The organism is Mariprofundus ferrooxydans PV-1 (genome assembly GCF_000153765.1).
Lineage (GTDB): Bacteria > Pseudomonadota > Zetaproteobacteria > Mariprofundales > Mariprofundaceae > Mariprofundus > Mariprofundus ferrooxydans.
On sequence record NZ_DS022294.1, the window covers coordinates 534,897 to 592,567 of the forward strand.

Annotated in this window: 60 protein-coding genes, 1 tRNA gene and 1 other RNA gene (1 of these 62 only partly in view); 39 read left to right on the forward strand and 23 right to left on the reverse strand. The window is 55.4% G+C overall.

The window, feature by feature from the left end; translation table 11 throughout:
* From SPV1_RS02470 to SPV1_RS02480, 3 genes are all read right to left on the reverse strand, one after another.
* Positions 1-659 (reverse strand): HAD family hydrolase (locus SPV1_RS02470; RefSeq protein ID WP_081441957.1); only part of this gene is annotated, 659 nt, incomplete at its 3' end.
* 93 nt (positions 660-752) lie between these two features.
* Positions 753-1,709: an acetyltransferase gene (locus SPV1_RS02475; protein ID WP_009849514.1), complete on the reverse strand. Its 957-nt coding sequence runs from the start codon at positions 1,707-1,709 to the stop codon at positions 753-755.
* Entirely contained in the window at positions 1,706-2,557 is an 852-nt protein-coding gene (locus SPV1_RS02480) for a 50S ribosomal protein L11 methyltransferase (RefSeq protein WP_009849515.1), read from the reverse strand. The genes SPV1_RS02475 and SPV1_RS02480 overlap by 4 nt, the downstream gene beginning before the upstream one ends.
* Before the next feature lie 49 nt (positions 2,558-2,606).
* Between SPV1_RS02480 and SPV1_RS02485 the strand changes: the two genes are divergently transcribed.
* The 7 genes from SPV1_RS02485 to SPV1_RS02515 are packed head-to-tail and all read left to right on the forward strand — an operon-like array spanning position 2,607 to position 8,040.
* Positions 2,607-3,326 carry an FAD-binding oxidoreductase gene (locus SPV1_RS02485; protein ID WP_231288248.1) on the forward strand — a complete coding sequence of 240 codons (720 nt, stop codon included), beginning with the start codon at positions 2,607-2,609 and terminating at the stop codon, positions 3,324-3,326.
* The gene (ruvX, locus tag SPV1_RS02490; RefSeq protein ID WP_018294016.1) at positions 3,298-3,837 is read left to right on the forward strand and encodes a Holliday junction resolvase RuvX; all 540 of its coding nucleotides are present in this window, start codon (positions 3,298-3,300) and stop codon (positions 3,835-3,837) included. The genes SPV1_RS02485 and ruvX overlap by 29 nt, the downstream gene beginning before the upstream one ends.
* Positions 3,834-4,355: a bifunctional pyr operon transcriptional regulator/uracil phosphoribosyltransferase PyrR gene (pyrR, locus tag SPV1_RS02495; protein ID WP_009849518.1), complete on the forward strand. Its 522-nt coding sequence runs from the start codon at positions 3,834-3,836 to the stop codon at positions 4,353-4,355. The genes ruvX and pyrR overlap by 4 nt, the downstream gene beginning before the upstream one ends.
* On the forward strand, positions 4,352-5,341 hold the full coding sequence (locus tag SPV1_RS02500; protein ID WP_009849519.1) for an aspartate carbamoyltransferase catalytic subunit: 990 nt from the start codon (positions 4,352-4,354) through the stop codon (positions 5,339-5,341). Before pyrR ends, SPV1_RS02500 begins: the two co-directional genes overlap by 4 nt.
* Positions 5,338-6,630, forward strand: a complete 1,293-nt coding sequence (locus SPV1_RS02505) for a dihydroorotase (protein WP_009849520.1) — start codon at positions 5,338-5,340, stop codon at positions 6,628-6,630. Before SPV1_RS02500 ends, SPV1_RS02505 begins: the two co-directional genes overlap by 4 nt.
* Positions 6,623-7,495 carry a dihydroorotate dehydrogenase electron transfer subunit gene (locus SPV1_RS02510; protein WP_009849521.1) on the forward strand — a complete coding sequence of 291 codons (873 nt, stop codon included), beginning with the start codon at positions 6,623-6,625 and terminating at the stop codon, positions 7,493-7,495. Before SPV1_RS02505 ends, SPV1_RS02510 begins: the two co-directional genes overlap by 8 nt.
* Positions 7,492-8,040: a DUF924 family protein gene (locus tag SPV1_RS02515; RefSeq protein WP_009849522.1), complete on the forward strand. Its 549-nt coding sequence runs from the start codon at positions 7,492-7,494 to the stop codon at positions 8,038-8,040. Before SPV1_RS02510 ends, SPV1_RS02515 begins: the two co-directional genes overlap by 4 nt.
* Positions 8,041-8,136: 96 nt before the next feature.
* On the opposite strand, the gene SPV1_RS02520 is transcribed toward SPV1_RS02515, so the two are convergent.
* A complete protein-coding gene (locus SPV1_RS02520) occupies positions 8,137-11,610 on the reverse strand; it encodes a GGDEF domain-containing phosphodiesterase (protein WP_160315782.1) in 3,474 nt (1,157 codons plus the stop codon).
* A 33-nt stretch (positions 11,611-11,643) separates the two neighbouring features.
* On the opposite strand from SPV1_RS02520, the gene SPV1_RS14460 reads away from it, so the two are divergent.
* The 7 genes from SPV1_RS14460 to SPV1_RS02550 all read left to right on the forward strand — a co-directional run bounded on the left by SPV1_RS14460 (position 11,644) and on the right by SPV1_RS02550 (position 16,617).
* Complete coding sequence (locus tag SPV1_RS14460; protein ID WP_160315783.1) at positions 11,644-11,796, forward strand: hypothetical protein; 153 nt, start codon at positions 11,644-11,646, stop codon at positions 11,794-11,796.
* Positions 11,797-12,304: 508 nt separating this feature from the next.
* Positions 12,305-13,045 (forward strand): monofunctional biosynthetic peptidoglycan transglycosylase, encoded by a 741-nt coding sequence (mtgA, locus tag SPV1_RS02525; RefSeq protein ID WP_009849524.1) that lies wholly within the window; start codon positions 12,305-12,307, stop codon positions 13,043-13,045.
* Between the two features lie 103 nt (positions 13,046-13,148).
* Entirely contained in the window at positions 13,149-13,979 is an 831-nt protein-coding gene (locus tag SPV1_RS02530; RefSeq protein WP_009849525.1) for a GNAT family N-acetyltransferase, read from the forward strand.
* 103 nt (positions 13,980-14,082) lie between these two features.
* Positions 14,083-14,574 (forward strand): SixA phosphatase family protein, encoded by a 492-nt coding sequence (locus SPV1_RS02535; protein ID WP_009849526.1) that lies wholly within the window; start codon positions 14,083-14,085, stop codon positions 14,572-14,574.
* A 32-nt stretch (positions 14,575-14,606) separates the two neighbouring features.
* Entirely contained in the window at positions 14,607-14,813 is a 207-nt protein-coding gene (locus tag SPV1_RS02540) for a hypothetical protein (RefSeq protein WP_009849527.1), read from the forward strand.
* Positions 14,810-16,165, forward strand: a complete 1,356-nt coding sequence (gene trhP, locus SPV1_RS02545) for a prephenate-dependent tRNA uridine(34) hydroxylase TrhP (RefSeq protein WP_009849528.1) — start codon at positions 14,810-14,812, stop codon at positions 16,163-16,165. Before SPV1_RS02540 ends, trhP begins: the two co-directional genes overlap by 4 nt.
* Entirely contained in the window at positions 16,162-16,617 is a 456-nt protein-coding gene (locus tag SPV1_RS02550) for a tellurite resistance TerB family protein (RefSeq protein ID WP_009849529.1), read from the forward strand. Before trhP ends, SPV1_RS02550 begins: the two co-directional genes overlap by 4 nt.
* Here the strand turns inward: SPV1_RS02550 and SPV1_RS02555 are convergent.
* Together SPV1_RS02555 and acs are read right to left on the reverse strand one after the other, a co-directional pair.
* On the reverse strand, positions 16,614-19,421 hold the full coding sequence (locus SPV1_RS02555) for a hypothetical protein (RefSeq protein WP_040881414.1): 2,808 nt from the start codon (positions 19,419-19,421) through the stop codon (positions 16,614-16,616). The genes SPV1_RS02550 and SPV1_RS02555 overlap by 4 nt on opposite strands.
* Positions 19,399-21,339, reverse strand: coding sequence for an acetate--CoA ligase (gene acs / locus SPV1_RS02560; protein ID WP_040881416.1), 1,941 nt, complete (start codon positions 21,337-21,339; stop codon positions 19,399-19,401). Before acs ends, SPV1_RS02555 begins: the two co-directional genes overlap by 23 nt.
* A gap of 97 nt (positions 21,340-21,436) precedes the next feature.
* On the opposite strand from acs, the gene cutA reads away from it, so the two are divergent.
* From cutA to SPV1_RS02590, 7 genes are all read left to right on the forward strand, one after another.
* Positions 21,437-21,754 (forward strand): divalent-cation tolerance protein CutA, encoded by a 318-nt coding sequence (gene cutA, locus SPV1_RS02565; RefSeq protein ID WP_009849532.1) that lies wholly within the window; start codon positions 21,437-21,439, stop codon positions 21,752-21,754.
* Positions 21,755-21,856: 102 nt separating this feature from the next.
* Positions 21,857-22,609, forward strand: a complete 753-nt coding sequence (locus SPV1_RS02570) for a cytochrome c biogenesis CcdA family protein (protein WP_009849533.1) — start codon at positions 21,857-21,859, stop codon at positions 22,607-22,609.
* Between the two features lie 73 nt (positions 22,610-22,682).
* A complete protein-coding gene (locus SPV1_RS02575) occupies positions 22,683-22,967 on the forward strand; it encodes a hypothetical protein (protein WP_009849534.1) in 285 nt (94 codons plus the stop codon).
* Positions 22,964-23,257 (forward strand): cell division protein ZapA, encoded by a 294-nt coding sequence (gene zapA / locus SPV1_RS02580; RefSeq protein ID WP_009849535.1) that lies wholly within the window; start codon positions 22,964-22,966, stop codon positions 23,255-23,257. Before SPV1_RS02575 ends, zapA begins: the two co-directional genes overlap by 4 nt.
* Positions 23,243-23,419, forward strand: a non-coding RNA gene (gene ssrS, locus SPV1_RS14085) — 6S RNA. Before zapA ends, ssrS begins: the two co-directional genes overlap by 15 nt.
* A 38-nt stretch (positions 23,420-23,457) precedes the next feature.
* On the forward strand, positions 23,458-24,030 hold the full coding sequence (locus tag SPV1_RS02585) for a 5-formyltetrahydrofolate cyclo-ligase (protein WP_009849536.1): 573 nt from the start codon (positions 23,458-23,460) through the stop codon (positions 24,028-24,030).
* Positions 24,015-24,809 carry a TIGR00282 family metallophosphoesterase gene (locus SPV1_RS02590; protein WP_018294001.1) on the forward strand — a complete coding sequence of 265 codons (795 nt, stop codon included), beginning with the start codon at positions 24,015-24,017 and terminating at the stop codon, positions 24,807-24,809. The genes SPV1_RS02585 and SPV1_RS02590 overlap by 16 nt, the downstream gene beginning before the upstream one ends.
* A gap of 4 nt (positions 24,810-24,813) precedes the next feature.
* Here the strand turns inward: SPV1_RS02590 and SPV1_RS02595 are convergent, their stop codons facing one another.
* From SPV1_RS02595 to rpsU, 5 genes are all read right to left on the reverse strand, one after another.
* A complete protein-coding gene (locus SPV1_RS02595; RefSeq protein ID WP_018294000.1) occupies positions 24,814-25,251 on the reverse strand; it encodes a hypothetical protein in 438 nt (145 codons plus the stop codon).
* Between the two features lie 194 nt (positions 25,252-25,445).
* Positions 25,446-27,428: an RNA polymerase sigma factor RpoD gene (rpoD, locus tag SPV1_RS02600; protein ID WP_009849539.1), complete on the reverse strand. Its 1,983-nt coding sequence runs from the start codon at positions 27,426-27,428 to the stop codon at positions 25,446-25,448.
* Between the two features lie 4 nt (positions 27,429-27,432).
* Positions 27,433-29,175, reverse strand: a complete 1,743-nt coding sequence (gene dnaG / locus SPV1_RS02605) for a DNA primase (protein ID WP_009849540.1) — start codon at positions 29,173-29,175, stop codon at positions 27,433-27,435.
* Positions 29,176-29,218: 43 nt separating this feature from the next.
* Entirely contained in the window at positions 29,219-29,656 is a 438-nt protein-coding gene (locus SPV1_RS02610) for a GatB/YqeY domain-containing protein (protein ID WP_018293998.1), read from the reverse strand.
* 100 nt (positions 29,657-29,756) lie between these two features.
* Entirely contained in the window at positions 29,757-29,972 is a 216-nt protein-coding gene (gene rpsU / locus SPV1_RS02615; protein ID WP_026195371.1) for a 30S ribosomal protein S21, read from the reverse strand.
* Between the two features lie 134 nt (positions 29,973-30,106).
* Between rpsU and murJ the strand changes: the two genes are divergently transcribed.
* The 3 genes from murJ to SPV1_RS02630 are packed head-to-tail and all read left to right on the forward strand — an operon-like array spanning position 30,107 to position 32,908.
* The gene (gene murJ, locus SPV1_RS02620; RefSeq protein ID WP_009849543.1) at positions 30,107-31,705 is read left to right on the forward strand and encodes a murein biosynthesis integral membrane protein MurJ; all 1,599 of its coding nucleotides are present in this window, start codon (positions 30,107-30,109) and stop codon (positions 31,703-31,705) included.
* Positions 31,695-32,498, forward strand: a complete 804-nt coding sequence (locus tag SPV1_RS02625) for a 3'-5' exonuclease (protein WP_009849544.1) — start codon at positions 31,695-31,697, stop codon at positions 32,496-32,498. The genes murJ and SPV1_RS02625 overlap by 11 nt, the downstream gene beginning before the upstream one ends.
* A gap of 50 nt (positions 32,499-32,548) precedes the next feature.
* On the forward strand, positions 32,549-32,908 hold the full coding sequence (locus tag SPV1_RS02630; RefSeq protein ID WP_009849545.1) for a VOC family protein: 360 nt from the start codon (positions 32,549-32,551) through the stop codon (positions 32,906-32,908).
* Positions 32,909-32,976: 68 nt separating this feature from the next.
* On the opposite strand, the gene SPV1_RS02635 is transcribed toward SPV1_RS02630, so the two are convergent.
* Both SPV1_RS02635 and SPV1_RS02640 read right to left on the reverse strand, forming a co-directional pair.
* Positions 32,977-33,429 carry a TlpA family protein disulfide reductase gene (locus tag SPV1_RS02635; RefSeq protein ID WP_009849546.1) on the reverse strand — a complete coding sequence of 151 codons (453 nt, stop codon included), beginning with the start codon at positions 33,427-33,429 and terminating at the stop codon, positions 32,977-32,979.
* 34 nt (positions 33,430-33,463) lie between these two features.
* Entirely contained in the window at positions 33,464-34,492 is a 1,029-nt protein-coding gene (locus SPV1_RS02640) for a hypothetical protein (protein ID WP_231288250.1), read from the reverse strand.
* A gap of 228 nt (positions 34,493-34,720) precedes the next feature.
* Here SPV1_RS02640 and dbpA point away from each other — a divergent pair, with 228 nt between their 5' ends.
* The gene (gene dbpA, locus SPV1_RS02645; RefSeq protein ID WP_009849548.1) at positions 34,721-36,100 is read left to right on the forward strand and encodes an ATP-dependent RNA helicase DbpA; all 1,380 of its coding nucleotides are present in this window, start codon (positions 34,721-34,723) and stop codon (positions 36,098-36,100) included.
* A gap of 52 nt (positions 36,101-36,152) precedes the next feature.
* On the opposite strand, the gene SPV1_RS02650 is transcribed toward dbpA, so the two are convergent.
* The 7 genes from SPV1_RS02650 to SPV1_RS02675 form a co-directional block, all read right to left on the reverse strand.
* Complete coding sequence (locus tag SPV1_RS02650) at positions 36,153-39,224, reverse strand: hypothetical protein (protein ID WP_009849549.1); 3,072 nt, start codon at positions 39,222-39,224, stop codon at positions 36,153-36,155.
* Positions 39,225-39,442: 218 nt separating this feature from the next.
* Positions 39,443-40,420: an OmpA family protein gene (locus SPV1_RS02655; protein WP_009849550.1), complete on the reverse strand. Its 978-nt coding sequence runs from the start codon at positions 40,418-40,420 to the stop codon at positions 39,443-39,445.
* Positions 40,421-41,121: 701 nt separating this feature from the next.
* Entirely contained in the window at positions 41,122-41,604 is a 483-nt protein-coding gene (locus SPV1_RS02660; protein WP_009849551.1) for an MEKHLA domain-containing protein, read from the reverse strand.
* The gene (locus SPV1_RS02665; RefSeq protein WP_009849552.1) at positions 41,597-43,126 is read right to left on the reverse strand and encodes a SulP family inorganic anion transporter; all 1,530 of its coding nucleotides are present in this window, start codon (positions 43,124-43,126) and stop codon (positions 41,597-41,599) included. Before SPV1_RS02665 ends, SPV1_RS02660 begins: the two co-directional genes overlap by 8 nt.
* Before the next feature lie 33 nt (positions 43,127-43,159).
* Positions 43,160-43,480: a DALR anticodon-binding domain-containing protein gene (locus tag SPV1_RS14600; RefSeq protein WP_330939448.1), complete on the reverse strand. Its 321-nt coding sequence runs from the start codon at positions 43,478-43,480 to the stop codon at positions 43,160-43,162.
* The gene (gene glyS / locus SPV1_RS02670) at positions 43,465-45,258 is read right to left on the reverse strand and encodes a glycine--tRNA ligase subunit beta (RefSeq protein WP_009849554.1); all 1,794 of its coding nucleotides are present in this window, start codon (positions 45,256-45,258) and stop codon (positions 43,465-43,467) included. Before glyS ends, SPV1_RS14600 begins: the two co-directional genes overlap by 16 nt.
* Positions 45,255-46,097, reverse strand: coding sequence for a glycine--tRNA ligase subunit alpha (locus SPV1_RS02675; RefSeq protein ID WP_231288251.1), 843 nt, complete (start codon positions 46,095-46,097; stop codon positions 45,255-45,257). The genes glyS and SPV1_RS02675 overlap by 4 nt, the downstream gene beginning before the upstream one ends.
* Positions 46,098-46,267: 170 nt before the next feature.
* Between SPV1_RS02675 and SPV1_RS02680 the strand changes: the two genes are divergently transcribed.
* A complete protein-coding gene (locus SPV1_RS02680) occupies positions 46,268-46,363 on the forward strand; it encodes a hypothetical protein (protein ID WP_009849556.1) in 96 nt (31 codons plus the stop codon).
* A 158-nt stretch (positions 46,364-46,521) separates the two neighbouring features.
* Here the strand turns inward: SPV1_RS02680 and SPV1_RS02685 are convergent, their stop codons facing one another.
* Positions 46,522-47,841: a DEAD/DEAH box helicase gene (locus SPV1_RS02685; protein WP_009849557.1), complete on the reverse strand. Its 1,320-nt coding sequence runs from the start codon at positions 47,839-47,841 to the stop codon at positions 46,522-46,524.
* A gap of 79 nt (positions 47,842-47,920) precedes the next feature.
* On the opposite strand from SPV1_RS02685, the gene SPV1_RS02690 reads away from it, so the two are divergent.
* From SPV1_RS02690 to SPV1_RS02745, 12 genes are all read left to right on the forward strand, one after another.
* Positions 47,921-47,997 (forward strand) — tRNA-Ile (locus SPV1_RS02690).
* Between the two features lie 225 nt (positions 47,998-48,222).
* Complete coding sequence (locus SPV1_RS02695) at positions 48,223-48,456, forward strand: BolA family protein (protein WP_009849558.1); 234 nt, start codon at positions 48,223-48,225, stop codon at positions 48,454-48,456.
* A gap of 2 nt (positions 48,457-48,458) precedes the next feature.
* Positions 48,459-48,785 carry a Grx4 family monothiol glutaredoxin gene (gene grxD, locus SPV1_RS02700; protein ID WP_009849559.1) on the forward strand — a complete coding sequence of 109 codons (327 nt, stop codon included), beginning with the start codon at positions 48,459-48,461 and terminating at the stop codon, positions 48,783-48,785.
* 162 nt (positions 48,786-48,947) lie between these two features.
* A complete protein-coding gene (gene rpoN, locus SPV1_RS02705; RefSeq protein WP_009849560.1) occupies positions 48,948-50,342 on the forward strand; it encodes an RNA polymerase factor sigma-54 in 1,395 nt (464 codons plus the stop codon).
* Positions 50,343-50,416: 74 nt separating this feature from the next.
* Positions 50,417-50,980 (forward strand): ribosome hibernation-promoting factor, HPF/YfiA family, encoded by a 564-nt coding sequence (hpf, locus tag SPV1_RS02710; protein ID WP_018293990.1) that lies wholly within the window; start codon positions 50,417-50,419, stop codon positions 50,978-50,980.
* A gap of 18 nt (positions 50,981-50,998) precedes the next feature.
* Positions 50,999-51,442, forward strand: coding sequence for a PTS sugar transporter subunit IIA (locus SPV1_RS02715; RefSeq protein WP_009849562.1), 444 nt, complete (start codon positions 50,999-51,001; stop codon positions 51,440-51,442).
* Positions 51,442-52,386 carry an HPr(Ser) kinase/phosphatase gene (gene hprK, locus SPV1_RS02720; RefSeq protein WP_009849563.1) on the forward strand — a complete coding sequence of 315 codons (945 nt, stop codon included), beginning with the start codon at positions 51,442-51,444 and terminating at the stop codon, positions 52,384-52,386. The genes SPV1_RS02715 and hprK overlap by 1 nt, the downstream gene beginning before the upstream one ends.
* 3 nt (positions 52,387-52,389) lie before the next feature.
* Complete coding sequence (rapZ, locus tag SPV1_RS02725) at positions 52,390-53,274, forward strand: RNase adapter RapZ (protein ID WP_009849564.1); 885 nt, start codon at positions 52,390-52,392, stop codon at positions 53,272-53,274.
* A complete protein-coding gene (locus tag SPV1_RS02730) occupies positions 53,271-53,681 on the forward strand; it encodes a PTS sugar transporter subunit IIA (RefSeq protein ID WP_009849565.1) in 411 nt (136 codons plus the stop codon). The genes rapZ and SPV1_RS02730 overlap by 4 nt, the downstream gene beginning before the upstream one ends.
* Positions 53,674-53,943: an HPr family phosphocarrier protein gene (locus SPV1_RS02735; protein ID WP_009849566.1), complete on the forward strand. Its 270-nt coding sequence runs from the start codon at positions 53,674-53,676 to the stop codon at positions 53,941-53,943. Before SPV1_RS02730 ends, SPV1_RS02735 begins: the two co-directional genes overlap by 8 nt.
* Positions 53,940-55,625, forward strand: a complete 1,686-nt coding sequence (ptsP, locus tag SPV1_RS02740; protein ID WP_009849567.1) for a phosphoenolpyruvate--protein phosphotransferase — start codon at positions 53,940-53,942, stop codon at positions 55,623-55,625. Before SPV1_RS02735 ends, ptsP begins: the two co-directional genes overlap by 4 nt.
* A gap of 106 nt (positions 55,626-55,731) precedes the next feature.
* Positions 55,732-56,388: a hypothetical protein gene (locus SPV1_RS02745; protein WP_009849568.1), complete on the forward strand. Its 657-nt coding sequence runs from the start codon at positions 55,732-55,734 to the stop codon at positions 56,386-56,388.
* 15 nt (positions 56,389-56,403) lie between these two features.
* On the opposite strand, the gene SPV1_RS02750 is transcribed toward SPV1_RS02745, so the two are convergent.
* Together SPV1_RS02750 and ccoS are read right to left on the reverse strand one after the other, a co-directional pair.
* Positions 56,404-57,081, reverse strand: coding sequence for a sulfite exporter TauE/SafE family protein (locus SPV1_RS02750; protein ID WP_009849569.1), 678 nt, complete (start codon positions 57,079-57,081; stop codon positions 56,404-56,406).
* The gene (gene ccoS, locus SPV1_RS02755; protein ID WP_009849570.1) at positions 57,078-57,254 is read right to left on the reverse strand and encodes a cbb3-type cytochrome oxidase assembly protein CcoS; all 177 of its coding nucleotides are present in this window, start codon (positions 57,252-57,254) and stop codon (positions 57,078-57,080) included. The genes SPV1_RS02750 and ccoS overlap by 4 nt, the downstream gene beginning before the upstream one ends.
* A 132-nt stretch (positions 57,255-57,386) precedes the next feature.
* On the opposite strand from ccoS, the gene SPV1_RS14465 reads away from it, so the two are divergent.
* On the forward strand, positions 57,387-57,671 hold part of the coding region annotated (locus SPV1_RS14465) for a c-type cytochrome (RefSeq protein ID WP_009849572.1) (this coding region is incomplete at its 3' end). 64 nt of the annotated region lie beyond the right edge of the window; 285 of 349 annotated nt are visible.

Below are 57,671 nucleotides of genomic sequence, written 5' to 3' on the forward strand. Positions count from 1 at the left end.
GCCAACGACCGGACAACGCCCTTGATGTCGCTATAATCACGGTGCAAAAACTTTGCACCGGCTTCACGCAACAAAGCCAGTCGCTGTCCGATACCGATAAACCCGTAACCCAGTTCGGCCGCGGCCCGCACATCCCAGAGGGCATCACCGAAATAGATAACCCCTTCAAAAGCCGTCAGATTCGCGCTGCGTAACGCCTTCCCTGCTGAAACCGCCATGATTTCCACCCGACTGCCTCCATCTTCCGATGCAGCCAGAGGAATACCATCGACGTCAATACCGCTGGCCTCCAGTTTGAACAACGCCTCGCTCCGCCAACATCCGGTCGCAATCGAAATCGCAACATCGTCGCGCTGGCGCAGGTAGCGTAAAAATGCAGATGCGCCGGCAACCTCGTAAAACTGTTCGGAAGCCTTCAGGTGCAGCCGCTGCAAGCACTCCAGCATTTGCTGCTCAATGGCAGCAACCTCCGCCGGCTCTGCATCCCTGCCCCGGCAGTTGCGTATCGCCTCGGCTGTAATGCCATGCGATGTCACATGGCGGTAAGCATGCCAGTCGGTATTCACATCCCGGTAGCCGGTCACCTCGAAAAATGCATCGACATAGGCCTGCTGATCATATGCGTACGATTCGGTCAGAGTACCATCGATATCAAACATGATCAGATACACCCGAACACCTCCGTTACGCTTACATACTCCGCAATGAGACCATCACAGCAACCCGGTCTTAACGGGCAGCCCCTGAGAAGCTCAGCTGTAGGCGGCTCTGAAAGCTGCAATGAAATGATCCAGCTGTTCGGCAGGCAGGGCATTGATGCCTGCTGCAGCTTTGCGCCCGCCACCGCTCGGGAACTGCATACAGAGCGCATCGGCTCCGGACTTGTTCTCTAACGGCGCACGCACACTTACCCGGTAATCGCCGCCGGGCAGCAGCGTTACCAGTGCATGCGCCCGTGCAGGAGCCCCGCGCGCCAGCTCATTGCCGAATACGCCGGAGACACGCCTCGTCCAGGGAGCATCCGGCAAGAACACCACCCGGATCGCACTCTCATCAATAGAAAAATCCAGCTCGCGCGCCTGCGCCATATCGGATGCATACCCCTCATCCAGCTGCCGATAAGCCGCCGAATCAGCGATAAATGCAAACGGATCGGCAAACGGGGCGACCTCCCGGTAGAGCTGATCCGGCGCGACATAGAGATCGTCCAGCTCTACCCCGTAACCATTGTAATTAATCAGCGTACCCAGGTGCGCCAGCTGCGAGAGCTGCATATCGGTGAGCCCCAGAGGCGACGCTGCCGCTCTCGCCGATGCAAACAGATTATCACCGAATGCCGCCACGACAGCCCAGGGCAGATATGCGCCCCCGAGAAAATCATTCACCAGCAGGCTGGTGCAGACATCGGCATCCGTATTGATATGAGCCTCCAGATCTGCCGACTGCGGTATTTCACCGGCAAAATGATGGTCGAAATAGCGTACACGGGCGCCCCCGGCCAGCAGACGGTTGAGCTCATCCCTGTTTTTATCCAGCGAGATATCCAGCACCGTCACCTGATCACCGGCTTCGGCATGCACCCGTTTGAGTAGTGCGATATCCCGTTTTACCCCGGTAACCAGCTCCGCATCACGCGGCGCGGCCAGCCGCAACTGATGCAATGCACAGATACCATCGGCATCCCCGTTGAATACATCAATATATTTCATTTCCGTACAAGCTCCACCGAGGCCCACTCTTCCAGAGTGTCGCGGCGCACCTCGACCAGCCCTTCTGCCGCATAGGCAGCACAAACATCATCCACCTGTGTGGTCAGCAGACCGGAGAGAATCAGATGATCGGCAACACATGCCGACAACTCTGTTGCCATCCATACCAGCGGCGCGGCAAGAATATTGGCCACCACCAGCTCGAACTGCTGCTTCGGCGGCGTATCGGCCAGCAACACATCCAGTGCAACGCCGTTAATCCCGGCATTGGCCTGACATGCGTCGACAGAATCCTGCTCCATATCGACAGCCAGTGCCGATCCGGCACCCAGTTTGATAGCGGCAATGGCCAGCAGTCCGGAGCCCGCCCCCATATCCAGCAGCGTCAACGGCGGCCGCTTATCACAGATGCGCTCAATAGCCTCCAGACACAGACGCGTTGTCGGATGCGTACCGGTACCGAAAGCCATACCGGGATCGAGCACAATATCGATACGCCCGTCGTTCGGCCCTTCGCAGAACGATGGCCTTACCCAGAGCCGCTTGCCTACCGGCATCGCATGCCAGTCCTTCTGCCAGGCCGTCTCCCAGCCATGCTGCTCCAGTGTCGTCAGCGTAAAATCCGCAGGCTGCAGGCCGGCCAGCAAAACAGCCGCCGTTAACCCGGCGCGTCGTTTAGCTTCATCCTCATCTATGGCAAACCAGGCAAGATGTTCACAAGCTTTGGAATCAGCATCCGTCTCACTCGCTACCCCCAGAGACTGTAGGGCACCGGCCAGCTGCATAAAGTCGTCCTCTTCCATCGCGGTTGCCGGTATTCGCAGCTCCAGACATTTTCCTGCTTGCATCTTTTGTTCCCCTTCGTTCCAATACTGCCCTCTTAAATGGAGGTCGCTGGTGCACAACTCTTCTGCTTATCGCATGCGGGTCAAAGAAAATATCAGAATGGTTGACCCGGCATGCCACGATACCGTCATGCAGCTAACGCTGGCATCTCCGGACGGTGCAGATGTCCGATCATTCACGGCCGGCCAGTATGTGCGCCTGGCTATCCCCGGCGTAAAGGAGCCTGCAGCCGGTTATTTTGCTATTGCTTCCGGACCGGAATCGCTCTCCTCTTATCAGTTTTATATTAAAAATGCCGGCCCCTTATCCGCCTATCTCTGCGATATGCAAGCAGGTGCAGAGCTGGAAGTGGAAGGGCCGATGGGCAAGGGCTTCGACCTGAATACGCACAAGGGTAAGGATGTCTACCTTATCGGCGTAGGCACCGGCATTGCACCGCTACGCAGCCTCTGGAATCATATCATCTGTCACCGGTCGGATTTCGGAAAGGTCGCTATTTATGCCGGCTTCAGGACCGCCATGCACCAGATGCTGACCGATGAGCTGGCTGAGCTGGCCAGCCATGATATTGAGGTCTCGATCACACTGGAGGCCGGCCATGACAGCTGGGATGGCCCGATCGGTTATGTACAGCATGCTCTGGAAAACGATGCTCCGGACGGCAGCCATGCCGTGGCGTGCCTCGCCGGCATGAGTGCAATGGTGGACGCATGCACGGAAACGCTGCATCATCTCGGATTTGATGATAGCTGCATCCTGCTCAACTATTGACCCTGTGACCGATTCCAGTCGGCCTGAACAGCCTGTTTCCTCCTCCCGGATTCCTGACAAAGATCTCCCGCCCGATTTCGCACTGCCATTGATTGCGCTCGATATCGGCATGAAACGCATTGGCGTTGCCGTTTGCGACCGTTTCGGCATCAGCTGCCGCGGCGTGACCTGCCTGATGCGCAGGGATCATGGCTGGCCTCAGCAGCTGGCCAAGGTCGTCAGGGAGTACGGCGCAAAATCTGTTGTCGCAGGTCTGCCGAAAAATATGGATGGCACCGAAGGAGTGCAGGCCGCTGATGCCCGTGCCGCCGTAGCCGAATTGAAAAAAACGCTGCCACTGCCGGTTACATTCCAGGATGAACGCCTCTCCACCTGGACGGCAAAAGAACGACTTTATGCACAGGGCTTGCGCGAAAAAAAGGTGCAGGAAAAACTGGATCAGACAGCCGCCGCAGTCATTCTGGAGGATTTCCTGGCTTCCAATCCGCAGCTTACGGGGAAAAAACTATGAGTAGCATCATATTTGATCATCAGGCGGTCGAAGATGCCATTGGCCACATGGCCGACGCCATACAGGGTGAGCAGGTTCATCTGATCGGCATCCAGCGCGGCGGCGCCAAGGTCGCCAACGCCCTGCAACAGCTGCTGGAGGCGCGCGGCACACAGGTTTGCCGCGGTAATCTGGATATATCGTTCTATCGCGACGACCTGGATACCATCGCTCCCAACCCCGAAGTAAAGCCATCGCAGCTACCACACAATTTCAACGGAAAAACTATCTGGCTTATTGATGACGTACTCTATACCGGCCGCACCATTCGGGCGGCGTTGGGAGAGATCTTCGATTACGGTCGTCCGGCCGCGGTCAAACTGGCTGTACTGGTCAATCGCGGCGGCCATCAGCTGCCCATCGCTCCGGATCTGGTGGGGCTGAACTATAATGCCGACCCCGGCTGCTCAATCAAACTGGTCACGGCAGGTCCCTGGTATATCGAACAACGCGATCCATCAAGCGCGGAGGAGCAATGAAAACCATCAAACATCTGTTCGGCATTGCCGATCTTTCGCGTGAACAGATCGAGTATCTGGTCAACATGGGCGAATCCTTTATTGAGGTTAACCGCCGCTCCATCAAAAAAGCACCGACACTGCGTGGCAAAACCATTATCAACCTCTTCTTTGAAAACTCAACACGCACCCGTACCAGTTTTGAGCTGGCCGGCAAGAGACTCTCTGCCGATGTGATTAATATCTCGGCCTCGACCAGCGCGACGACAAAAGGGGAAACCCTGCTCGATACCGGTCAGACGCTGGCCGCGATGCAGCCACATGTGCTGGTCATCCGTCACTCACTGGCCGGCACCTGTGAGTTCCTGGCCGAATATCTGCCCAACACCGCACTGGTTAACGCCGGCGATGGCGCGCATGAGCATCCGACCCAGATTCTCACCGACCTGCTAACACTCAAACAGACATGGGGATCGCCTAAGGGAAAGATCATTACCATCGTTGGCGATATCGCCCATTCGCGTGTGGCCCGCTCACACCTGCTGGCGGCACAAAAGCTGGGTTATACGATGCGCGTAGTGGCTCCGAAGACGCTGCTACCGTCGCAAATTGAGCGCTATGGCTGCGAGGTCTATCATGATTTTGATGCAGCACTCCCCGGCTCCGATGCCGTTTATATGTTGCGCGTTCAGACCGAACGGCTGACCGACAGCTGCGCCTTCCCCTCCATCCGCGAATATCACGAGGCCTACGGTCTGAATGCGAAGCGTTTGCGTGCAGCCGGCCCCGATTGCATCGTCATGCATCCGGGCCCGATGAACCGCGGCGTGGAAATTGCCACCGATGTGGCTGATTCGCTGAAGAGTCATATCCTCAATCAGGTGGAGCACGGCGTGGCCGTGCGCATGGCTGTACTGGCCGCCCTGTGCGGCGGACAGCATGAAGAGAAGAGTACGGACAGCGGCAAACCACTGTCCGATGACAAGGCACAGGGGTCACTGGCATGAGCGGCACACTGCTGATAAAAAACGGACATATCATTGATCCGGCCAACGGCATAGATACCGTCGCCGACCTGTGGATCAATGATGGCAGAATTGCCGGCATCGGCAGCTTTGAGGGCGAGCAGCCGGATCAGCTGGTTGATGCCACCGGCAAGGTGGTTTGCCCCGGCCTGATTGATATGCATGTACACCTGCGCGAACCAGGCCAGGAGTGGAAGGAAGATATTGAATCGGGCTCCCGCGCGGCTGTAGCAGGCGGCGTCACAAGCATGTGCTGTATGCCCAATACCGGCCCCCATATCGATCATGCAGGCATTGCTCTGCAGATTGTCGCCCGAGCCAGACAGGTGAACCTGTGCAATGTGCACCCGATTGGTGCTGTGACAAAAAACCTGGACGGGAAGGAGCTGACCGAGATGCGCGAGCTCTCCCGCGCCGGTTGCGTGGCTTTTTCCGATGACGGCTTGCCGATCTGGCATGCCGGCGTGATGCGCAAGGCCCTCGAGTACTCTGCCAGCTTCGGCTTCATGGTGATCCAGCATGCTGAAGAGAAGGCGCTGACCAAGGGCGGTGCGGTTAATGAGGGATGGATTTCCACCCAGTTGGGCGTGGAAGGCATGCCGGCAGCCGGTGAAGACTCAATGATTGCCCGCGACATCATGCTGACCAAGCTCGCCGATGCACGCTATCATGTGGCCCATATCTCCACGGCAGGCGCCGTGGAGCTGGTACGACAGGCGCGCAAACAGGGTTTGAAAGTAACCACGGAAGCTGCCCCTCACCACTTTGCCCTGACCGAAGATGAGGTGCTGGGATATAATTCCGATGCCAAGATGAGTCCACCGCTGAGAACCGAAGCGGATCGACTGGCCGTCGTCGAAGGGTTGAGAGACGGCACCATTGAAGTCATCGCCACCGACCATGCGCCGCATCACGAAGATGATAAACGCTGCGGACTCTCCTGCGCCGCCTTCGGCATTGTAGGTCTTGAAACCATGCTGCCGGTATCGCTTGAGCTGGTTCGTGATGGCGTACTATCCATGTCCGATATGATCGCCAAGATGACCTGTAATCCGGCCCGCCTGCTGGGGCTTGATTCAGGCACACTCTCAACCGGCGCAGACGCAGATGTCACCATCTTCGATGCCGATGCCACGTGGATGCTGGATCGCAACAAACTGGTATCCAAGGGTAAAAATACGCCGTGGCACGGCAAGCAGATGACAGGGCGCGTTACCCATACTATCAAAGCCGGGCGGGTCGTATTCAGCGACGGAGTCGTGCATGAGTAAAGAGCAGGATGCCACCATCTTTGAAGAGCAGGCCAGGGTACTGGCTCATGTCACCCATCCGGGTGATCAGTATATTATGCGCCTGCATGCACCAAAAACAGCCGCCCGGGCAAAACCCGGTCAGTTCGTACACCTGCGCGTCTCACCGGAGCGGCCACTGCGCCGCCCGATCTCGATTATGCTCACCGATCCGGAGCACGGTACAATCGACCTGCTCTATAAGGCCATCGGCGAAGGCACACAACTGCTGACCGAACGCAAAGCCGGAGACCTTATTCCGATGCTCGGCCCGATCGGCGTGCCGTTCGACCTCTCCGACCACACCAAACGATACGTGCTGATCGGTGGCGGCGTCGGTATTCCACCAATGATTTTTGCCGCAGATCAGTTGCAGGGCAAGGCCGACTGTATCCTCTTTGCCGGCTCTGAAGTCGAATTCCCGTTTGCCCTGAAGCCGTCAACCACACTACTGCCCGGCATTAATGGCAACGCCATTCTCACCATCCGCTCGCTGGAAGAGCGCGGTATACCGTCCCGGCTGGCCTCCAATGCAGGCCTCTATGGCTGTTATGAGGGGCATGTGCCGAATCTGGCCAGAGATTATCTGCAGGCCCTGCGGCCGGATGAACGGGCGCGTTGCGTACTACTCTCATGCGGGCCGCATCCTATGCTGCATGCAGTAGCAAAGCTGGGACGCGAGCTGGAGATCCCTACCTTCCTCAGCCTGGAAGAGCATATGGCCTGCGGTATCGGCGGTTGCGCCGGCTGCGTGGTTAAAACGCTTGAAGAGGGTCAGGAAAAATATCGCCGCGTCTGTGTTGACGGGCCGGTGTTTGCGGCGGAGCTATTGCCGGAGTTTGCATGACAGGCAGTACCGCCATGGATGTGCTGGAATTCTGGTTTGCGGAGCTTGAGCCGCGCCAGTGGTGGGTCGCAGATACTGCACTGGATGAGGAAATCCGACAGCGTTTCAGCGAGTTGCATGCCGATGCGAGCGCCGCAAAACTGTATAACTGGCGCGAAGATGCAGCCGGTCGACTCGCCGAGATCATTGTACTCGACCAGTTTTCACGCAATATCTACAGAAACACACCGCAGGCCTTCGCCTGGGACGGCATGGCGCTGGTACTGGCACAGGAGGCAATACGCATCGGAGCCGATCAGGAGTTTGATGCGCCGGAAAAAGCCTTCTTCTATATGCCCTATATGCACAGCGAATCGATGGCGATTCACACCCAGGCGGTAAAACTGTTCGATCAACCGGGTGTGGAGTTCAACCTGGAGTTCGAGATCAAGCACAAGATCATCATCGACCGCTTCGGCCGCTATCCTCACCGCAACGCCATCCTCAGCAGAACATCCACGCCGGAAGAGCTGGAATTCCTCACCCAGCCGGACAGCTCATTCTGACAAGCGGCGAAGCACCATCCATTTAAAGCTTATCCCGCCCTTTCTGCCCGCTGAACACAGGCAGCTACTAACTCGCAATGAACACCTCGTTTTGTATCACGCTTTATCATTCATGCCACTCTCCCCTGCCTGTTCAAACAGGCCGGAAAAATCTTCGGCAGGGATCGGGCGGCTGAACAGATAGCCCTGTACTTCATTACACTCCAGGCTCTTTAGCAGTTGCAGTTGAGCGCGGGTTTCCACACCTTCAGCGATAACGGTCAGTTGCAGCGTATGTCCGAGCTGAATAATAGCGCTTACAATGGCAGCATCTTCAGGATCGACAACCATGTCTCGTACAAAAGACTGATCGATCTTTAGCTTGTCCACCGCCAGTCGTTTCAGATAAGACAGGCTTGAATAACCTGTCCCGAAATCGTCGATGGAAAGCTTGATACCGATATCCTTCAGGCGATGCAGCGTTTCCATAACAACCTCGACATCATCCAGCAAAATGGATTCGGTGAGCTCCAACTCAAGGTTTTCGGCCGGCAAACCTGATCGCTCAAGGGCCTGGATCACTGTCTCAACGATATTGCCACGCTTGAACTGGACTGCAGAGAGATTGACGGCCATGACCATCGATGGCATCCGGTTTCTCTTCCGCCAGACCTGAGCCTGTCTGCACGCTTCATTGAGCACCCACTCACCAAGCGGGATGATCAGGCCGCTCCGTTCGGCCAGCGGGATAAATTTAAGGGGCGGAACAAGCCCATGCTGTGGATGCTGCCAGCGTACCAGTGCCTCGGCCCCGATCATCCGCTCGTTGAGCGTATCGATTTGGGGCTGGTAGTAGATGCGAAATTCCTGATTGATGATGGCGTGACGCAATTGACCCTGCAACTGCATATGCTCCAGCGCGTTGATATTCATCTGCTCGGTGAAAAAGTTATAGGTATCTTTCCCTGCAGCCTTGGCCTTTTGCAAGGCTGCCTCGGACTGACTAATCAGCCTGTTAAAATCCCTGCCATCATTCGGAAAGATGGAGATACCGATACTGGAGGTAACTGAAACGATGTGATCATCAACAGTAAATGGCTCAGAAAAGGCATCAAGGATCTTCTGGACAATGATTTCAATGGCCGCCAGATCGCCTACATCGCCCAGCAGAATGATAAATTCGTCGCCACCCTCGCGGCTGATCGTATCTGATTCACGTATACAGCCGTGCAGCCGCTCAACCACCTGAACAAGCATATGATCAGCAAGGCTGCGCCCCAGAACATCATTGACCAGATGGAAATCATCCAGGTTAAGAAAGAGCATGGCCACGTTCGAGCCACGGCGTCTGGCTGTTGCTGCTACCTGCTCAAAACGGTCATGCAACAGGATACGATTGGGCATACCGGTCAGCGCATCATGATGAGCCATGAAATCCAGTCTATCCTCTGCCTCTTTATGCGCGACCCGCGTGCGCAGCGCGCCGATACCATAGGCAAGGTCACTGGCCAACTCTTCCAGCAATGCCACTTCATCAAGGTTAAATGCATCGGGCTCGGCTGCATAGATGGTGAGTACTGCCATTTCGGCTTTGCTGATAGCAAGAGGGAGGGCGATGCTCGACTGATAACCGCGCTTGATAGCTTGCTCACGCCATGGCGCCATCTTCGGATTATTCAGGCAATCCTGATTGACGACTTTTTTTCCTGTTCTTATCGCGGTGCCGGTGGGGCCCCGTCCCAGCTCCGTATCGGCCCATGTGATATTCACACTGTCCAGGTAACCCTCCTCATAACCGGATTGCCCCACCGGACGCACACTCTTGCCGGCATCGTGTTCGGCGATCCCCACCCAGGCCATCAAATAGCCGCCGGTTTTCACAATCACCCGACACATCTCTTGCAGCAGGTTGGTTTCGTCACGGGCATGAACCAGCACCGAGTTACATGCACTAATGGTGCGCAGAGCCCGGTTCGCTTGCAGCAGCTCAAGCTCCGCTTCCTTACGCTGAGTGATGTCCTCATAGATGCCAAGCAGGCCGAAGAGCTCTCCGGCGGCACTGCGCAACGGCACCTTCGAGGTGCGCAACCAGATATGCCTGCCCTCCGGGGTCGTCTGCGGCTCCTCAAAGCCCAGCTTGGCTTCGCCGGATGCCATCACGCGATGATCGTCGGTGCGGTAAAGCTCAGCCTGCTCCCGCCAGCCCATATCGAAATCACTTTTGCCGACCAACTCCTCCGGCTGCGTCAGGCCGGCATCATGCGCGAAGGCGCTGTTGCAGCCCAGATAACGCGATTGGGCATCCTTCCAGAACACACGAATCGGCGCATGTTCGATGATCGAGCGGAGCAAATCCTTTGATTCCCTGAGTGCTTCATCAGCCTGCTTACGCTCGGTGATATCCTCAATCATGCACAGGTGCTGCGGCGAGCTGCCTTTCTCCCCTCTCAATGGTGCAATCGTCATTCTGACCCAGACAATCGATCTATCCGGGCGAAAATACCGCTTTTCCATCGTAAAGCCGGGAATCCTTCCCGCATTCATCAAAGCCATATTATCCAGATCTGCCTGCACATCCTCCGGATGAGTAATACTCATCCAGTCAACAGCCTTCATCTCCTCGACAGACCTGCCGGCGATCTCGGCAAATCGTGGATTAAGCTCATGGATTGTCCCGTTGAGCGAATCAATCAGCGCCATACCCAAAGGCGCCTGGCGAAAGATGGTGGCAAAGCGTTCCTGACTTAATCGAATAACATCCGCTGAGTGTCTGCTTTCGGTAATGTCCAGTGTTGTGCCAGCCGAGCGCAGGGGCGTGCCATCATCATGGTAATAGGTCTCGCAGCGTTCATTGACCCACTTCACCAAGCCGTCCGGCAACAGCAGGCGGTGCTCGATGTTGTAAGGGGTCCGATTCTTGACCGATGCCGTGTAGGCCCGGTCAACATACACCTTGTCATCCGGGTGCACCGTAGCCAGAAAGGTGTCATAGGTGTTTACCGAGCCGGGCTCCACACCGAATATGCGGTAGTTCTCATCCGACCACCAGAGGCTGTTTTCCAACAGATCCAGCTCCCAACTTCCCAGGTGGGCAACCCGCTGTGCTTCTTTGAGACGAAGCTCACTTCGCTGTAGCTCTAATTCCGCACGCCTGCGTTCGTCAATATCACGGGCCACAACCATGACGGCAGGCTTTCCATCGAACTCGGTTCGCAAGGCATAAACTTCTGCCAATATCGATGTTCCGCCGGGCTGTAGCAGTCTCTCCTCCAGCTTCGGAGTCAACGCTTCTCCCTCGAATAGCTGACGCATCCGCTCCTGAACCACGATATGATCATCGGGGTGCACAAACTCCATTACCTGCCGACCGATAATGTCTTCCGGCTGCTTGCCGCCAAACAGCTTTGCGGCGGCATCATTGGCATACACCCATAGCCCACCCTGATGCACCGCTATCGCCTCGGGCGATACATCCATCAAAGCCTTGAACTGTTCTTCGCCTCGCCTTATTTCAGCCCGCATACGAGCGTCATCTATGCGTTGGGTAAAAAAACCGAACCCCAGAAACATGCACACAATAAACATTCGCATCCACATTTCATGGTATACGGTAGGAAACAGATCATGGGACAGATTCCCCGGCTCAAAAAAGTAGAAATGAAGCAGCGACTCCCCGATCCAGAAAAGAGCGGCGAACAGCACCCCGAGCAGAACAAAAAAATGATGCTGAACCCACCCGGAGCCATCACCTGGCCTGATCCGCCTATTCATCGTTAAATGGCACCTGAAAACAATGTTTTATACATAAATCCTCATCATGCATACCTGCTACAGGACAGATCGCATCTCGTTTGCCGTTGGCCCTCTCTATGGAAAGTGATCCTCCGGCATCATTTCAGGCAGGTGCCTCTTCGGACCTGCAGCTCAGAACAAATAGACTTAATAACACTTGATATAACAGAAAGCGCCCCAGAGCAGGGAAATGCCCTTCCATTTACTGACGCTAACCGGATTAAATATACCTCATCCAGGCTATTACGTCTTTAACTTTTTGAAAATCCCTTGGCAAACAGTATGTAACGCATTCGGACTCAGGCCTGTTTTGCACCGTCAGATCGCCCGCAATCACGTTAGGTGTAGCGCTGTCCTGCTTGCGGTATTCTTGCGCAGTATTGTCGATAGCTGCACAACCCGGGAGGCAGGATTCACATGAATATACAGAAAAATTCTGAAACTGTGACCTGACTCATGGGATGGAATTACCGGATGATGAAGCGTGCACACCATGCTCACTTCAACCATACAGGAACGCGCGCCTGTTGCAGCAACAGCCCTGCCCGTGATTAAACTGTTCAAATACGCTCTGCTGGCTGCATTAATCCTGCTTACCGGCTGGCTTGGCTGGGCCTATTCGCAGGTGCTGACATGGCGCGCCGGAAACCCGCAGATGAGTGCCTTTATGCAGCAGGATCTGGAGAGCAGACACATAAAAAATCCGAAAGCGCGGCTAAAACATCACCCCGTTCCGTACAAGCGCATCTCCGTGAATCTCAAGCGCGCGGTAATTGCCGCCGAGGATGCCTCATTTGTCGATCACAACGGCTTTGATCTGGATGGTATTCAGCTGGCCATGGAAAAAAACCTGAAGGCCGGGCATATCACGGCCGGCGGCTCGACCATTTCACAGCAGCTGGCCAAGAACCTCTTTCTCTCGGGCGAGCGCACACTTCTGCGCAAGGCTGAGGAGGCAATCTATACCGTAATGCTTGAGGCCACGCTTTCCAAACGGCGAATTCTGGAGCTCTACCTGAACTATGCGGAGTGGGGCAACCGCATCTACGGGGCCGAAGCTGCCGCCCGCCACTACTACGGCATTCCCGCCTCCATGCTCTCCCCCTGGCAGGCCGCCCGCCTGGCCGCGATCCTGCCCAACCCCCGCTACTACGATGGACGACGAACGGAGTGGATATCCGAAAAATCGAACACCATCCGCCACTATATGCCGATGGTACGCATTCCTCGCTAACAACTCCCAACACAAAAACATTGAGATCTGGCGCCATATTGACGATATTGATCCAATAGGGAGGGAAGCCACCGTGAACACCTCTGACTTACTGATTCGACCAATGCTTCGTGAAGAGCTTGATCTTGCCCTGAATTGGGCTGCCGCTGAAGGGTGGAACCCGGGGCTTGATGATGCTGTTCCATTTTACGAGGCCGACCCGCAAGGTTTTCTGATCGGCCTGCTCGATGATCAGCCGGCTGCCATGATCTCGGCCGTCACCTATGGCACAAGCTTCGCATTCATGGGCTTTTACATCGTCAGACCGGAATATCGCGGGCGCGGCTATGGCTGGCAGATATGGCAGGCAGCCATAGCCCGGCTTGCAAACCGCAACATTGGACTCGACGGTGTCCCTGACCAGCAGGATAATTACAGAAAATCGGGATTTATATTGGCGCACAGAAATATCCGCTACCAGTGGTCCGGCCACCCCCTTCCACCACAGGCACCACTGCCCGGGGGAGCCTCACTCATCCCTCTTGATGGGGCCGCATTGAGCAGCCTCAAGCGTTATGACCGGGCTTTTTTTGCCGATGATCGCACACAATTTCTACACAGCTGGATTGTACAACCCCACTGCACTGCAATAGCTGTACAACAGGGTGAGGAGCTGCTCGGTTATGGCGTCATCCGGCGATGTCGCGATGGTGCCAAAATCGGTCCGCTGTTTGCCGATACGCCGGAGATTGCGGCATCACTGTTTTCCGCACTCTGCAGTCACTCCGATGAGCCCGTCTTCCTTGATGTACCCGAATGCAATACAGCGGCCATGGCGCTGGCAGAGAGACACGGTATGCACCGGGTATTTGAGACGGCGCGCATGTATACACAACAGGCGCCGGAAATATCACTGGAGCGCACCTATGGCATCACCAGCTTCGAGCTCGGTTAAGCCTGCTACAACTACCTCGGCTTTCTGATCCACCGCAATATCTCCGCCTGCCGGCGTGTTTATGGCGCTTGGCCTGCTACCGGGAAGCCAGTAAGCTGACGCAATGAAAACACTGATCCTGATCCGCCATGCCAAATCCGACTGGGGTGACCTGTCAGCCCCCGACTATGACCGCACACTCAACCACCGGGGACTACATGACGCTCCGGTGATGGGGCGTCGCCTGGCCGAACAGACGTTGGTTCCGGATCTGTTTACCGCCAGCAGCGCCGTGCGGGCACGCATGAGCGCCGAATTGATGGCAGAAGCCATGGGCTACCCTGAAGCGCAGCTGCATTGGCGCGATGAGCTCTATCTGGCAGAGCCTTCGACCATGCTGGATATCATCCGAAAGACCCCCGAGACGGTCAACTCTCTGGCACTGCTGGCCCATAATCCCGGCATGACCGGGTTGGTCGAGCGCCTTACCAGCGAGCGCTTTGACCATATGCCGACAGCCGGCGTGGTCACACTGAAAGCGGAGATCGCACACTGGCGCGAGGCTGGTCGCCGCTGGCAACTGCACTGTTTCGACTATCCTGAGCATTTGCAGTGAACCCGCCTCCGCCTACACTGCGCGCCATACTTATGGATAAACTGAAAATACTCCTGCCGGGCAGGATCTATCAGACACTGAAGCACGCTTTGCCGGCAGAGGGGTTCACCATCTGCCTGAGCGAGCTAACCCGCAAAATTCATGTGCCCTTATCTTATGCCGATGCGTTGTATGATTGGCGCCTGCATCTGACACCGATCCGTGAACAGGCAGAAAAGGCAAGAGGACAGACACCGTGAGCAAGCCCGATATCGAACTGCTGGCACCCGCCGGCACCATAAAAAACATGCGTTATGCCTTCGCTTTTGGCGCGGATGCTGTCTATGCAGGCCAGCCACGTTACAGCTTGCGCGTCCGCAACAACGATTTCCAACTGGATAACCTGCAGACAGGCATTGACGAAGCACATGCTCAGGGCAAGAAGTTCTTTGTCGCCAGCAACCTGTTGCCGCACAACAGTAAGCTTAAACGCTATCTGGAGCATATGCAGCCGGTGATCGATATGCGGCCGGATGCGCTGATTATGGCCGATCCCGGTTTGATCATGATGGTCCGCGAGCGCTGGCCCGAAATGCCCGTCCACCTCTCGGTACAGGCTAACACGATGAACTGGGCTGCCGTGAAATTCTGGCAGTCGGTCGGAGTATCACGCGTGATCCTGTCACGCGAGTTGAGTCTGGACGAAGTCGAAGAGATTCGTCAGCGCTGCCCGGACATTGAGCTGGAGGTGTTTGTACACGGCGCTCTCTGCATGGCCTACTCCGGCCGTTGCCTGCTCTCCGGCTATTTCAACCATCGCGATGCCAATCAGGGCTCATGCACCAATGCCTGCCGCTGGGATTACGGCATGGAAAGTGCGGCTGAAGACATTTCCGGCGATATTATCCCGGTCAAGGTCATGGATGGCATGAATGCGCAGCCGTTTGCCGATACAGGCAATGTTGAGCGTCACCCGCTCGCCGACAAGGTCTATACACTGACTGAACCCGGACGCCCGGAAGAGCAGAACCCGATATTCGAGGATGAGCACGGCACCTACATCATGAACTCGAAAGATTTGCGGGCTGTGCAACATGTTGAGCGGCTGGTGAATATCGGCGTGGACTCACTGAAGATCGAAGGGCGCACCAAATCCCATTATTATGTTGCACGCACTGCACAGGTTTACCGGCAGGCGATTGATGATGCGTTGGCCGGTCGGCCGTTTGACGCATCGCTGCTGCATCAGCTCGACGGACTGGCCAACCGGGGTTATACCGATGCCTTTTATACGCGCAAACGTGCATCGGCGACCCAGAATTACGATACCGGAAGCTCCATATTTGACGTGCAACGCTTTGTCGGTGAAGTCCTCGCCTACCATGATGAGACAGGCATGGCGGAAGTGCTGGTGAAAAACAAGTTTTCTGTCGGCGATACGGTTGAATTAATGAATCCGGGCGGAAACCGTACCTTCACCATCACATCGATTAACGATGCCCGTTACGGCCACCCCATGCAGGTTGCTCCCGGCAGCGGCCATCAGGTGTTAATCCCGGTTCCGGTCAAAGCGGACAAGCATGCGCTGTTGATCGTCAACCTGTCTCAATGATCAGGGCACTCAAGCAGATGTGGGCCCAGGCTGCTGCCAGCCCGTCAGCCACAAAACAGCACGATGTTGCACTGGCTGTAGCCGCCCTGATGACCGAGGTCATGCGCATGGATGGCGAGGCAGATGCAGCTGAGCGTGCACATATCGTTGGCAGACTGGAGCAGCGCTTCGGATTGGACACAACTGCGGTTCACCGGTTAATCGAAGATGCAGGCAGGGAGACTGAAGAGGCACTGGACCTGCATCAGTTCACCTCGGTTGTGGTCAAATCCTTTACCACGGAAGAGCGAATTCAGATACTGGCAGACCTATGGCAGGTGGCCATGGCAGACGGGTATGTCGACCCCTATGAAGAGCAGCTGCTGCGTCGCATCGCCGAGTTGATGGGGCTGCATCACAGTCAGTTTATCCGGGCAAAAATCAGTGCCGGTGCAGATAAAATAAACGGCTAGGGCGCTGTCTCTACCCAGACAGAACCCGACTCCTCGACATGACTGGATGCTGAGGGCCGAAGCGGGTAAATACGTCCGACATCTATATTTCTGTGTATCAGGTAGCGCTCAACAGCCTGTTGCGTCTCCCGGATGCGCTCTGCTTCTGTCGCACTCAGCGTTGCCCCTGTCCACTCAGGCCGGAGATCGATCATCATCTCGGGATAGTTGTGCGCCTTGACCATCACTTTATGCAGCCGTGTGCGCTCGTTGAGTGACAGCCGCTTGTTATCATGCAGGCGAATCCGGGTTTCCAGGTGACCCCGCTTTTCCGCCATGATGCGCTTCTGCACCCTCTCATCAGCTGTCAGCATGGCATGCCGATGCATTCCGTTACGCAGAGCCTGCTGTAACCCCTCGCCCAGCGACTCCAGCGTCAATTCAGACCATCGCCCGCCTGCTGTATAACTCACCCCTGCAAGCATCCGGTCATTTTGCAAACCGTAGAGCAACTCCGCCGTCTTGTAGCCGGTTCTGGCCAGCATCGGATCCGACGGTGCCTCCTGCTTCTCGAACAGTCCCCGCTTCAGTGTAAGGGTGACCGTTGCCATCCAGTTCTCCGGCGTCGTCGGCGAACTCAGGGAGATTGCGGCCGAGAGACGCCCTCGAATCAGCTGCGGCATACCAGAGGCACGCATCCAGTCACTGAGAAAAAACGGCAGCGCATTATTTATGCGTCCTGTACCGCGAATGCGCCCGTAATCCGAGAACAGATCCCACTCCCCGTCCAGACTGAAAGGCGCGCCGCCCGCCACACCGTGAATCTTCGTTTCCGCCCAGTCATCGGGCGCAATATGCTGCATATCCACATCTATCTTCTCAGCCCAGTGGGCATCATTCCTGCCGATGCTAAGCGTACCATCCTGCCAGTGCAGCCTGTCTATACGGCAGTGATTTTCCCTAAGTGCAGTCATCCACCACGGTAGCTGCCTTGCTGCGCTATCCTGTTGGTCGCCCTGCACCGTAGCCGTAAGTGGTTGCAGCGCAGTGACATAGTGCCACCCGTCGGCCTCAATCGAACTGATTTGCTGAAAATCGAGCCCCATTCCTACCGGCCCGAATGCAACACTGGCATTTGCCGCCGACCAGATACTGCCGCCATGGCTCAGTCGCAGGTCGCGGGCAGCCGCTCTGCCCTGCATCTGCCATTGCCCCTGCCTGATGCTGACATCAATATTCAGCTCAGCGCTTCCGGCCAGGCTCGTGCCATGTCCCTCATCAACCCGAAACGGCAGCAGTGCACGCAGTAGTGGTAATGAGACATGGCGCCCAACCACATTGAAGTCAGCGGCGACTCTCTCCCCCCCTTCCGTACTACCTTTCAGATGCCATTCACTAATCGCCTGCGCAGGCAGGCTGGTTGTTTTTGCCGTCATCAAATCAAACGACAGGGGCTCATCTGCAGGCCAGCTACTGCGCCCATTGAGCTCGGGTAACATCACCTTACCGTGCGGCAGTGACAGTGCCAGCATCATATTGTTAATCGTCATCTTGCCCGCGCTGACACGCCACTGGTTCGTTGTAGCTGCATTATCCGGCAAGGACTGCGTATCCAGCACCAGCCTGGAGTCATCCAGTTCGGCACTGTCAATATGCATGCTGTGCTCAGACGTATCGAAGTTGGCTTGTTCGTAGCTTATCTGACTCCAGTACCACGCCTGCCTCTGATCCGCAGCATAGGTAAGATCGTATAGCGTGCCGTGCTCACTGTTGACCATCCACGCACCGGGCTTGCCCTGCCAGTGCAGAACGCCATCGAAATGGCCTGCCGTCAATTCCCGCCCGGCCAGATGCGGGAGCACGGCCGACCAGGGTCGCAGTGGCCATGCTTCCGCTTTCGTATCGATCAGCCATTGTCCGCCATGCTCAATGGCGTGCCATTGCAGCGTGCGACTGCGGGACGTGCCGACAGCCGAGGATAATTGCACCTGGCCTTCGACATCACTGCTGCCGGACTGATGATCGCCTGCAGCCGTCGACGTCCAGTCAAACGCTCCGTTCAGTTGGCCCGGAATCGCGTGCAACCCCACTCTTGTCGTTAACAACGATGCATCCAGCTGCTGCCAGCTGCTCTTTCCTTGGGTATGGCCGGCGCTCTGCGACCATGTCCCTTGCAACTGACCGCCTCCAAGACGGGCTGATACAGAGAACAGGCGCACGGCATCGCGCGTGTTCAGGTGAAAGTTCACATCAGAGAAAACCAGCGGTTTGTCGCTTCCCTGTGCAGCATATACGGCGAGCCGGCCACCACCCAGGCTAAAGGAGCGGGTTGCCTGCCACAGTTGCAGAAATGCCTGTTCATGCAGCCAAACACTCTCACCACTGCGCATATCCAGCGTCACATCAACACCGCTGACCGTCACATCCCCGATACGCGGATGCGAACCGGTCAGTAACTGCGGGTTGGCATGTATCAGGATGTGTCTGATCGTCAGGCTCTCTTCTCCACGTCTGGCCTGAATATTCTGCAACACCAGTCCGTTACGCAGCAGATGATAGCGGACGTTAGCGATTTCAACGCCTGCATCGCGCCCCCACTTGTGGATCAGCGCTTCCGCCTGTAACTGAGCCTGCTGTTGTACCGACAGATGCATACCAACACCAAGTAGTGCCAGTATGGCAATACTTGCCAGATACCAGCGCGCTCCGGCGGGAAAAACACCTACCGGATGGCGGAACAGGTGGGGTCTATTCAGACCCCCTCCAGCCCCTCGCCGGCTATGAGCACTGTCGACATGCTCATCACCGCCCCTGCAACTGCGCAATCACCGACTGATCTTCCAACGTGGAAATATCCTGTGTAATTTCCCGGCCTGCTGCGATATCGCGCAACAGGCGCCGCATGATTTTACCCGAGCGGGTTTTCGGCAGACTGTTGGCTATACGGATATCATCCGGTTTGGCAATGGCGCCGATTTCCCGAGCCACATGCTTGCGCAACAGTTCCGCGAGCCCATCTTCGTCAACCGACTTGAGCACAACAAAGGCACAGATCGCCTCACCCTTGATATCATCGGGACGTCCGACGACAGCCGCTTCGGCAACTGCCGGATGCGATGCCAGTGCCGACTCGATTTCCATCGTGCCCAAACGGTGGCCGGACACATTCAGCACATCATCCACCCGTCCCATAATCCAGCAGTAGCCGTCTTTATCAATACGGGCACCGTCACCGGCGAAATAGTAGCGATTACTGAATTTTTTCCAGTAGGTATCGAGATAGCGCTGTTCATCGCCCCATATACCACGCAACATCGATGGCCACGGCTGCCTGATCACCAGCAGGCCGCCCCCCTCACTGACAGGTTTACCATCTCCATCGACAACGGCTGCATCAATACCCGGCAAAGGCAACGTGGCCGAACCCGGTTTGGTCGGGGTTGCAAAAGGCAGCGGCGCAATCATGTGACCACCGGTTTCCGTCTGCCACCAGGTATCGACAATCGGGCACCGCTCTTTGCCGATCACCCGGTGATACCACATCCAGGCTTCCGGGTTGATCGGCTCACCCACCGTACCGAGTATGCGCAGGGCGGAGAGGTCATGTTGTTCCGGCCACTGATCACCTGCCTTGATCAGGGCGCGGATAGCCGTCGGTGCGGTATAAAAGACGGTAACCCCATGGTCGGCACAGATTTTCCACAAACGCCCGGGATCCGGCCAGGTCGGCACCCCCTCATACATCACCGTCGTACCCCCACAACAAAGGGGACCATATACAGAATAGGTATGACCGGTAATCCAGCCGACATCGGCCGTGCACCAGAACACATCGCGCTCCGGTTTAAAGTCAAAACTCCACTGCATGGTCAAACGTGACCAGAGCAGGTAGCCGGCTGTGCTGTGCAAAATCCCCTTGGGTTTGCCTGTGGAGCCCGACGTATAGAGAATAAACAGCGGCTGTTCGGCTTCGACCGCCAGCGGCGCACACTCGGCAGGCTGCATGTTGAGCGCCTGCTGCCAGTCAATATCGCGCCCGGCTGTTCGTTCCACATCATTACCGGCATGGGCGACCACCAGCACGTGCCCAACCCGGTGGCAGCCTTCGGCCAGAGCCAGGTCAACATTCGGCTTCATCGCATGGATACCACCACGACGCCAGCCTCCGTCGGCAGTAATCACCAATCGGGCTCCGGCATCCTCAACCCGGTCGCGCAGCGCCTGCGGCGAAAAGGCCCCAAAGACAACAGAATGCACCGCGCCGATACGCGTACAGGCCAGCATGGCAATCGCAGCCTCAGGAATCATCGGCATATAAATCACGACGCGGTCGCCAGCGGCGACGCCCAGCTCCCGCATGGCATTGGCTGCACGACACACATCTGCCAGCAATGCCGAGTAGGAGTACTTGCGAACCACACCCGTCTCGCCTTCCCAGATAATCGCAGTACGCTCACCAAAGCCTGCACGCACATGACGGTCCAGGCAGTTTTCCGACAGATTCAGCTTGCCATCCTCGAACCAACGGAAAAACGGTGCGTGCTCGCGATTGAGCACACGCGTAAAAGGTTCACGCCACTCCAGATGTTCCCGGGCCAGATCACGCCATGTTCCATCAAAATCGTCGTTAAAACGTTTACGCAGTACATGATAGGCATCCAGCGACGGAATCCTCCCCGCCTCCCCGGCAGGCGGCTCAAACACACGATTTTCATGCAGTGCGCTATCAATCACCTCAGACATGGCAGTTCCCTCCTGTTGCATTTCTAACATGCACGCGGATGAACAACAACACCGCTTGCATGTTCCCGCCCGGCGTCATTCCCGCTAGCATGCGTCTATGCCCGACATCTCAGTCATCCATACCAGTGTAGCCAGCGAGGCTGATGCCTCGCAGCTGGCTGATGAACTGATTCGCAGGCGCTTGGCAGCATGCGTTCAAATCACCGGTCCGGGCAGGTCGTTCTACCGGTGGCAGGGCGAGGTAACGCACGAGGAAGAGTGGCACCTGACCATCAAGACGACAACAGCAGCGAGTCTGCAAACACGCACATGGCTCGAAACGCATCATCCGTACGAAGTACCTGAAATTATCTGGTCAACCTGCCAGGGTACAATAGCATATGCCAACTGGGCGGGTGATGTCGTTGAACAGTAACTTACACCCTCATCCCGGGGAAACGCTGGTGTTTGACAGAAACCAATCCATCAGCACCTCTCTGGCAGCAGATCGAAAACCCGTAACAAACATGGAGTTTACATGATTGAAGTCACTTTTGCCGGCGCATTTATTGCCGGCCTGTTATCGTTTCTGTCCCCTTGTGTTCTGCCGCTGGTACCCGCTTATTTGTCGTATATTTCGGGTGTTTCGGTCTCGGAATTACGGCGACAGGACGAGCCTGCTTCCGTGCGCCGACATGCGCTGGCCCAGTCGCTGTGGTTTATTGCCGGCTTCAGCCTCGTATTTATTGCACTCGGAGCATCCGCCTCGCTGCTGGGTCAGTGGATGCTCAGTCATATGGCGATACTGGCAAAGGTGGCCGGCGCAATTATCGTCGTATTCGGCATGCACTACGCCGGCATTATTCGCATTCCGCTGCTGATGATGGATGCCCACTTTGATACCGGCGGCATCAATGCCAAACATGGAACCGGCGCACTAATCCTCGGCAGTGCTTTTGCTTTTGGCTGGACGCCCTGTATCGGTCCGATTCTGGGCGCCATTTTAGCCATTGCCGGCGCGCAGGCTGAAATGACACACGGCATCCTGTTGCTGGCCACCTATTCACTGGGACTCGCCATCCCCTTTCTGCTGGCTGCGCTGGCAACAGACAGCTTCCTGCGCTGGTCGCAAGGTTTCAAAAGCCATTTCGTCTTCGTGGAGAAGCTTTCCGGCGTACTGCTGATCATCGTCGGCGTACTGATTTTTCTCGGCAGCTTCAGCGTGGTTTCCGCATGGCTGATCGAATGGTTCCCCGCACTGGCCGATCTGGAGAGCAAACTGACCCCCTGATTTTCCACTCTCTTCGGTGGCGCCATTTATCTGACTGTTGACCGTGGCGCTCACTGGTGATTCAATATCATCCATGCAGACCAACCCGCAGCAGGAACTGGAGAAGCGCATTGAATTACTGACAGAGCATCTGTCGACTATTCGGCGCAATATGGAAAAGCTTATCGCCGATAATCATCGCATGCGTGAAGTCGTGCGTATCGCCGAAAGTGAACTGCGCAAGCGCAGGGACCAGAGCCAGCAACGCGACCATGAACTGGAAAGCCTGCAAAATGCAAGACTCGAAGCAAAAGCCAGAGTCGAACATGTACTGGAAAAAGTGGATGAACTGCTATCTCAACCGGAGGAAACATCGTGAGCACACCTGTTGAGATCCATCTGATGGGACGCACCTTTTCCATCATCTCCAATGAAGATCCCGCTCATGTACAGGCTGCCGCTGAACTGGTGCAATCCAAGGTTGATGAACTCAGACAAATGGGGGCGTCGGTTGCCTCAGATCGCCTGCTGGCGCTGGCCTCATTGAACCTGGCCGGTGAGCTTTTGGCCGGCAAAGAAACAAAGATTGATGGGCTGGGCAACTTGATTTCCAGCCTGGACCATGTAGTATTACAAGCAGAAGGTTTAGCGAAAGCGCCCCTGCGTTGAGCGAATGGCAATCATGTTGCCTGAGCCGATACTTGTTGAACGGGAGCCAAGCTACGATGGCTGTGTGAATCCCTTTAGGGGATACCTGATGCCAGAGTGCTGCACCCACCTCTTGTTAGAGGGTTCGACAACAGATTGCCGCAACGTCAACGCGGGGGCGCCCTCTATTTCCGATCAGTGCCCCGGACTCTATCTCTGACATGATATCTTCAGACAAAAACGTACTACGCTCGTCCGCCCTGTCGGCGCGGCGTGAACTCTCACCCGAGCAGCGCAGTGCATACTCCCGTACAATCTGCCTGCGCCTGCATGAGATACTGGCCGCAGCCCAACCCGACTGCCTACTGGCTTATCGATCACTGCCTAACGAGGTCGATACAACACCGCTGTTCCAGGACACTGCAACACAGCTCTATGCCCCGGTCACCCATCACCATGAACATATGGAATGGCGAAAAATCTGTCGTGATACGGTATGGCATGCGGGCGTGTTCGGCGTGGATGAGCCTCAAGAAGGCCCGCTGTGGTCGGCTGCATCGGGGCATACGATTCTCGTCTGCCCGCTGGTGGCATTCGACCAACGCGGCAACCGGCTCGGCATGGGGAAAGGGTGTTTTGATTTCTGGCTGGCACAGTACCGCAGCTCGATTGATCAAGTGATCGGGCTGGCCTTCTCCTGTCAGCAGGTCGCGGAAGTTCCTGCTGAAAGGCATGATATGCCGATGGATTTTATTATTACTGAAAAAGAGGTCACTCAATGTCTGAAGCGCTGAATATTCTGGTGATTGGCGATATTATCGGCAAAGCCGGACGCAGGGCTCTTGCTCAGCATCTGCCTGCATTGATTGATATGCACCGAATCGATTTTGTCGTTGCCAACGGTGAAAATCTGGCGCACGGGTTCGGACTCAATGAAAGCGTGGCCTCCGAAATGTTCAAGCTTGGGGTGGATGTACTGACCAACGGCAATCACTGCTGGGATCAGCGCGAATTCCTGGAGTTGATTGATGAAGATGATCGCTATGTACGGCCGATGAACTTTACTGAATTCGCACCGGGACGCGGCTGGACGATACAGGAAACAGGTCTCGGCCACCGCATCGCCGTGATCAATCTGATCGGTCAAACCTTCATGGGGCCATGGGACTGCCCGTTTGCGGCCGTGGACCGGGCCATGGATGAGATACCCGACGATGTCAGCGCGATCCTTGTCGACATGCATGCCGAAGCAACCAGTGAAAAAATGGGCATGGGCTGGTACATGGATGGTCGGGCTTCATTTGTCTATGGCACCCACACGCATATTCCCACCTGCGACGAAACCATTCATGCCTCAGGCACGGCCTACCAGTCCGATATCGGCATGACCGGCTCCTACCAGTCGATCATCGGCATGAAAGTGGAGGGCGCACTGACACGTATGGTGCAACGTCTGCCTCAGCGCTTTGAGGCGGTCGAACGGGGCGGCTCCATCTTTGCCACCATGGTCACTATCAATCCGGCAACCCGTATGGCCACATCCATTGAGCGCATTCACATTCCTCCGGCCTGAAGAATCACGCTTTAGACAGAGCAACCTGGATAAAATGGAGAACGACATAGAGTGACTGCAGGTCGTTATCAATAGTAATCGGGGCCTTGTTTTCCGGCTCAAACAGGTTCGTCTGTCCGCTGCCCGTGAAGTTCAGCCCACCTATTTCAACACATCCGGGCTCCGGAAATTCACTTTTCAGATAACACCTTATATTTCCGATCAGCGCCCCGCTCTCGGTCGCGCTCGATGAAAAAACAAAATGCAGCGTACGCCCTGCAAATGTCGTGACAAAAAAGCCGTGATCCAGATGCATCACAACAGAGATGCCTTTGATATGAAACGTGTTCGGCAGCAGCTGATCATCAACAAACATCGCGAACCTGTTAAAGCGGGAGGCAAGCTGCTGATGCGATTCAGCCGCCTTCTCCAGATTTTCATGCAATTGATCCCACTTGAGCATGTTTCCCACCTCCATGATGAAGCTACACCTATGGATATATCGCGGATTAATGCGGTAACATGAAATCCGGCCCCATTCCGACAGCCGGAAAGCCTGCTCCCGAGCCCGTTAAGCCGGTGCCGGAAGATAAAAAAAGGGGGCTCAAAACGAGCCCCCTTCCTTGTTTACTATTTACGCTGTGCGACTTGCAGCAATCAGCGGATGCTTTCAACCTGTGCCGGTGCATCCGGTGCATCGGCGAAGGTCTTGAGCTTCTGCGACCGCGACGGATGACGCAGCTTGCGCAGTGCCTTGGCTTCAATCTGACGAATACGCTCACGCGTCACGCCAAACTGCTTACCGACCTCTTCCAGCGTATGATCGGTATTCATACCGATGCCGAAACGCATGCGCAGCACTTTCTGCTCGCGGTCGGTCAGGTTTTCCAGCACTTCCAGCGTAGCCTCGGCCAACGCTGCGCCAATGGTGGAGTCCAGCGGATTTTCCGCATTGTCATCTTCAACAAAATCGCCCAATTGCGAATCTTCATCATCACCGATCGGCGTTTCCAGTGATACAGGCTCCTTGGCTACCTCCAGAATCTGCAGCACCTTCTCAACCGGCAACTCCAGATGCTCGGCCAACTCTTCCGGCGTCGGTTCACGACCGATCTCCTGTGCAATCTGACGCGATACGCGCATCATCTTGTTGATCGTTTCAATCATATGAACCGGAATACGGATCGTGCGCGCCTGATCGGCAATGGAGCGGGTAATCGCCTGACGAATCCACCATGTTGCATATGTGGAGAACTTGTAGCCACGCCGCCATTCGAACTTCTCCACGGCCTTCATCAGGCCGATATTGCCCTCCTGAATCAGGTCGAGAAAGCCCAGCCCGCGATTGGTATATTTCTTGGCAATGGAGATCACCAGACGCAGGTTGGCCTCAATCATCTCGCGCTTGGCCTGACGCATCTTGGCCTCGCCCATGGTCAACTTGCGCGCTACATCCTTGAGCTCAACGACGCCCATCTCGGTTTCCTGCTCAACCCGGCGCAGACGACGCTGATTCTCCTTGATTTTGCCCGTCACTTCCTCAATGGCCGTCACCCAGGCAGCATCCTTGTTCTGTTTCATCAGCTCATCGATCCAGCGCTCGTTGGTTTCATCGACAGGAAATGTTTCCAGAAACAGTTTGCGCGGCATTCTTGCCTCCAGCGCATAATCACGAATAGAACGTTCAAAACGACGCACTTTTTCCACGGCATTCTTGAAACGCTGCACCAGCTGATCCAGCTGTCGCGGCGAGAACGGGATACTGACAAGCTCCAGCAGCATCGCATCCAGCACTTCGCGACTACGCAGCAGCAGCGCCTTGTCATTCGGGCGTTTGGCCAGTTTCTTTTTCACCTCGATGAAATCATCATGCAGCTTCTTGGCTTCGCCAAAGTGAAACAGCGCTTCTTCCAGCTGCTCTTCCTTGGTAATAACCGTTTCCTGCATCGGCGTACCATCGGGAGTCGCAGTACGTGCCTTGATCGCTTCAGTCAGTTGCTCGCCGTCGAGCTTCGGCTCTGTTTCAACCGGCTCGTCGTCATCTTCCTCACTGCGGCTCATACGGTTTTCGTATTCTTTGATGGCCGCCGAATTCACTACCTTCTCATCTACATCGATAATATCGCGAAAGCTTGGCTCCTCACCCAGCTCCATCGCCTCATCACGAATCTGGATAATACGCTCGCCCAGCAGCATGATTTCACGGAAGGTCGAAGGACAGAGACAGATCGCCTCATGCACCTGCATGCGGCCTTCCTCAATACGGCGGGCAATTTCGATTTCGCCTTCACGGGTCAGTAGCTCAACCGTACCCATCTCACGCAAATACATACGTACCGGATCATCAATTCTGATCACCGTACCCAATTGAGAGGTATCGGCCCTGAGGGCGGAGTCTTCCTTGCGCAGACGATCCTTGCGCATGGCATACGCGCCGGTCGGTGCACGCTCGGGATCAACAACCTCAACGCCCATTTCAGTAAAGACATTGATCAGCTGCTCAACACGATCCGCACTGACCAGACCACCGGGCAGATGTTTATTGAGATCATCGTAGGTAATGAAGCCGGCCTGTTTGCCCTTGGCCATCAAGCTGCCAAGCTCGCGAATCGTGACCTGTTCCTGACTGTTCTTCGACATGCGGTTATGCTCCTGTATCGATCAACTGTTCTTTGAGAAGTTGTTGCTGCGCCTGCAATTCGCGCAATCGCTTCTGCAACTGCACTGACTCACCCAGACTCAATCCCTGTCGTATACGACAGCGGATATCGTTGGCTTCCATGTCCAACAACAAGCTCTTGTATTCTATATCGTGAACGGTTGCCTGATTTATCCAACGAGAAATCATGTTTTGATCGGCGGGGCATTCCCGGATCAACTGTCTCGCGATATCGATAGTTTCTGTCTCAGCATCCGCTTGCATCGAAAAAGCGCGCGAGTATAACGCATGAATGGCCGGATTATCAACAAAAAACTCCATCGCCGCACCGGAAAGCTGTAAAAAGCGCGCTGGCTTCTGCATCAAGCCGGCCATAAAGCGATCTTCCACCGGATTGAGCACAATATCTGCTCGCGCGGCAGGTTCGCTGGCAACATCTGTTACCGCAGCCCTGCGCCGGTGCTGCAACGCAATGCCGCTGCTCCGCTCAGCCTCCTGTCGCCAGGCCTGCATCAGGTAGGAATCAGTCATCGCAGCCAGCATCGTATCGGCCTTTTTGGCCATACGGGCACGCCCTTCGGCACCCTGACCTGCCAACAGTTTCAAACCATGCAACCATGTCTCCAGAACCGGCTTTGCTTCCTCTTTCAGGCGTCTGGCAAAAGCTTCGCCTCCCTCCTGCTTCAGCAGCGAGTCGGGGTCCTCCCCCTCCGGCAGATACAGAAAAGCGGGCATCAGCTCAGCTTTCAGCAGCGGCAACATACGCTCCAGCGCACGCCAGGCCGCCTGCCTGCCCGCGCGATCACCATCAAAGCAGAATACCGGCGTATCACACAGGCGGAATATCTCACGAATCTGGCGCTCGCCAATGGCCGTCCCCAGCGGGGCCAGACCGATTTTCAAACCATGCGAAGCCAACGCCAGCACGTCCATATAGCCTTCAACCACGACCAGCTGCTTGCTTTTGCGAATGGTGTCGCGATGCTCGGAAAAGCCGTAGAGCAAATCGGATTTGTGGAAGTAAGGTGTTTCCGGGGAGTTCAGATACTTCGCCTCACCCTCGCCCGATCCGAGCACACGACCGCCAAAACCGACAATACGACCGCGCCGGTCGCGTATCGCGAACATCAGCCGGTCACGGAAGCGATCGCCGTAACCATGCTCCCCTTTGAAAACCAGACCAACTGTTTCCAGGCGACTATTGGTGGCGCTATCGCTGCCGAACAGCCGCTTCATAAAACCGTAACCGGGTGGGGCATAACCCAGCATATAGTCACGGATAATATCAGCTGGCAGGCCGCGCTGCTGCAGGTAGGCAGCCGCTTTGCCGCCGAGCTCCCCATGCAGAGCCTTGTTCATCGCCTGTGCTGCGCGCTCCAGCAGCTCATAATCTCTTTTCTGCCGAACCTCATCACCATGATCCTGCTTTGTCTCCTGCGGCACTTCCAGACCCGCTTTTTCCGCCAGATATTCAACGGCCTCAGGAAAGGCATAACCATCGTGCTCCATCAGAAACTGAAAAGCACCGCCGCCCTGACCGCAACCGAAACAGTAATAGAGCTGCTTGTCGGCCGATACGGAAAAAGATGGCGATTTCTCATGGTGAAACGGGCAGAGGCCCATCAGGTTCGAGCCGGACTTTTTCAGCTCGACGTGACGACCAATGAGCTCAACGATATCAGTGCGCGCAAGCACCTCATCAAGAAATGATGGTTGGAAGTGAGCCATAAACTCTTATGTAGCGCTTAAGCTGCCGATTTGCAAGGTCACGTCAGCCTAAACGGCCTTTGACGATACCTGAAAGCTTGCCCATATCGGCACGTCCCTCCGCTTTCGCTTTGACAATCGCCATCACTTTGCCCATGTCGCGCATGCTGGTTGCACCGCTATCGGCAATGGCCTGATCGATAATCGCAACAAGCTCTTCATCGGAGAGCGGCTCCGGCATATAGGTCTGAAAAAAGGCAACCTCAGACAGCTCCTTTTCTTTCAGATCATCGCGACCGGCATCGGCATATTGCGCGGCAGCATCATTACGCTGCTTGACCAGCCTTGTGACAACCGACAAAGACTCAGAAGCATCCAGCGCATGCCCGAGCTCGATCTCCTTGTCCTTGAGTGCTGCACGCAGCATACGAATCGCGGACAAACGATCTTTTTCACCCGCCTTCATCGCGGCTTTCATATCAGCTACTAACTGTTCCTGCATGGCTCTCTCCATAACTCATAAAGTACAAAACTTTTTCACCTGCAAAAAAAATGCCGGGCACAAAGGCCCGGCATTTCCAACTGCTTACGCAAGGGCGATCTTAATAATCGCGGTTCTCGCGCATACGTACACGGCGAAGGCGCTTCATCAGACGCTTGCGCGCTGCAGCCTCCTTACGCTTACTGGCGATCGAGGGCTTTTCATAGGCTTCACGACGACGGCAGTCTGCAATAACGCCGCCTTTCTCAACCTGTTTACGAAAACGCTTGAGTGCGATTTCAAAAGGCTCTTCAGGGTTTACTCTAATTCCTGGCATGTAAAACATCACCCCCTTGGGTCTTCCCAAAAAACTGTGCCCTTAAGCTTTCGCCATCGGGCTCGCCCTTCTCCCGCTACAACGCTAGCTTCGCAAATCCACCCGACGAGGGTGTGGAGAAAGGGCGGCGGATTATGGCAAGCGACGAGAACAAGTCAAATCAGACGTTTGAAGCAGGGGCTGCCTCCAGCTCCGCGCTATTGCGTGCCACCTCAAAAATAGGTGGCTGGACCATGATCTCCCGCATTCTCGGTTTTGTGCGCGATATCCTGCTGGCGCGCGTACTTGGTGCAGGCATGCTTGCAGATGCCTTCTTTGTCGCCTTCAAGCTGCCCAATTTCTTCCGCCGCATGTTTGCCGAAGGTACGCTGACAGTCGCACTGGTGCCCGTTCTCGCCGAGGCCCGCCTGACCGGTGAAGCAGAAGCACACCGTTTTCTCGATGCACTGGCTACACTGCTGCTGATAGTGCTGACCCTGTTCACGCTACTCGGCATGCTGCTGATGCCATGGCTGCTATACCTGTTCGCCCCCGGCTTTGCCGATGAGCCTGAACGCTGGGCCCTGGCGCTGCAACTGGCCCGCTGGATGTTCCCCTATCTGGCTATGATCTCGCTGGCCGCAATGGCCTGGGCTGTACTCAACACCTACAAGCGCTTTGCCGTACCTGCCGCCAGCCCTGCTCTGCTCAATGTCGCGATTATCTTTGCCGCAGTTGCGCTGGCGCCCTCATTCGACAATCCGGCGCTGGCTCTGGCTATCGGCGTGCTGCTCGGCGGTTTTTTACAGCTGGCCATCCAGTTTCCCGCACTCAAACGTATCGGCTGGATTCCGCGGCTGAATTTTGATTTCAAGCAGCCGGCCATTATTGAAACGCTGACCCTGTTCGGCCCCGCCGTGCTGGCCATTGCCGCCGTACAGATCAATATCCTGGTCGGCACGATCCTTGCCACACTGCTGGATACCGGTGCGGTCTCTTATCTCTATTATGCCGATCGCATTGTGCAGCTGCCGCTGGCGCTGTTCGGCATTGCCATGAGCACAGCCCTGCTGCCGACCCTATCGGGCCATCTCTCCCGGGGCGATCAGACTGCCGCCGCCGATGATCTGCGCGCAGGGCTCGCCTGGCTGAGCTGGATCACGCTGCCTGCCGTCGCCGGCGCCCTCTATCTGGCTGAACCGATTGTCGCCACCCTGTTCGAGCGCGGCGCCTTCACCCATGCCGACAGCATCGCCACCGCCCACACGCTGCAGGCCTATGCCATCGGCCTGATCGCCTTCTGCTGGGTCCGGTTGCTCGCTTCCGCCTGCTATGCCGGCAAGGATGCGAAAGCGCCGATGCGTTATGCGGCCATCAGCGTAGCGGTAAATATTGTACTGGCTGTGATTCTGATGCAGTTCTGGGCCTATGTCGGGTTAGCGCTGGCCACATCGCTGGCGGCATTCGTCAATGTCGGGCTGCTCTATGCACGACTGCGCAGCAGCTACGGCTCACTGCTTACGCCTGCAACCATACGCCGCCTGCTCAGTGCGATAGCCGCCAGTGCGACCATGCTGTTCGCCCTCGCTGCTTTCGGCATGTTCTGGCCATTCCCGGCAACTGGCCCCATGCAATCTGTCTGGCTTGCCGCAGCCATGATCGGCGCTATCGCAGTTTTCTTCGTTTCTGCTTTAATACTGGGTGAGCGAGCGCTGCTGATGCGCTTTTTGACAAGGAGAAACCATGCGTCGTGATGTGATTGTCTTTGATATCGAAACGGTCGTGGATGCCGATGCCGCGCGTCGCCTGCTGCACCTGCCCGAGCTCACTGATAGCGAGGCACGCGATGCACTCTCCGACTATTTTCTGGAAAAGACCGACGGACGTAATGATTTCCCGCGTCAGCCCTTCCACCAGATCGTTGCCATCTCCTACGGCCACCTGATCCGGGAGCCGGGCGAGCAGGGGCAGGAGCTAATCATCCGCCAACTGGCCAGCGGCGGCACGAAAGAGAGCAGCGAGAAGGATTTGCTGGATGGCTTTCTGCAACTGATCGAAACACGCGCCCCGCAGCTCGTCAGCTTCAATGGCCGCGGTTTTGATGTGCCGGTGCTGAAATACCGCGCCATGGCGCATGACCTCTCCTGTCCGCGCTGGTTCAGCGAGGGAGATAAGTGGAACAATTACGATACCCGCTACTCACCCACCTATCACTGCGACCTGCTGGAGGTGCTATCCGATTTCGGCGCCTCCGCCCGTTGCTCAATGGATGAGGTGGCCGCAGCGCTGAATCTGCCCGGCAAGCTGGACACCTCCGGCGGCGAGGTACGCGAGATGTTTGAATCGGGCCAGATCGAAGCAATCCGCAACTACTGTGAGACCGATGTGCTCTCCACCATGCTGATCTTTCTGCGTCATCAGCTCTTTTCCGGCGCCCTCTCCACCGGCGCTTATCAGCGCGCCAGCCTCGGTATCCGCCACTACCTGGAAGGCGAATGCGGCGAGCGCCCTCACCTGAATGAATACCTGCAGGCGTGGCCTGAGTAACTAAATTGCAAGCAACTGATCCGGGGCAAGATCAGACAGGGAGGCAACAGATGGGGGCACATGAGAAAATTAACTATGTTGAGCTTCCGGCAACCGATATTGAAGCAGCAAAAGCATTTTTCACCGCAGCTTTTGGCTGGTCATTTACCGACTACGGGCCGGAATACAGTGCCTTTTCGGATGCGGGGCTGGACGGCGGCTTTTTCAAATCCGATCTGGCTTCGACCACAGCCAACGGCAGTGCCCTGATTGTGCTTTACAGCAAAGACATTGAACAAACACAGGCAAACATTGAATCTGCCGGTGGCACTGTCATCAAACCGCTGTTTGCATTCCCCGGCGGACGCCGGTTTCACTTTGCAGACCCCAATGGCAATGAATACGCCGTCTGGTCAGACATTCAGTCATAATCAACCCAAAGAGCGATTCTGCTGATAACATGACATAAACAGGATCATGCTTGCATGGATAAGAGTTCCTAATGATTCCCGGACTTTGCGCCTGTGGAGTACACAGCATCAAGTCGACTCTCGATATCTGCAATGGGCGCCGGTCCGTCATATTTGGCAACCAGCTTACCATCCGGGGCATATAAATAGCTCGTTGGCAAACCTCTCATGCTGCCAAAAGCACTGGCTATATCTTCGTTCCCCATCACGACGGGGTAGTTAAGGTGCGCCTCGTGCTCTATCTCCGTCACATTTTGACGCGCCCGGTACATCACCGCCACGCCAATAACCTGTAACGAATGACGCCGTTGCTGCAAACCCACCAGGTCGGGAATCTCCTGAAGACAGTGAGGGCACCATGGCGCCCAAAAATTAACCAGCACCCATTTACCATGCGTCTCAGTCTGCGCAAAATGTTCACCATATTGATCTGTCAGCGCCCAGCCGCCGGCATGGGCAGTCAGACAAAGCAGAAACATCATCCCGGACACTCCCGCCAGCAACACCCGCTTGATGCTAGAAGGCATACCGCATACCAAATGAGAAGATATAGCTCGGCGTCAATTGCAGGGAGTTCACCTTCTGATATACAGGCAACTGGAGAAAGGCATGCAGCATGAATCCGCCACCCAGCCGGTAGGTCGCCCCCGGCGCTACATACACAAGCGTGCCCCCGCTCACCGAGACGCCGGTAATCGGGTCATTCGGTACGCCTGTACCAGTATCGATGTTACGTTTAATCACATTAAACTGCACAGTCGGTACGAATTTATCGCCAAAGTGGGAGTGGCGGATACCTACATTGAACGCATAGGCATCGCCCGGTCGGTACGTCACACCGGCAAGTCCCGTTTTGGTTGCCACTGCATGCTGCCATGTACCCTGCACGAACCAGCCAAAATCACTGATCGCCCCGAAACTGTAGAGACCCAGAATCGTATCCGTGGAGCCTGTGCCGATCTGCACGCCGGCATCAAGCGGCGTTACGCCATCGGAGAAATAGGTGTTGTTGGTGCCGGTAGGCAGCTTCAGCCCGACGATCAGCCCGACGATCAGGCCGCTGCTGTTATCTGCGGAAAAACCGGAGTAATGACCCAGCAAACGCATATCGCCGACACCGCTGGCGGAAGAGCTCAGATATTGTGCTCCGGTTGGCCATGCGCTGCCGAAAGTACCGTGCGTACGTTTCACATATGGCAACTGCAGGCTGAGTCCCCAGGCCTCGCCCGTGTAGTTGATGTTACTGGTCACCGTTTGTGTGCGGGTATAATCCTCCACCTCGCCACCGGCAGCCGTGATAGCTGCCATTCTCGCTGATGAGGCCGCGCTGGAACCATAGCGCTGTTTGTTCTGATTGAGCAGGTCATATGTCACATCAACAGACCAGCCCTCGGTAGCTGTGATACCTTGCGTCTCCCAGTTTCTGGACAAAGTGCTGCCACACGTGGCGCAAGCCTGCGCCTGACTGGCACACATCACTGAAGCCAGTAGGACAGCCAGTGGTGAAACGCACTTAAGCTTCGTACGAAGCCTCTCTGTTTTCATTGTGATCCTCCCCTCGAGAATGAGTATTCAACTATACCTATTCCCGCCCGGCTGACGATGCGGCAAAGTGTCACAGCGCTCTTAAGCCGCGAAAAACAATAAGGCGAAGGCTGCTCTCTCTATCTTTTGCATATGCGCCCGCCTAAGATGCTGCCAATATGACCATGATGTCGTTTCTTTCTGACGCATCGCCGAAACTATTCAATCGTCTGCACACAGGATAACCCATTGAGCCAAGCTGCCTTTTCAACACTCTCCCTACGCCCCGATCTGCTGGATAATCTGGCGACGCTGGGCTATGAGGCGATGACCCCGATTCAGCAGCAGAGCCTGCCTGATATTCTGGCCGGCAGGGATGTGATCGCGCAGGGGCAAACAGGCTCAGGTAAAACCGCCGCCTTCGGCCTTGGCCTGCTGCAGAAGCTGGATATCACAAAGCCGCACGTGCAGTCACTGGTACTATGCCCGACACGTGAGCTGGCCGATCAGGTGGCCAAGGAGATACGCAAACTGGCGCGCAAGCTGGCTAACATCAAAGTACTGACCCTCTGCGGCGGCATGCCATTCGGCCCGCAGATCGGCTCACTGGAGCATGGCGCGCATATCATTGTCGGCACACCCGGACGCATCGAAGATCATATGAACCGGGGCACACTGAAGCTTGATCGCGTCACTACACTGGTGCTTGATGAGGCGGACCGGATGCTGGAGATGGGCTTTCAGAGCGTACTCGACAGTATCATCGGCAAAATACCCAAACAGCGTCAGACCCTGCTGTTCAGCGCCACCTTTCCCGATCAGATCCAGTCTGTCGCCAAACGCATCATGGACAAACCTGTCATGGTGGCCGTGGCATCGACGCATGATGACAGCAGCATTGAACAACATTTTTACAAGGTGAGCGATGATGAGCAGCGCATGACAGCTCTACGCCTGTTGCTGCTGCAGCACAAACCTGTCTCCACACTGGTCTTCTGCAATACCAAGGCGGAGACCGAGGCTGTCGCCAAGACGCTGGTTTGGCATGGTTTTAGTGCACTGGCTTTAAACGGTGATCTGGAGCAGCGGGATCGGGATCAGGTGATGGTGCGCTTTGCCAATAAAAGTATCTCCGTGCTTGTCGCCACAGATGTGGCTGCGCGCGGACTGGATATCGATGCGCTCGATGCCGTTATCAACTATCACATAGCACATGATCCGGAAGTACACGTTCACCGTATAGGTCGCACCGGACGCGCCGGCAGCAAGGGCGTGGCCTGCTCCCTCTACCGCGAAAACCCGTATCGCATGACGGTACTCGGCGACTATCTGGGTCGTGTGATTGAGGGGGAAACACTGCCGCCGGCAGAGCTGTTAAAGCAGGCACCGACCAGGCCGCTGATGACAACGCTGCAGATTGGCGGCGGCAAAAAACAGAAGATCCGCCCCGGTGACATTCTCGGCGCGCTGACCGGCGAAGCCGGTATTGCCGGCTCACAGGTCGGTAAAATTCACATTATGGATAACTGGTCTTATGTCGCGGTCAGCCGGGATGCGGTTAAAACGGCCATCCGAAAATTAACCGCAGGAAAGCTCAAGGGCCGCTCCTTCCGAGTCCGGCAGATCTAGTACGCATAACGGTTGCCTCATCGGTGCTGCTACCGGTTCGACTCGAACTGTTTTACAGCACTGATTCGGGAGTCGCATTGGTCGGCAGGTCGTTCATCTTCTCCAAAGCTGCCGGAGAACGATGCAAATCGAAAAACAGGTTCATTGACAGCGTCATCATGAACTCGCGGTGGAATACCGCCTTCAACGCCGGCGACAGTCTGGCATATGCCTGTGCCATATCCCGCTGCTGCTTTGGATTCATACCCTTCTGCCAACGTCTGGCTGCGCGAATGGCCAGATTGGTGACACGGCTATTCCACCGCGCCGCCATCTCGGGTGAAATGCCATCCCCGGTGATCTGGTTAAACAAAAACATGGAGGCCTGAAATACGAGGGCATGCTGCATTTGTTCATTAAACGCCTTGAAATCCTGTATAAGATGCTGATGCTCCGGGTCGGGTGCCAGAATAAGAATGCGCGCCCACTTGTCCGCATCCATCCGGACCTTTTTCTCAGCCGTCCTGGACAGCTTGACCTTCGCTTCTTTGCGACCTGTGTCATGGTTCAGGTTATATTCAGGCCGCTTCATCAAATCGGATATCGATTCATGCAACGACGTGCATCCATGCGCGCTCTGGTATGCGGTTTTACCATCCGCAGGCTGCTCAAAGCTCAGCCTGCCTTTTTCACCAAACCCGAGGCCGAAGACAAACGGAACCGTTTTGATCACTTCGCGGCCAAACATAGTCGCTTTGGCCGTATCCTGTGTAACCAGCGACCATTGCTTCGGATCAAAATGATCAGGCAACGGAAACCGGGCAATCACCCCCTTCAGCTTGCCGAACGGCGGCAGACCGAAACGCTCCCATATGCCGGGGGCATTTAAGATCGCCTTGTATCGCTCCAGCAACTCTTTCCACTGCGTTGATTCACGCGTGACACTGCGATCAACCAGCTGGCCATCGATATAGGTTTCCCGTGTAATAGTAATCGTCAGCTTCCAGTGCGCCCACAGTTCAAATATCATATAACCGACTGGCCTGAGGATGCGCCCGTCCCTGTTCTGCAATACCATCATGTGCGGTGCGCCCTGATCGGGCGATCTGGAGATCTCCTGGGCGATGCGAATCTCGCCCGCCCTGTTTTTGGGCTGATACAGCCAGCCATTGAGTTGAATCGTGATGCCACTGGCAGCATCAGAGATCTTCATCCAGTCTCCCTTGGGCCGGGGAGTCATGCGCGGGCCGCTATTTCCGCCAAACGGATTGCCGCCGCCAAACATGCCCAGCGCACCCTTGGCAACATCCCCGGCGGCAGATTTCACCTTGCTCGCCGCTTTCTCACTATCCGGCATGGATAGAAGCACCGGGTTCGTCAGGCCGTTGATTTCTGCATCACACATCCCGCCATTCAGCTGATCGGGGTCATGTGCCAGATAGCCTGTGCTTAGCTGGATATCCTTGCCGGAAAGTTTTCTGAAAGTGCCTGGCCCACCAGTCTTATCTTCACCCTTGATCGAACAGTGCCTCCTGATGCAAGCGACAACGCCGGATTCCGCTTTCAGATTAAGCTGCCGAACAGCCTGAATATCCTTTTCGGCATCCCGAAGCATGCGCTCCACATCCTTAATCTCCTCCTTGAGGCGTTGCTTGCGTTGCACCGAATATCCGGCTGCGTCTTCATGTCTGAGTGCGTAAAGATCATGATTCAAGCCCGATGCACGTTTGGATTTCTCATTGTAATCGTATAATCCATGGTGATAACCGGCCAGCAGGGATCGGCATGCCTTGCATACCTTCTTTCCGCGAAACACACCCCCGCCCTGTTCCGGACTGAGCCAGTAGGCCTCTCCCTGTGCGAGCGCAGCAGGCTTCTTGCCATGCGCTTCCCCTTGTTGCAGATAGCCGGGTTCACCAGCAACAACATCGGTTCCCTTTGATGCTAGAACACCAGTCTTTTTCAAGCCCGGGCCTCCACTACCGGCATCATGTTCCGAATATCCGGTGCTTAACCCGACATCCTTACCTGTAAGTTCCCTGTGCTTGCCCGGTCCGGGATAGGTGTAAATCGACACAAGGGATTTTCTGGGCTCTGGGCCCTGCTGTTTTGTAACCAGAAGGGCGACGCAGAGTTGCCTGGATTTGAGCCATAATCGCTCAGTAGTGCCGAACCTGGACCGGGCGGCGTCATCCTTCAGAATACGCCAGCCTTTTTTCGGCAATCGCACTTTATACCACGACTTGATGTTGGCAGGCGATTCGGTCGAGAGAAAGCTGAATGACTTGCCTGTGTCATGGTCAAATGATTCAGGAGACCTCGCAGCTGGCGGCCAGGGAATATCTGCTGGCATGTCCGATACATTTCGGCGGTAGTTTGTCGACGATTTCGGTTGGGAAAACAGACAACCACCGACCTGCAACGAATTCGTATGTTCCGGAACATTCTTCGCGCCGATATTGCCGGATTTGCTTATCTTATTGCCTTTTGCCCGCACACCCGGCTTAACAGTCAAGCGGCTGTCGCCGGCTACTGCAGCTGTGCAAACCTGCAGTGGAGCATTAATTTGAATAATGGGTGCTTGCAAGTGCACTTTGTCTTTTTTCGCATGAACCAATCCTTTATACACATCGGTTTCGGAAAAGTGCTCATAGGTGAAGGACAGGCTTGTTTTCTCTCCGCCTGCCCTGCTTTGCTCCACATTCATTTCAACCACAAAACTGTAAACGGGATTAGCGGAATCCGCTTCAAGCCTGTGGATTTTATATAACTTGAATTCGCCGGAATAGTACTGCGACATTCCTCCGGATGACTCGCGGCCTGTATTAATCGCTTCCGATGTGATTGCCGCGTTGCAGATGTCACGCCCGCTTTGTCTGGCCGTTTTCAGCTGTACCCGACTCAGACTGGCATCGCTGAGTAAGCTCTGCTTAACTTCCAACACATAATCTGTCGAAGCCACCCTCGCGTTATGGTGCTGATCAAACCGGTAGCTCTCTTTTCTGCCTTTTCCCCAGTCTACTTTCACGCTGATGCGATGCGGTTCAATGATCATCGTTGCCGTCCCACGGCGCATTGCAATGGCATCCCAGACCTCAACCCCTTTCAGCACCACCTGTTGATTTTTCACATCGGGCAGCTGCAACGAAACAGCATGTGCGGGTGTTATAAGTGCAAAAAAATAAATTATGCATACCAACAATATCCGGTACAAAAGGGCAATGCCCCCCTTAAGATAATCAAGTCGTCCGCATCGTCCTTCACTGCGGAAAGAACGAACGGTCATATTGGCGTTATAGTTACTCGTGTCATATACCATCATCCCCCTCCTAAACACCTGACACCACTTCCTCGGCTAGAGACTTATTGCTCGATGATCTCCACCCGACGATTTTCGGCCCGCCCCTCTGCACTGCGATTACTGGCGATCGGTGCCAGATAACCGATGCCGGCTGCGCCAAGACGCGCTCGCTTGATGCCGTAATCGCTCTCCAGGGAGTTCATCACCGCTTTGGCCCTGCGTTGTGACAGGTCCATATTGTACTGCAGGTCGCCCTGATTATCGGTGTGGCCAACCAGGATGATTTTCAGATCCGGATTGTTTTTCAACATCAAAGCAATCTGATCAATGGCGGGGCGCGAATCCGCTTTGATTATGTCGCTGTCAGTATCGAAATGAATCTGGTGAAGTGCGATATGCCCCTGCTGCGTGATCCCATTCGCCAGATCCTTAGCCTTGATGAATACCATCTCCTGCTGCATCGGCTCAACCTCAACCACATTAAGCTCGGCCATGGTTCTCCCTGCCCAGGCTCGCACAACGGATGAGTCATAGTTGTAGACCAGCAGGGAGACATAGATATCTCCCTCCTTGCGCTGCAGGTAAGCAGAGAGGTAGCGGAAATCGCCGCCCAACTGCGTCGCATAGTCACGCAGACCGCCGAGCGTCTGCGCTCCAACAAACCACGACCACCAACCACAGCCGCCATTACCGGCGCAGCTGAACAGGGTAGAGAAACCCTGGGCCTTGAGCGTTTTTTCGTAATTTCGAAAGACCTGCAATGTTGTCTTTTCAGCAGGCAGTAAATACAAATTGCGCGTGATGCGTCCTTCAACGCGCTTGTCTTTTTCAAGTCGCTTGTCGTTATATCCGGCGTCGTAAGCCTTGCCGAGCGCCATGATCAGTTCGTCATAGTCGCTAACCTTATGGCCGATAATTTCGGAACCTGCAAAACGTGGAAACAGCGGGTGATCGCTGCTGCCTTGAATATCCGCCCATGCCGCCCCTTGCATTACCGTAAGCGCTGCGAACAGACAGATGAATCGTTTAAAATTATTCATGGTCTCCTCCTTACAGGATACATTCAATCACATATACAAAGCAGTGATTTTGTAACCAGGCCCCCATTCATGACACAAAAGGCAGCTCCAGACGGAAAGCGGAGGCATCTCTATTCCAATCCTTATACTTAAAGACCAATTACACATAAAAGTCCATATCGAATATAACCTGATCGCGTTCGGATCACTGCAAATACCGGGCACTCTCACCAGATATCGACGGCACAGTAATCGTTTGTATGACACATGTTTTGCCAGGACTACCCGGTCATTGTCATCAACAACGGCCTCAAGCGTACAGCTGGAAAAATTGCACTTTTGTATACGTTACATTGGGAAATCAGAATCTTTTTTCAAATGGGTCAAACAGGAAACAAACGGTCGGAGGCTTCTTCGAAACCAGTGAGAATCGCCTGAAAACTGGACTAAGGACGTTTGAACGGTTTCATAGCCATCAGCAGGGACCTGATCTGGATATGCCGACACAACGATGCGACGCTGCCAACCGGCTGAATGGATCAGACAGCTATCGCTCGTGGTTATGACGGGACTCTTCCTCTCTGGATGTGAGATAAAGAAATCGACACGAGATGATTCCGATTCCATAAAAATTCAGAACTGCGATACTGAGTAAACCGGTGAATTTTGAAGTGCTAAACCATGACATTCGCAGCATATTGAATAACCGCTGAATCAAAGCATTAATCAGAGACATCCCGCCAGAGACCGAACATTGCCGCCTGACCACAATGCCGCTGCCGGCTATCGAGCAGACTCCACACGGTGGCCTGTTCAATATAAAAGCGGCGACCGCTGGCTGCGATTCGGATGCCGGTGTAGTCATCGATAAAACCCTGCTCAGATACGCGTTTGAGCAATGCATTGCGCTCAGCCTGCAACGGCGCTTCAGCGGAGAGACGTGAAGGCAGGCGGGTGATCTCTGCCCAATCCATCTCAAACAACGCCTGCGCGGTGTGATTCGCATAGGTAAACAGCGGGTCACTGCCTGTGCCATGCGAGAGCAGGGCAAACGGGGCAAAATAGAGCATGCGGGCTGCCACTACCTCATCCTCTCCCGGCTCAATCAGGCCGCAACCGCTCCAGTGCTGCAGACTGTCGCTGAGCAGGCGCGCATGCTCAACCAGAAAGCCGTTCTGCTCATCCGGCTCAGGCCACTCAGCCATCGGCCTGCTCACGGCCCAACAGCCAGAAACATGCGCCGACAGTCAGATAGCCGATGACAAACGGCCATGTCGTGGCCGGCCCATAAGCGTTGAGGATAGCCGCCTCGGTCACATTGTAGCCGTGAATAATGCCGGTACTACTAAACAGCGCGGCGGCAAAGGCCCAGTTGGCGGCAATTCGAAAACGCCCGTCCAGCAGAGAGGCCGTCATCGCAGCCAGCAGCATTGATGTGAAAATGAAGCCCTGCCCCAACGCAATCATGCCGGTGACCGGCAGTTGCATGGCCAGCGTATTGATGCCGACCGTGCCAACAGTGGTCCCGGCCGCACGCAGCCCGCTCTCCAGCATTAACAATCCCCAGGCAGCAATCGCAGGAATCAGACCGACAACCACGGCCGGTGCATGGTGAGGCGGAGTATCGCGAAACGCCTGTGCGGCAATAACAATGCCGATCCACAACAGAATTGCAGCACCGGCCTCTATCGGAATCAGCGCAGTGGCAACGCCGACAAGGCCGAAACAGCAAAGCAATGTAATCACGACACCATTGGCCACCGAGTACCCGGCTCCGGCTCCCATACTCTTCCAGGCCGGGTGACCGATATAGATCGTGGTCGGAAAGCAACTGCCGAAGCAGGCAGCGACAATCGTGCCTATACCGTTGGCTGCCAGCGAAGGTTTGACCGGGTAGATATCACCGGCCGCCTCCGCACTCTCCAGATTCTGCAACGAGCCGATCAGATTAAACAAACCCATCGGCAGAATTACCGCCACGAAGCCGATCAGCTCGGGCGATTCAAATGCACGGGCCAGATCAAACAGATAGAGACTCGGCAGATAGAGATGCAGGTCCATCGCTGCCGTCACTGCTGCCGCATCCATACGGCCAAGGCTCCAGGCCAGCACGGTACCGACAATAACCGCAGCAAGGCCTGCCGGAATACCGCGCGGCAACTGCAGCCGACCGATATACTGCATAAAAATAAGTGCCAGCGGCGCGAATCCGACCAACGGATCGGCGAATATGCGGAAGGCAAAATCCATCGAGATAAAGGTAATAGCGATACCGGCAAGTGTCGCCAGCATCGCTGCGCGCGGCGTGATCCGCTTCACCCGTCCGCCAATCCATGCGCCTGCCAGCTCAATCACACCGGAGCCGAAACAGGCCACCAGCCCCATCTGCCAGGCAAGCTCCGCATTACCCGTGGTTTTCACTATCGGCAGCATGACAAACAGCACATAGGCAAACAGGGATACCGTATTAACGCCATAGGGCAGCGCTGTGGCGGGCTGCCCTGTCGCCAGACTCAGCCGTCTGGCCTGCCATGCATAAAACAGGTTACCTACCAGCAGACTGACAGCCACACCGGGCAGAATACGTCCGAACACCAGCTCCGCCGGCATGTCGAGCAGGCCGGTGCAGAGCACGGTAATCAGAATCAACTGGATCAGGTTGTCGACGAACAGGCCGAAAAAACCGTCCAGGTCGCCGCGCGTCCACCAGCTGAAGCTGTTGTTCAACTCATGCCCCGATAAACAGCGGCAGCAGAGCCGTTACAGGCGCGACACATCCGCCAGATTCAGGAACAATGCACGCAAACGCGCCAGCAGCGCCAGTCGGTTACCGCGCACCCGCTCATCCTCGGCCATCACCATCACATCATCGAAAAAGCTGTCTACCGGCTCACGCAAACGCGCCAGCACCGACAGAGCAGGTACGATACTGCTGTCAAAGTCTCCCGTGGACACGGCTGCCCTGAAATCGTTTTCGGCGCTGATCAACTCAGCATAAAGCTTGCTCTCAGCCGCTTCGGAAAACAGGGTCTCATCGATACCGGCCGGGACAGCAACGGCTTTTTTCAGGATGTTGGCAATTCGCTTATGGCTGCGGCAATGGCCTGCCCCTCATCCGAAGACTCGAAGCCCATCAGATGACGTGCAATCAACGCCTCCCGAGACAACGGGCGGCTTTCGGACGAATTTACGGCTGCATCGATCGAGGTACGGGATACACCCAGCGTACTGCTCATGCCCAGCAGACGTTCGATAATAAAGGCGTGTACCTGTGCCTTGGTATCATCTGCAATGGCAATAGTAACACGCTGCTGATTCCACTGTTTGGCCGCTTCATCGATCACTTTCGCCAGTGTCATATCAATCGGCATGGCCGTATCACTGAGCAGACGAATCAGCCCGATCGCAGCACGGCGCAGGCCGTATGGGTCGGCACTGGCTGTCGGGATACGGCCGAGATGAAAGTAACCAAGCAGTTTATCCGCGCGCTCACCGATACCTATGGCACGGGCAATCCTATCTTCCGGCAATGCATCCTCAGCACCGGTCGGGGCATAGTGTGACTCAATACCTGCGGCTACAGCATCGCTCTCACCGTCCATACGGGCATAAATACCGCCCATATAGCCCTGCAACTCGGGAAACTCGCCGACCAGTCCGGTGGTCAGATCCGACTTGCACAGGTAAGCGGCTCGCTGCGCAGCATCGGCATCAACACCCAGTGCCTTGGCATTATCAAGCACAAAGGTACGTATACGACGCACCTGATCACCCACCATGCCAAGCCCGTCCTGAAAGACGATTTCGGAGAGTTTTTCAACGCGCGCATCCAGCGACTGCTGTGGATCGCGATCAAAATAGAAGGCGGCATCGGCCAGACGTGCATTGACCACCCGCTCGTTGCCCTGCGCCACAGCGGCAGGATTCTTCGACTCGATATTGGCGACGGCAAAAAAGACCGGACTGACACTGCCATCGGCATTGCAGGCGGAGAAGCAGCGCTGATGATGCTTTAACTCAATACGACTGACTTCTGCCGGCAAACGCAGGAAGCTTTCATCATAACGCGCGGCAATGGCCTGCGGCCACTCAACAAGGTCGGTAACCTCATCCAGAAGCGCATCATCACCCACCAGCTCAACACCGGCAGTAGCAGCAGCTGTGGCCAACTGCGTTACAATCAGCGCCTTCCGTGCATCACGATCTGCACGCACAAACTGGCCTTCCAGCCAGGCGAATGGATCGTTCACATCAATTTCACCACTGCTTCCGTGCACCCGATGACCACGGCTGATCTTGCCTGACTGAATACCGGCAAAGGTAAAATCAATAACCTCATCGCCCAGTCTTGCCACTATCCAGCGAACCGGACGAATAAAGGCATCGCTGCGTGATGGCCCGTCCTGCCACTGCATCTGCTTCGGGCTAGGCAGCTTGCGCAAAATTCCCGGCATCGCCTCGGCGATAATCTCTGCCACCGGTCGCCCCTGCTGCGTACGCACGGCTTTCATATACAGCCCCTTGCCATCGCCTTTGTCCGCCAACGTAAAATCATCCAGCGACAAACCCGACTTTTTGGCAAAGCCGAGGGCCGCACCGGTTGCCTTATCATCGGCAAAGGCAACCCGCTCAGGCGGCCCCCAGATGGTCTCTTCACGATCCGCCTGCATGACCGGGCAATCAGCTGCATGCAACAACAGTCGACGTGGCGATACGCCCAGACGCAGTGAAGCCAACGCCACATCAGCATCAGCCAGCAGTTTGTGCAGCGCATCAAACAGTGCCGTCCCCATACGCGGCGCAACGCCGGCCGGGATCTCTTCGGTACCGATTTCAATCAATAACGGTTTCATACTCATGCGTCCACCCCCGCGTAGGCACGGGCAACGGTGCGGGCAAGTCCGCGCACACGACCGATAAAGCGCTGGCGTTCCGCCACTGAAATCGCACCGCGCGCATCCAGCAGATTAAATGCATGCGAAGCTTTCATCACTTCCTCATAGGCCGGCAGCACCAGATTGTGCTCGGTCAAACGTTTGCATTCGCCCTCGGCATGGTCGAACTGTTCATGCAGCCGGGCAGCATCCGCCTGCTCAAAGTTATAGGCGGAGAACTCCACCTCATTGCGGTGGAACACATCGCCGTAAGTCACTGTTTTGCCATCCGGCGTTTCCACCCAAACCAGATCGAAGACATTTTCCACGCCCTGGATATACATGGCCAGACGCTCCAGACCATAGGTGATTTCACCCGGCGTGCGCGGCAATTCAACACTGCCGACCTGCTGAAAATAGGTAAATTGGGTGATTTCCATGCCATTGAGCCATACTTCCCAGCCCAGTCCCCATGCACCCAGTGTCGGGCTCTCCCAGTCATCCTCAACAAAACGGATATCGTGCACTTCCGGGTCAATACCGATGGTGCGCAGCGAATCCAGGTATAACTCGAGGATATTCTCCGGCGCAGGCTTCAGAATCACCTGAAACTGATAATAGTGCTGCATCCGATTGGGATTCTCGCCATAACGGCCGTCGGTCGGACGACGGCATGGCTGCACATAGGCCGTCCGCCAGTCTGAATCATCGAGCACGCGCAGGAAGGTGGCCGGATGAAAGGTACCCGCTCCCATCGAAGAGTCGTATGGCTGCTGCAGCACGCAGCCCTGTGCAGCCCAGAATCGCTGTAATGTAAGTATCAAGTCCTGAAAGGTCACTGTATTGTACTCCCCGAAAACATGGAATGCGGCAGCCTAGCCGCCGAGGCATGCCCTTGCCAGTTCATCTCGCTTTACCGCGTCAGGATGATGTCATCATATTGACACATATATGTGTGAGTGTATCGGATTGACCAGTAACACAAGGAGGAACCATGTCCGATATATGGAACACGCGCATTAAAATCATCATTGGCTCACTATTGATTCTCTGCCTGATGATACTGATGGATAACTTCGGCAGCTACTAAGGTACTGACTTCACCGCAGAACACATCTGATTTGAGGCACCCTGTCGCTCTTACCGCCTTGCCGACAGAGACTCACCTCTAATCCACCGAAAAGCCTGCCGGATTGAGGCAGCCACACATCGACTGCACAACAATCCTGATAAAATCGACTCTGTTTATTAACCTTTCTTGGCCCGCGGACGTCCCGATGAGCGACCCCGCCCGCCACCGCGCGGCGGACGGCCATTACCAGGCTTGCCACCCGATTTGCCATGAGGGCTTTCCGCCTTGTCACCTGCTCCCATACCTTCGGCATGCGCGTCGGGATGGGTCGGCTTACCGATATCCAGCATCTCATTCGTAATACTGACCAGCGGAATGCGGCGCTCTACGTATGCCTCGATATCGGGCAGGCCGAAACAAAAGCGTTCGCAGGAAAAAGAGATGGCGGTGCCAGCTGCGCCGGCACGTGCAGTTCGGCCGATACGATGAACATAATTCTCGGCATCCTCAGGCAGATCATAATTAAATACGTGCGTAACCCCGTCAATATGCAGGCCACGGCTGGCCACATCCGTGGCTACCAGTAGCTGCAACTTACCATTGGTGAAGTCTTCCAGAATACGTACCCGCTTTGCCTGTCGCACATCACCGGAGAGAATACCTACGGAAAATCCGTAGCGAGCCAGATTGCGGGCCAGACGCTCACCAGTGCGTTTCTCGTTAATAAAAATCATCCCGCGCTCAACATTGGATTCACGCAGCAGGTGAATCAGTAGCGGCAATTTATCATCCATCGCCGTGTGATACATGGTTTCCACAATACCCGAGGCCGTAATACCGCCCTCTTCAGCACGCAGTTTCACCGGTTGATTCATATGCTCGTATGCCAGCTCCATCACCCTGTGCGACAGCGTAGCCGAAAACATCAGCGACTGGCGCTCATCGAACTTCGGCAGGCGACGCATCATAAAGCGCAAATCATTGATAAAGCCCAGATCAAACATCCGGTCCGCCTCGTCAATCACCAGCATCTCCGTCAGTTTCAGCTCATAGGCTCTCTTTTTGAGATAATCGATCAGGCGACCTGGCGTGCCGATCAGGATATCGACACCATCATCGAATGCCTTGAGCTGTTTCTCATAATCCACACCGCCATAGACTGTGTGAATCTTGAGGTCGGTGAATTGCGCCAGCTTGTGTGCATCTGATGCAATCTGAATCACCAGTTCGCGCGTCGGGGCGATCACCAGTGCACGCGGAAAATTATGCTTCCGCCCTGTTTTTGGCGGAGAGGTCAGCAGCCGGTTGATGGCGGTCACCAGAAAAGTAGCTGTTTTACCCGTACCTGTTCGGCCCTGTCCGGCCACATCCTTGCCTGCCAGTGTAATCGGTAAAGCTGTCTGTTGCACATCGGTCATGCTGGTAAAGCCCAGCGCATCGATTCCCTTTTGCAGGGCATCGGGAAGGTTCAGTTCTTGGAAAGTCGTTGGATTCATGCTGCGAAGCGTACGCGTCAAGCGATTGCCATGCCACTACAGGCTGATTAGGCTGCGCCGCCTTGCAATGAAAGCTGACGGGCTCATGGCGCAATTGGTTAGCGCAACCGGCTCATAACCGGTTGGTTCTAGGTTCGAGTCCTAGTGAGCCCACCACATAAGAAAATCGAGTCGAAAAAGCCTGCAACCCTTGTGATTGCGGGCTTTTTCTTGCAAATAGCGGCTCTCCTGCTCGAAACGGGACGGGGAATAGGGTTGAATCTCCCGGCCAGCGTTGTCAGCGTTCGACAGGCAACGACATTTGGCAGAGTGGCTTATCTATTGATAAGGACACCATAACAAACACTACATCAACCCGCACTTAAACAGAGAAGGAGCAACATGACACCGACACCAGAACAGATTGCCGATATGATCCGCACGCACCTGCCTGACGCAGATGTTGAGGTACGCCTTTATTCCGGAAATGATCATTTCGAGATGACTGTCGTGTCATCTGCCTTTATCGGTAAAACGCGCGTCGCCCAGCACCAGATGGTTTATGCCGCGCTTGGTGAGCACATGAAACAGGCCATCCATGCGCTGGCCCTGAAAACAGCAGCACCCAAGGAGTAATCATGACAGATTCAGCACTCAAACAGATTGATCAGGTTGTAAAAGAGCACGATATCGTATTGTTCATGAAGGGCACGCCCGATTTTCCTCAATGCGGTTTCTCACAGCGTGTTGCCGGCATCCTCAATGAGTATGAACTCCCTTACGCCGCAGTGAATGTTCTGCTCTCCGACGCGGTTCGTCAGGGCATCAAGGAATATTCCGACTGGCCAACCATCCCGCAGCTATATGTAAAAGGTGAATTTATCGGTGGCTGCGATATCGTTTCTGAAATGCATGCATCCGGCGAGTTAAAAGAATTACTGGCCCATTTGCAAAAAGACGCATAAACTTATGCTTCAATGGGTATCGGATTATACCCTGTCCACCACTATAAGGATGTAGATGCTAATTGAGACGGTCGCCATTTTCCGGTACTTTAGTGGTTCACTGCCACAACAGCACTTCTACAACCTGGAAATCCCTACACTCCCATATGCCGGGCGCTTCTGATGCAGACTAAACTGGCCCATAAACTGGGTCAGCGCCTTGCGCTGACGCCGCAGCTGACCCAAAGCCTCAAGGTTCTGGCCATGAACAGCATGGAGCTCGATGCCTATCTGGAAGAGTCCATCGAGTCCAATCCAATGCTGGATATAGACTTCAATGCCACACCAACCACGGATGCCGCGGGCGAAGAGCGGGCGCTGGAAATATCCGAACAGGATCAATGGCGTGAACAGGGCGATAATCGATGGGAAACCATGTATGCATCCGCCAGCAGGGATGACTACAACGAGCGCGAACCACTGTGGCAGCAGGAACAGAGCCTGAGTGAATCACTGCACGAACAGGTGGACCGTCAACCGATGAGCGAGGCAGAGCATCGGATTGCACATATGCTGATTGATTCGCTCGATGATGATGGCTATTTCCGCCTTGGCACGGATGCTTTTGTACGTGAAGTAGCCGACGAGATCACCACAGACGCAGAGGCCGTCGATAATGTGCTGCACAATGTGATTCAGCAACTCGATCCGTCAGGCCTCGGTGCCCGGGATCTGACTGAATGCCTGCTGCTGCAACTCGATGGCAGTCAGGAGATTGATATATGGGTCAAGCGACTGCTCCTTCACTACTCTGATAAACTACTACTGCCCGATGATGAACTGGCAGCAGCTGCCGATTGTGATGTGGAGACCGTCCAGCTCGCCCGCAGTCGGATGCGCCGCCTTGACCCCTTCCCCGGGCATGGTCTGCGAGGAGAAGAAAATTACTACATCCGACCTGAAATTGTTTTCCGCCGCAACAGCAATAACGACATTGAAGTGGATATCCCTGGCACAGGCTGGCGCGGCATTCGCCTGAATGAGCAGTGGAAAGAGCATGAATGGAAAGGCAAGGACAAGGAGTTCATGAGCCAGGCCATGAAAGAAGCAAAGTGGCTGCTACATGCGCTGGATCAGCGCAGTGAAACCCTGATGAAGGTGGCGCTGTGTCTGGCAGAGCGGCAACGGGCATTCCTGGAGTATGGCATACTGGGACTCAAGCCCCTGACCTTGCAGGATGTAGCTGAAGATGTGGGATTGCATGAATCAACCATTTCACGGGTAACCAACAGTAAATACGCCGAGACCCCGATCGGACTGATTGAGCTCAGACGTTTTTTCTCCGCTGGTTTGCCTACCCGGGGAGGAGGTACAATTTCTGTATATCGTGTACAACAACGGGTAAAGGCACTGATCGACTCAGAACCGGCTGGCCGGCCGATTTCCGATCAGGCCATTGCCGACAGGCTGCAGGCCGAGGGTATTGAAATTGCCCGTAGAACTGTAGCCAAATATCGTGAACAATTAGGGCTGCCGCCGAGCAGCCAGCGGAGGCGTACCGCCAGATCACGCCAGTAGTGATGCGCAGCATAGCGCATGCACAGGCCGCTTCAGCACCATTGGGGCTGCCAAACAACAACGGAGGAAAAACCATGCAAGTATCCATCACAGGTCGCCATGTAGAGCTTACAGAGCCAATGAAGGCCTATGTCACTGACAAATTACAACACCTGAAACATTCATTCGACCATGTGCTTGATGTGCACGTAGTACTTTCGGTGGAGAAATTTCGTCAGCGCTGCGAAGTGAGTATGCAAGCCAACGGTATCAACATCCATGGCAGCGATGAAACAGAGGATATGTATGCATCTATTGACGGGGTTATTGATAAAATCAACCGCCAGCTTAAGCGCTATCGTTCCAAGCTCCATCGCCATCAGGGTGGCGGGCAACGCGAAGGCCGGCAGATCAAGGTATCCCATCGGGTACTTGATGTCGCGGCAGAGCAAGACGAACTGAGTGAAGCTCATCAGCCGGCAACGCTCCGACATGAGTCCATTGATGCAAAACCCATGCATGTCGATGAAGCGGTGATGCAGCTGGAACTGGGCAGCCGCGACCTGCTCTTTTTCACCAATGACGAGACGGATCAGCTCAATGCCATCTATCGCCGGCCAGACGGCGCATTAAGCTGGATTGAACCAGAAGCCGCTTAAGCAGATACTCCGCAAACCATGACCCTGTTAACTGCAGAACATATCTTGCCGGACTCGAAAGCTGACAGTAAACGCGCTGTCATCACGGAGTTGGCCAACGTGCTGACCTCCATTGATCCGGATAGTGTGATGGAGGTGGTCATGGCGCGCGAGCATCTGGGCAGTACCGGTATCGGCCATGGGGTTGCCATACCTCATGGCCGCATGCCTGACCTGTCAAATCCTATCCTGGCTTTGGCCAGACACGTTAACGGCGTCGACTTTGACGCCATTGACGGCCAACCCGTACATATCATCGTATTACTGCTGGTCCCTGACTCGGATGACCGCCGCCACCTGGAGCTGTTGGCACAACTGGCCCGCAACCTGCAGCAACAAGCATTCAGGGAGCAGGTCATGCAAGCCACCAGTAACCAGATGCTCTGCCAGCTATTCAGCGGCGAAGGGATTTCAGGCTCGTAATGAAACAAGGGCGCCGGATCACAATACGTGAGATACTGGCGGCGCAGGGCACGGTCGCAAAAATGCGTCTGCTGGAGGGTGAGGCGGGACTGGATCGTTATATCGATCATGCGCGCATTCAGAAGCCATCTCTGGCCTTTGCCGGTTTCACCAAGAACCTCAGCGACTACCGCCTGCAGGTCATTGGCCAGACGGAACTGCAATATCTGGCCACGCGTACAGAAACAGAACAACAACAGGCAGTGGATGCGGTGTTTGCACTGCGGCTTGCCGGCGTTGTCGTGACGCGCAACCTGATGCCGCCCGACATCATCCGTGAGGCCGCCAGACGAACTGAAACGCCACTGATTATCTCAGAGTTTCCCTCCTCCACTTTCATGACCAACATGATGCTGTTCCTCTCCGACCGCCTGGCGCCGGTGGTCTACCAGCATGGCGTCTATATGGACATTTTTGGGCTGGGCGTACTGGTCACCGGAGCCAGCGGCATCGGCAAGAGTGAAATCGGTCTGGAACTGATTTCGCGCGGACATCGATTGATTGCCGATGATATGGTTGAATTTTCCCGCAAGAGTCCGGGCGTGGTTGTCGGCCGCAGTCCTGAGGCTCTGCGCTACCATATGGAGATCCGTGGCCTGGGCATACTCAATATCCGAGACCTGTACGGGGCTGCGGCAATCACAGATGCCAAACGCCTGAGTCTGGTCGTGGAAATGGTGCCCTGGGATCAACTGGCCCCGGAAGACCGCGTACTGGGAGAGGAGAGTGAAACCGAGTTGCTGGACGTCTCCATTCCGCGCGTTCCCGTTCCGATCCGCTCCGGTCGTTCTCTGGCCGTACTGGTTGAAGTGGCAACGCGCAATCAACTGCTCAAGCAACGCGGCATTCACAGTGGCGAAGCGTTTGTCCAGTCCCTGCAAAAGCGCATTGATCAGGGGAAATAACGAATGATCCTGATCAGCGGCCTCTCCGGAGCGGGCAAAAGTACTGTCCTGCACGCACTGGAGGACAGCGGGTTCTTCTGCACGGATAACCTGCCGGTCGAACTACTCCGCGACTGGTCAATCAGCATGCAGTTGCGCAAACAGCCTGCGGCCGTATGTCTGGATACACGCAGCGGCATGAATAGCCGTTCGCTGAGGGAAGCTGTTGCTGCAGTACTGGTTTCCGACGACTGGAAGCTGCTGTTTGTCGAAGCAGAGGATCAGGTACTGCAACGCCGATTCTCCACCGTGCGCAGGCGCCACCCGTTTGCTCCGAATGAGGACCTGATGGAAGCCATAGATCAGGAACGCGACAGCCTGATGCCGGTGCGGGAAATGGCCAATCTGATTCTCGATTCCAGCCACTTGACGCCGTATGAGCTGGCTGAAAAAGTGGATCTGTTCTGGCGGCAGCCGGAGTCAAACACAACGCAGATGTCCTGCACCGTTATGTCTTTCAGCTATAAATACGGCCTGCCCCCGCATGCAGATGTCGTCTTTGATATGCGTTTCCTGCCCAACCCCCACTACCAACCGGAGCTGCGACCGAAAACGGGCTGCGATGAAGAGGTCGCCGCATTTCTGCAGTCATACCCCGATGTGAATGAGGCGGAGCTGCGGATTCAGCACTGGCTGAAACTGGTATGGCCGCTGATGCAAAGAGAGCGCAAGCAATACTTCACCCTTGCTCTGGGCTGTAGCGGTGGACGTCATCGCTCCGTCTATATGGCCGAAAGAGTGGCACTATGGATTCAGCGGCAAGGCTGGCTGGTGCCGACCATCCAGCATCGGGAGCTCGGTGTTGTCTATCGCTGGGAAGCCGATGAAAAGCAGATGGAGACGCCATGATCGGCATTGTCATGATCGGGCACGCTCACATTGCCAGCCAGATGAATGAGGCTCTGCAACATATTCTGGGCGAACAGCCTTTGATTGCCACGGTAGACATCAATGATGAAAGCAGCACGGAATCTCTGGCTGCCCAACTGGAGCGGAAGATTCGCTCCTGCGATGTCGGTGACGGAGTGCTGCTGCTGGCCGATATGTTCGGTGGTACGCCATGCAATATTGCCATGGGCTTTCTACAGGCTGGCCGTGTGGAAGTGGTGTCAGGCTTTAACCTCCCGCTGCTGATCAAGGCCGCAACCATTCGGGACAAGGCTGCCAGTGTATCCGAACTGGCCAATCATGTAGTAGATTCCGGACGCCAGTATATCCGCATGGCATCCGATTTGCAGAGGAGCAAACGTGCCTGAGCGACGCATTCGTATCTGTAACAAGCTCGGCTTGCACGCACGTGCCTCCGCCAGACTGGCCAGTGAGGCCAGCCGTTTCACATGTAATATCCACCTGCTCAGGGATGACGTGAACGTCAACTGCAAAAGTATCATGGGCATCATGATGCTGGCGGCAGCCAAGGGCACTGAGCTGCTGCTACAGGCCGATGGCCCCGATGCAGATGCGGCGCTGGATGCCCTGGAGAGAGTGGTAAACGAGCGATTCGGAGAAGCCGAGTGAGTGCCCCTCGCAGTACAGGGAGCGCAGTAGCCGCCAGTCCCGGCATCATTATCGCCCGTACGCAGAAGCTGATGCATGGTCGCAGCCCGATTCCGGAGCGCCACCTGCCGGCGGATCGTATTGATCAGGAGGTCACACGACTGAAACAGGCCGTCGATGCAGCCATTGCTGAAATTGATTTCGAACGGCAACACCTGCGCGAGCTCGGTTCACAAGATCCGTTAATGGTGCTTGATGCCCATCGCATGATGATCAGGGACCCCGAACTCGCGCACAGGGCTATCACCCGAATTATGACCGAGTGTATTAATGCAGAGTGGGCCTTAAGGCAGCAGATCGATACCATTCAGATGGTGTTCGACCAGTCGGACAATACCTATCTTCGAAGCCGCCGGCATGATGTCGAACAGGCGGGCCAACGCATTCTGAACCAGCTGATGGATCAGTCACCGGCAAGCTCGCCTGAAGAAAGGTATCCGGTTCACCCGGATGAACCGGTCATTTATGTTGGGGAAGATTTTTCTGTCAGTGATATCGTGCAAATGTGGCGGCAAGGCGTTGCCGGCATCATCACCGAACAGGGAGGTGCCGATGCCCACAATATTATTGTTGCGCGCGGTATTGGCCTGCCTGCTCTGGTCGGCGCAACAGGTATTCTTCAACACACCAATGACGGCGACCAGATTATTCTCGATGGCGAAAGGCGCTTATGGATACTGAATCCACCGCCGGAAGAGCTGGCTACCTACAAGCAGTTTATCAAAGCCATTTCCATCAGTCGGGAGGCCCTCTCTGCATATGCCATGCAGCCTTCACTCAGCCGCGACGGGCGCGAAATAAAGTTGATGGCCAATATCGAGTTTCTCGAGGAGCTTGATCTTGCCGACCGGATCGGCATCGATGGCGTAGGGCTCTACCGTAGCGAGTTCCTGTTTCTTAACTGCAAGGAGATACCGGATGAGGAGATGCAGTACCGCTGTTATGCCTCCATCGTCCGTCGCCTGAGAGGCAAACCGGTGACCATGCGGCTGCTGGATATCGGCGGCGACAAGGCCTGCATGTACAGGCAGGCCACCAGTCGCGACTATAGTGGCTCCAACCCTGTATTGGGGCTGCGAGGCATTCGCCTGCTGCTGCGTTCACCCCGCCTGCTGACTACACAGCTGCGTGCCATGTTGCGGGCTGGCGAGGAGGGACCCCTGCATATTCTTGTGCCCATGGTGACCTGCTGTGAAGAGATGATTGAGGTGCGTAAACTGGCTGAGCAGCTGCATCACGACATGAATCTGCACCAGCCGCTCTCCATCGGCGCTATCATTGAGGTACCGGCAGCCGCGCTGGTAGCCGATGCGCTGGCAGAAATCAGCGACTTCTTTTCCATAGGCACCAATGACCTTGTTCAATATACGCTGGCGGCAGACCGCTCCGATGAAGAGGTGGCAAGCCTCTATCAGCCAAGCCACCCGGCCATCAAACAATTGATTTACCAAACTGCCGTGGCCGCGAAAAAAGCCGGGATTCCCCTGTCGGTTTGCGGTGAACTGGCAGCAAGCCCCGAATGGACATCAACCTTCCTGAACCTCGATATGCATGCCCTGTCGATGAGCCTGAACAATATTCTGCCTATTCGCCGCCATCTGAGTAAGCAGGATTATAAACCCGCCATACCTCCTGCTTTTTGACCGCCGGCGGCGCTCACTGGCTTAACATCTGGCCGTCGCAAGGCTATTGCTTCAGCATATAGCTGTATTAAGCCGGATCCCCGCCGTTTTATATTTTAGGAGACCTATGACAACCGAATCGAAATTGCGCCGTAGTGACCGTACAGGACTGTGGATGTTACTGGCAGTTGTCGCAATCACCGCAGCCGTTTTTTTCTGGACAAGCTCTCGCTACCACGAGGGAGGGAGTGCATCGCTGGAGACCCACATCGATGCGCGGGGACATCTGCATGTACTGGGCATCACACTGGGAGAGACAAATCTGAAGCAGGCAGAGATTATTCTGCAAAGCAAGAGCGATGTGGCGCTCTATATCTATCCACAGGAGCATCCGAAGGCCGGGCTGAAGCTGGAGGCATTTTTCCCGGCTATCGCCGATCATACAAAAGTGATCTTGCTACTGGATCTCACACAGGCTCAACTCAAGGGGCTCGAATCACGCGCAACCATCCCGCATCAGTATCAGAACCGAGTGGCCCGCATGAACCTTGCACCGGATGACATCATAAACATGCGCCATGCAACCATCTCCGAACTAACACTGATCCCCAATCTGATACTGACCGCTGAAAACCTGAAGAGCCGATTCGGAAAACCCGATCACATCAGGCACCTGGACAGTGAGCGGGATCAGTATGACTTTAACGCCATCGGATTACAGGCCACCCTCAGCAAGGAGAGCCCTCCCACGCTACATTTCACCAATCCGGCAGCACGGAAGTAACGCTACCATGCTCCGTCACATCTGATGCATATGCATCACACCACGGAAAATCGTCATCAACCCCAAAACCACCATCATCACTGCAGCCGTACGCATCGCGGTTGAACGTAGCGTCGGCGTCATCGCACGCAGCACAGATGGCACTGCCATCATCGCCGGAATCGTTCCCAGACCAAAGCAAGTCATCATCAATAACCCGTCCACGGCATCACCGGCGGCAAGCGCCAGCGACAAAGCAGCATAAACCAGGCCACAGGGCAGCAAGCCGTTGGCAAGACCCAGTGCATACCAGCCGCCTGCCCGGGCATCATTTGCAACGCTCCTGGCCAGCTGCGCCAGCCCTGTTCTTCGAGCCGCCCAAATACCGGCTCGACGCAAAGGATCCGGCAGCCAGCCAGCCAGGTTCATGGCAAACAAGATCATCAACAGGCCGGCCAGCAGAGCCAACATGCGCTGCAACAGGTCTCCGCCAAACACACTCAAAGCCGCGCCGCTGATGCCGACCAGCAAACCCAGCACGGCATATGTTGTTACCCGCCCAAGCTGATAGATCAGAAGTCCTGACCACCACACCTGTTGCCGACTAAGGGTAACCGCGCTCACCAGGCCGCCGCACATGCCGATGCAGTGCAGGCTGCCCATAAAACCCATGGTGAACATCAACAGCAGTAATGATGCGGATGTATCAGTCATAACGAACTATCACTGTCTCGATCAGATTCATCCATATCATCGTCATCGAGAATTCGGTGAGCCGGGCCTTCCATATCATCATACTGACCATTTTTTACCGCCCAGAAAAAGACCAGCACACTCACCAGGCCGAGCAGAATCATCCCCGGAATCAATCCATAAATAACATTCATGAATCCTCCTGTTCAGCCATGGTAGTCGACCTCCGCAAATTCGACAATATATAAATAAACAATAATATTCTCATTGACATGGGCGATCATTCCCACTAAAATAGTTTGCCGATTGTATTAAGGGGGTAAACCATGAAAAAAATGATCATTGCCATAGGTTCTCTGGCCATGCTGATGACTGTGTTTGCGGTCAACGAAGCCGCAGCCGGGCCTGAAAGTAAGTGCAAGGCCTGTCATACCTTTGATCAGGGCGGCAAGAATAAAATGGGACCGAACCTGTTCGGGATTGTCGGAGCCAAGGCAGGCAGCAAGGAAGGCTATAAATACAGCGACTCACTGAAGGATGGCAATTGGGTGTGGGATGATGCCAAACTGCAAGCCTGGGTCTGTGACTCCAAATCCGCCATCAAAGAGCTC

Coding starts and splice junctions, on each gene's coding strand:
- SPV1_RS02475 (WP_009849514.1), bottom strand. CDS start 1,709: ATGAAATATATTGATGTATTCAACGGGGATGCCGATGGTATCTGTGCA.
- SPV1_RS02480 (WP_009849515.1), bottom strand. CDS start 2,557: ATGCAAGCAGGAAAATGTCTGGAGCTGCGAATACCGGCAACCGCGATG.
- ruvX (WP_018294016.1), top strand. CDS start 3,298: ATGATAGCTGCATCCTGCTCAACTATTGACCCTGTGACCGATTCCAGT.
- pyrR (WP_009849518.1), top strand. CDS start 3,834: ATGAGTAGCATCATATTTGATCATCAGGCGGTCGAAGATGCCATTGGC.
- SPV1_RS02500 (WP_009849519.1), top strand. CDS start 4,352: ATGAAAACCATCAAACATCTGTTCGGCATTGCCGATCTTTCGCGTGAA.
- SPV1_RS02505 (WP_009849520.1), top strand. CDS start 5,338: ATGAGCGGCACACTGCTGATAAAAAACGGACATATCATTGATCCGGCC.
- SPV1_RS02510 (WP_009849521.1), top strand. CDS start 6,623: ATGAGTAAAGAGCAGGATGCCACCATCTTTGAAGAGCAGGCCAGGGTA.
- SPV1_RS02515 (WP_009849522.1), top strand. CDS start 7,492: ATGACAGGCAGTACCGCCATGGATGTGCTGGAATTCTGGTTTGCGGAG.
- SPV1_RS02520 (WP_160315782.1), bottom strand. CDS start 11,610: ATGCGAATGTTTATTGTGTGCATGTTTCTGGGGTTCGGTTTTTTTACC.
- SPV1_RS14460 (WP_160315783.1), top strand. CDS start 11,644: ATGGGACAGATTCCCCGGCTCAAAAAAGTAGAAATGAAGCAGCGACTC.
- mtgA (WP_009849524.1), top strand. CDS start 12,305: ATGCTCACTTCAACCATACAGGAACGCGCGCCTGTTGCAGCAACAGCC.
- SPV1_RS02530 (WP_009849525.1), top strand. CDS start 13,149: ATGCTTCGTGAAGAGCTTGATCTTGCCCTGAATTGGGCTGCCGCTGAA.
- SPV1_RS02535 (WP_009849526.1), top strand. CDS start 14,083: ATGAAAACACTGATCCTGATCCGCCATGCCAAATCCGACTGGGGTGAC.
- SPV1_RS02540 (WP_009849527.1), top strand. CDS start 14,607: ATGGATAAACTGAAAATACTCCTGCCGGGCAGGATCTATCAGACACTG.
- SPV1_RS02550 (WP_009849529.1), top strand. CDS start 16,162: ATGATCAGGGCACTCAAGCAGATGTGGGCCCAGGCTGCTGCCAGCCCG.
- acs (WP_040881416.1), bottom strand. CDS start 21,339: ATGTCTGAGGTGATTGATAGCGCACTGCATGAAAATCGTGTGTTTGAG.
- cutA (WP_009849532.1), top strand. CDS start 21,437: ATGCCCGACATCTCAGTCATCCATACCAGTGTAGCCAGCGAGGCTGAT.
- SPV1_RS02570 (WP_009849533.1), top strand. CDS start 21,857: ATGATTGAAGTCACTTTTGCCGGCGCATTTATTGCCGGCCTGTTATCG.
- SPV1_RS02575 (WP_009849534.1), top strand. CDS start 22,683: ATGCAGACCAACCCGCAGCAGGAACTGGAGAAGCGCATTGAATTACTG.
- SPV1_RS02585 (WP_009849536.1), top strand. CDS start 23,458: ATGATATCTTCAGACAAAAACGTACTACGCTCGTCCGCCCTGTCGGCG.
- SPV1_RS02590 (WP_018294001.1), top strand. CDS start 24,015: ATGTCTGAAGCGCTGAATATTCTGGTGATTGGCGATATTATCGGCAAA.
- SPV1_RS02595 (WP_018294000.1), bottom strand. CDS start 25,251: ATGCTCAAGTGGGATCAATTGCATGAAAATCTGGAGAAGGCGGCTGAA.
- rpoD (WP_009849539.1), bottom strand. CDS start 27,428: ATGTCGAAGAACAGTCAGGAACAGGTCACGATTCGCGAGCTTGGCAGC.
- dnaG (WP_009849540.1), bottom strand. CDS start 29,175: ATGGCTCACTTCCAACCATCATTTCTTGATGAGGTGCTTGCGCGCACT.
- SPV1_RS02610 (WP_018293998.1), bottom strand. CDS start 29,656: ATGCAGGAACAGTTAGTAGCTGATATGAAAGCCGCGATGAAGGCGGGT.
- rpsU (WP_026195371.1), bottom strand. CDS start 29,972: ATGCCAGGAATTAGAGTAAACCCTGAAGAGCCTTTTGAAATCGCACTC.
- murJ (WP_009849543.1), top strand. CDS start 30,107: ATGGCAAGCGACGAGAACAAGTCAAATCAGACGTTTGAAGCAGGGGCT.
- SPV1_RS02625 (WP_009849544.1), top strand. CDS start 31,695: ATGCGTCGTGATGTGATTGTCTTTGATATCGAAACGGTCGTGGATGCC.
- SPV1_RS02630 (WP_009849545.1), top strand. CDS start 32,549: ATGGGGGCACATGAGAAAATTAACTATGTTGAGCTTCCGGCAACCGAT.
- SPV1_RS02635 (WP_009849546.1), bottom strand. CDS start 33,429: ATGATGTTTCTGCTTTGTCTGACTGCCCATGCCGGCGGCTGGGCGCTG.
- SPV1_RS02640 (WP_231288250.1), bottom strand. CDS start 34,492: ATGAAAACAGAGAGGCTTCGTACGAAGCTTAAGTGCGTTTCACCACTG.
- SPV1_RS02655 (WP_009849550.1), bottom strand. CDS start 40,420: ATGAATAATTTTAAACGATTCATCTGTCTGTTCGCAGCGCTTACGGTA.
- SPV1_RS02660 (WP_009849551.1), bottom strand. CDS start 41,604: ATGGCTGAGTGGCCTGAGCCGGATGAGCAGAACGGCTTTCTGGTTGAG.
- glyS (WP_009849554.1), bottom strand. CDS start 45,258: ATGAGTATGAAACCGTTATTGATTGAAATCGGTACCGAAGAGATCCCG.
- SPV1_RS02680 (WP_009849556.1), top strand. CDS start 46,268: ATGTCCGATATATGGAACACGCGCATTAAAATCATCATTGGCTCACTA.
- SPV1_RS02685 (WP_009849557.1), bottom strand. CDS start 47,841: ATGAATCCAACGACTTTCCAAGAACTGAACCTTCCCGATGCCCTGCAA.
- SPV1_RS02695 (WP_009849558.1), top strand. CDS start 48,223: ATGACACCGACACCAGAACAGATTGCCGATATGATCCGCACGCACCTG.
- grxD (WP_009849559.1), top strand. CDS start 48,459: ATGACAGATTCAGCACTCAAACAGATTGATCAGGTTGTAAAAGAGCAC.
- rpoN (WP_009849560.1), top strand. CDS start 48,948: ATGCAGACTAAACTGGCCCATAAACTGGGTCAGCGCCTTGCGCTGACG.
- hpf (WP_018293990.1), top strand. CDS start 50,417: ATGCAAGTATCCATCACAGGTCGCCATGTAGAGCTTACAGAGCCAATG.
- SPV1_RS02715 (WP_009849562.1), top strand. CDS start 50,999: ATGACCCTGTTAACTGCAGAACATATCTTGCCGGACTCGAAAGCTGAC.
- hprK (WP_009849563.1), top strand. CDS start 51,442: ATGAAACAAGGGCGCCGGATCACAATACGTGAGATACTGGCGGCGCAG.
- rapZ (WP_009849564.1), top strand. CDS start 52,390: ATGATCCTGATCAGCGGCCTCTCCGGAGCGGGCAAAAGTACTGTCCTG.
- SPV1_RS02730 (WP_009849565.1), top strand. CDS start 53,271: ATGATCGGCATTGTCATGATCGGGCACGCTCACATTGCCAGCCAGATG.
- SPV1_RS02745 (WP_009849568.1), top strand. CDS start 55,732: ATGACAACCGAATCGAAATTGCGCCGTAGTGACCGTACAGGACTGTGG.
- SPV1_RS02750 (WP_009849569.1), bottom strand. CDS start 57,081: ATGACTGATACATCCGCATCATTACTGCTGTTGATGTTCACCATGGGT.
- ccoS (WP_009849570.1), bottom strand. CDS start 57,254: ATGAATGTTATTTATGGATTGATTCCGGGGATGATTCTGCTCGGCCTG.